General features: G+C 68.7%; 53 protein-coding genes and 2 riboswitches (1 of these 55 cut by a window edge). Of the genes, 28 read left to right on the top strand and 25 right to left on the bottom strand.

Annotated elements, in window-relative coordinates; translation table 11 throughout:
• A protein-coding gene (locus ACS5PN_RS19245) for an LAGLIDADG family homing endonuclease (RefSeq protein WP_439466376.1) crosses the window boundary here: on the bottom strand, positions 1–196 show its 5' portion. 3818 nt of this gene lie to the left of the window's left edge; 196 of the gene's 4014 nt are visible here — the first part of the coding sequence; it begins with the start codon at positions 194–196; its stop codon lies beyond the left edge, outside the window.
• A 64-nt stretch (positions 197–260) separates the two neighbouring features.
• Entirely contained in the window at positions 261–830 is a 570-nt protein-coding gene (locus tag ACS5PN_RS19240; protein ID WP_439465627.1) for a DUF1134 domain-containing protein, read from the bottom strand.
• A 101-nt stretch (positions 831–931) separates the two neighbouring features.
• Between ACS5PN_RS19240 and ACS5PN_RS19235 the strand changes: the two genes are divergently transcribed.
• The 8 genes from ACS5PN_RS19235 (at position 932) to ACS5PN_RS19200 (ending at position 8582) form a co-directional block, all read left to right on the top strand.
• Entirely contained in the window at positions 932–1369 is a 438-nt protein-coding gene (locus tag ACS5PN_RS19235; protein ID WP_439465626.1) for a hypothetical protein, read from the top strand.
• 21 nt (positions 1370–1390) lie between these two features.
• Entirely contained in the window at positions 1391–1768 is a 378-nt protein-coding gene (locus tag ACS5PN_RS19230; RefSeq protein WP_439466375.1) for a PilZ domain-containing protein, read from the top strand.
• 177 nt (positions 1769–1945) lie between these two features.
• On the top strand, positions 1946–3043 hold the full coding sequence (locus tag ACS5PN_RS19225) for a sensor histidine kinase (protein ID WP_439465625.1): 1098 nt from the start codon (positions 1946–1948) through the stop codon (positions 3041–3043).
• Complete coding sequence (locus ACS5PN_RS19220; protein ID WP_439465624.1) at positions 3040–4095, top strand: sensor histidine kinase; 1056 nt, start codon at positions 3040–3042, stop codon at positions 4093–4095. The genes ACS5PN_RS19225 and ACS5PN_RS19220 overlap by 4 nt, the downstream gene beginning before the upstream one ends.
• Positions 4092–4862, top strand: coding sequence for a LytR/AlgR family response regulator transcription factor (locus ACS5PN_RS19215; RefSeq protein WP_439465623.1), 771 nt, complete (start codon positions 4092–4094; stop codon positions 4860–4862). The genes ACS5PN_RS19220 and ACS5PN_RS19215 overlap by 4 nt, the downstream gene beginning before the upstream one ends.
• A gap of 636 nt (positions 4863–5498) precedes the next feature.
• A complete protein-coding gene (locus ACS5PN_RS19210) occupies positions 5499–6575 on the top strand; it encodes a lipase family alpha/beta hydrolase (protein WP_439465622.1) in 1077 nt (358 codons plus the stop codon).
• The gene (locus ACS5PN_RS19205; RefSeq protein WP_439465621.1) at positions 6572–7450 is read left to right on the top strand and encodes an alpha/beta hydrolase; all 879 of its coding nucleotides are present in this window, start codon (positions 6572–6574) and stop codon (positions 7448–7450) included. Before ACS5PN_RS19210 ends, ACS5PN_RS19205 begins: the two co-directional genes overlap by 4 nt.
• A gap of 70 nt (positions 7451–7520) precedes the next feature.
• Positions 7521–8582 (top strand): cupin-like domain-containing protein, encoded by a 1062-nt coding sequence (locus tag ACS5PN_RS19200; RefSeq protein WP_439465620.1) that lies wholly within the window; start codon positions 7521–7523, stop codon positions 8580–8582.
• 9 nt (positions 8583–8591) lie between these two features.
• Here ACS5PN_RS19200 and ACS5PN_RS19195 read toward each other — a convergent pair whose 3' ends face one another.
• Positions 8592–9515 (bottom strand): hypothetical protein, encoded by a 924-nt coding sequence (locus tag ACS5PN_RS19195; RefSeq protein WP_439465619.1) that lies wholly within the window; start codon positions 9513–9515, stop codon positions 8592–8594.
• 119 nt (positions 9516–9634) lie between these two features.
• On the opposite strand from ACS5PN_RS19195, the gene ACS5PN_RS19190 reads away from it, so the two are divergent.
• The 4 genes from ACS5PN_RS19190 to ACS5PN_RS19175 all read left to right on the top strand — a co-directional run bounded on the left by ACS5PN_RS19190 (position 9635) and on the right by ACS5PN_RS19175 (position 16739).
• Entirely contained in the window at positions 9635–11851 is a 2217-nt protein-coding gene (locus ACS5PN_RS19190; protein WP_439465618.1) for a molybdopterin-dependent oxidoreductase, read from the top strand.
• Between the two features lie 161 nt (positions 11852–12012).
• Positions 12013–12108: riboswitch (cyclic di-GMP riboswitch) on the top strand.
• Positions 12109–12156: 48 nt separating this feature from the next.
• Complete coding sequence (locus tag ACS5PN_RS19185) at positions 12157–13965, top strand: S53 family peptidase (RefSeq protein WP_439465617.1); 1809 nt, start codon at positions 12157–12159, stop codon at positions 13963–13965.
• Positions 13966–14268: 303 nt separating this feature from the next.
• Positions 14269–16212, top strand: a complete 1944-nt coding sequence (locus ACS5PN_RS19180) for a serine hydrolase domain-containing protein (protein ID WP_439465616.1) — start codon at positions 14269–14271, stop codon at positions 16210–16212.
• A 56-nt stretch (positions 16213–16268) separates the two neighbouring features.
• Positions 16269–16739 (top strand): hypothetical protein, encoded by a 471-nt coding sequence (locus ACS5PN_RS19175; RefSeq protein ID WP_439465615.1) that lies wholly within the window; start codon positions 16269–16271, stop codon positions 16737–16739.
• Between the two features lie 7 nt (positions 16740–16746).
• Here ACS5PN_RS19175 and ACS5PN_RS19170 read toward each other — a convergent pair whose 3' ends face one another.
• Entirely contained in the window at positions 16747–18054 is a 1308-nt protein-coding gene (locus ACS5PN_RS19170; protein ID WP_439465614.1) for an ATP-binding protein, read from the bottom strand.
• A complete protein-coding gene (locus tag ACS5PN_RS19165; RefSeq protein ID WP_439465613.1) occupies positions 18051–18761 on the bottom strand; it encodes a response regulator in 711 nt (236 codons plus the stop codon). The genes ACS5PN_RS19170 and ACS5PN_RS19165 overlap by 4 nt, the downstream gene beginning before the upstream one ends.
• A 163-nt stretch (positions 18762–18924) precedes the next feature.
• Here ACS5PN_RS19165 and ACS5PN_RS19160 point away from each other — a divergent pair, with 163 nt between their 5' ends.
• A complete protein-coding gene (locus tag ACS5PN_RS19160) occupies positions 18925–19908 on the top strand; it encodes a hypothetical protein (RefSeq protein ID WP_439465612.1) in 984 nt (327 codons plus the stop codon).
• 88 nt (positions 19909–19996) lie between these two features.
• Here the strand turns inward: ACS5PN_RS19160 and ACS5PN_RS19155 are convergent, their stop codons facing one another.
• Positions 19997–20347: a hypothetical protein gene (locus ACS5PN_RS19155; protein WP_439465611.1), complete on the bottom strand. Its 351-nt coding sequence runs from the start codon at positions 20345–20347 to the stop codon at positions 19997–19999.
• Positions 20348–20590: 243 nt separating this feature from the next.
• Between ACS5PN_RS19155 and ACS5PN_RS19150 the strand changes: the two genes are divergently transcribed.
• Together ACS5PN_RS19150 and ACS5PN_RS19145 are read left to right on the top strand one after the other, a co-directional pair.
• Positions 20591–21331, top strand: coding sequence for a MerR family transcriptional regulator (locus ACS5PN_RS19150; protein ID WP_439465610.1), 741 nt, complete (start codon positions 20591–20593; stop codon positions 21329–21331).
• Positions 21331–22596 (top strand): MFS transporter, encoded by a 1266-nt coding sequence (locus ACS5PN_RS19145; RefSeq protein WP_439465609.1) that lies wholly within the window; start codon positions 21331–21333, stop codon positions 22594–22596. The genes ACS5PN_RS19150 and ACS5PN_RS19145 overlap by 1 nt, the downstream gene beginning before the upstream one ends.
• A 37-nt stretch (positions 22597–22633) precedes the next feature.
• Here the strand turns inward: ACS5PN_RS19145 and ACS5PN_RS19140 are convergent, their stop codons facing one another.
• Positions 22634–23413 carry a hypothetical protein gene (locus ACS5PN_RS19140; protein ID WP_439465608.1) on the bottom strand — a complete coding sequence of 260 codons (780 nt, stop codon included), beginning with the start codon at positions 23411–23413 and terminating at the stop codon, positions 22634–22636.
• A gap of 165 nt (positions 23414–23578) precedes the next feature.
• Positions 23579–24805, bottom strand: coding sequence for an MFS transporter (locus ACS5PN_RS19135; protein WP_439465607.1), 1227 nt, complete (start codon positions 24803–24805; stop codon positions 23579–23581).
• Between the two features lie 130 nt (positions 24806–24935).
• Between ACS5PN_RS19135 and ACS5PN_RS19130 the strand changes: the two genes are divergently transcribed.
• On the top strand, positions 24936–26930 hold the full coding sequence (locus tag ACS5PN_RS19130) for a lipoxygenase family protein (RefSeq protein ID WP_439465606.1): 1995 nt from the start codon (positions 24936–24938) through the stop codon (positions 26928–26930).
• Here the strand turns inward: ACS5PN_RS19130 and ACS5PN_RS19125 are convergent.
• Positions 26927–27409: a nuclear transport factor 2 family protein gene (locus tag ACS5PN_RS19125; protein ID WP_439465605.1), complete on the bottom strand. Its 483-nt coding sequence runs from the start codon at positions 27407–27409 to the stop codon at positions 26927–26929. The two genes, ACS5PN_RS19130 and ACS5PN_RS19125, sit on opposite strands and share 4 nt — an antisense overlap.
• A gap of 180 nt (positions 27410–27589) precedes the next feature.
• On the opposite strand from ACS5PN_RS19125, the gene ACS5PN_RS19120 reads away from it, so the two are divergent.
• On the top strand, positions 27590–27991 hold the full coding sequence (locus tag ACS5PN_RS19120) for a BLUF domain-containing protein (protein WP_439465604.1): 402 nt from the start codon (positions 27590–27592) through the stop codon (positions 27989–27991).
• A gap of 9 nt (positions 27992–28000) precedes the next feature.
• Here the strand turns inward: ACS5PN_RS19120 and ACS5PN_RS19115 are convergent, their stop codons facing one another.
• The gene (locus ACS5PN_RS19115) at positions 28001–28276 is read right to left on the bottom strand and encodes a hypothetical protein (protein ID WP_439465603.1); all 276 of its coding nucleotides are present in this window, start codon (positions 28274–28276) and stop codon (positions 28001–28003) included.
• Positions 28277–28311: 35 nt separating this feature from the next.
• A complete protein-coding gene (locus ACS5PN_RS19110; RefSeq protein WP_439465602.1) occupies positions 28312–29481 on the bottom strand; it encodes a hypothetical protein in 1170 nt (389 codons plus the stop codon).
• A 22-nt stretch (positions 29482–29503) separates the two neighbouring features.
• Here ACS5PN_RS19110 and ACS5PN_RS19105 point away from each other — a divergent pair, with 22 nt between their 5' ends.
• The gene (locus tag ACS5PN_RS19105) at positions 29504–31639 is read left to right on the top strand and encodes an acyl-CoA dehydrogenase (RefSeq protein WP_439465601.1); all 2136 of its coding nucleotides are present in this window, start codon (positions 29504–29506) and stop codon (positions 31637–31639) included.
• A 1-nt stretch (position 31640) separates the two neighbouring features.
• On the opposite strand, the gene ACS5PN_RS19100 is transcribed toward ACS5PN_RS19105, so the two are convergent.
• Positions 31641–32393 (bottom strand): SDR family NAD(P)-dependent oxidoreductase, encoded by a 753-nt coding sequence (locus tag ACS5PN_RS19100; protein WP_439465600.1) that lies wholly within the window; start codon positions 32391–32393, stop codon positions 31641–31643.
• Positions 32394–32581: 188 nt separating this feature from the next.
• On the opposite strand from ACS5PN_RS19100, the gene ACS5PN_RS19095 reads away from it, so the two are divergent.
• On the top strand, positions 32582–33520 hold the full coding sequence (locus ACS5PN_RS19095) for an AraC family transcriptional regulator N-terminal domain-containing protein (RefSeq protein WP_439465599.1): 939 nt from the start codon (positions 32582–32584) through the stop codon (positions 33518–33520).
• A 360-nt stretch (positions 33521–33880) separates the two neighbouring features.
• Here ACS5PN_RS19095 and ACS5PN_RS19090 read toward each other — a convergent pair whose 3' ends face one another.
• Complete coding sequence (locus tag ACS5PN_RS19090; protein ID WP_439465598.1) at positions 33881–34066, bottom strand: 4-oxalocrotonate tautomerase; 186 nt, start codon at positions 34064–34066, stop codon at positions 33881–33883.
• Positions 34067–34181: 115 nt separating this feature from the next.
• Between ACS5PN_RS19090 and ACS5PN_RS19085 the strand changes: the two genes are divergently transcribed.
• Positions 34182–35084 (top strand): LysR family transcriptional regulator, encoded by a 903-nt coding sequence (locus ACS5PN_RS19085; protein WP_439465597.1) that lies wholly within the window; start codon positions 34182–34184, stop codon positions 35082–35084.
• Here ACS5PN_RS19085 and ACS5PN_RS19080 read toward each other — a convergent pair.
• From ACS5PN_RS19080 to ACS5PN_RS19050, 7 genes are all read right to left on the bottom strand, one after another.
• Complete coding sequence (locus ACS5PN_RS19080) at positions 35065–35571, bottom strand: GNAT family N-acetyltransferase (RefSeq protein WP_439465596.1); 507 nt, start codon at positions 35569–35571, stop codon at positions 35065–35067. The genes ACS5PN_RS19085 and ACS5PN_RS19080 overlap by 20 nt on opposite strands.
• Before the next feature lie 23 nt (positions 35572–35594).
• Positions 35595–37499: an AAA family ATPase gene (locus tag ACS5PN_RS19075; RefSeq protein ID WP_439465595.1), complete on the bottom strand. Its 1905-nt coding sequence runs from the start codon at positions 37497–37499 to the stop codon at positions 35595–35597.
• Complete coding sequence (locus ACS5PN_RS19070) at positions 37492–37719, bottom strand: hypothetical protein (RefSeq protein WP_439465594.1); 228 nt, start codon at positions 37717–37719, stop codon at positions 37492–37494. The genes ACS5PN_RS19075 and ACS5PN_RS19070 overlap by 8 nt, the downstream gene beginning before the upstream one ends.
• Positions 37720–37989: 270 nt before the next feature.
• Positions 37990–38739, bottom strand: coding sequence for a hypothetical protein (locus tag ACS5PN_RS19065; RefSeq protein WP_439465593.1), 750 nt, complete (start codon positions 38737–38739; stop codon positions 37990–37992).
• A 138-nt stretch (positions 38740–38877) separates the two neighbouring features.
• Positions 38878–40986 carry a DUF4304 domain-containing protein gene (locus tag ACS5PN_RS19060; RefSeq protein ID WP_439465592.1) on the bottom strand — a complete coding sequence of 703 codons (2109 nt, stop codon included), beginning with the start codon at positions 40984–40986 and terminating at the stop codon, positions 38878–38880.
• A 43-nt stretch (positions 40987–41029) separates the two neighbouring features.
• The gene (locus tag ACS5PN_RS19055) at positions 41030–41635 is read right to left on the bottom strand and encodes a response regulator transcription factor (protein WP_439465591.1); all 606 of its coding nucleotides are present in this window, start codon (positions 41633–41635) and stop codon (positions 41030–41032) included.
• A complete protein-coding gene (locus tag ACS5PN_RS19050) occupies positions 41628–43532 on the bottom strand; it encodes a sensor histidine kinase (RefSeq protein WP_439465590.1) in 1905 nt (634 codons plus the stop codon). Before ACS5PN_RS19050 ends, ACS5PN_RS19055 begins: the two co-directional genes overlap by 8 nt.
• 109 nt (positions 43533–43641) lie before the next feature.
• On the opposite strand from ACS5PN_RS19050, the gene ACS5PN_RS19045 reads away from it, so the two are divergent.
• The 5 genes from ACS5PN_RS19045 to ACS5PN_RS19025 all read left to right on the top strand — a co-directional run bounded on the left by ACS5PN_RS19045 (position 43642) and on the right by ACS5PN_RS19025 (position 48350).
• On the top strand, positions 43642–44640 hold the full coding sequence (locus ACS5PN_RS19045) for a TRAP transporter substrate-binding protein (protein ID WP_439465589.1): 999 nt from the start codon (positions 43642–43644) through the stop codon (positions 44638–44640).
• Positions 44641–44759: 119 nt separating this feature from the next.
• Positions 44760–45377 (top strand): TRAP transporter small permease, encoded by a 618-nt coding sequence (locus tag ACS5PN_RS19040; RefSeq protein ID WP_439465588.1) that lies wholly within the window; start codon positions 44760–44762, stop codon positions 45375–45377.
• Positions 45374–46657, top strand: a complete 1284-nt coding sequence (locus ACS5PN_RS19035) for a TRAP transporter large permease (RefSeq protein ID WP_439465587.1) — start codon at positions 45374–45376, stop codon at positions 46655–46657. The genes ACS5PN_RS19040 and ACS5PN_RS19035 overlap by 4 nt, the downstream gene beginning before the upstream one ends.
• A 63-nt stretch (positions 46658–46720) precedes the next feature.
• Complete coding sequence (locus ACS5PN_RS19030; RefSeq protein WP_439465586.1) at positions 46721–47698, top strand: SRPBCC family protein; 978 nt, start codon at positions 46721–46723, stop codon at positions 47696–47698.
• A gap of 28 nt (positions 47699–47726) precedes the next feature.
• Positions 47727–48350: an ANTAR domain-containing response regulator gene (locus ACS5PN_RS19025; protein ID WP_439465585.1), complete on the top strand. Its 624-nt coding sequence runs from the start codon at positions 47727–47729 to the stop codon at positions 48348–48350.
• Between the two features lie 22 nt (positions 48351–48372).
• Here ACS5PN_RS19025 and ACS5PN_RS19020 read toward each other — a convergent pair whose 3' ends face one another.
• Positions 48373–48987: a hypothetical protein gene (locus ACS5PN_RS19020; protein WP_439465584.1), complete on the bottom strand. Its 615-nt coding sequence runs from the start codon at positions 48985–48987 to the stop codon at positions 48373–48375.
• A gap of 389 nt (positions 48988–49376) precedes the next feature.
• Between ACS5PN_RS19020 and ACS5PN_RS19015 the strand changes: the two genes are divergently transcribed.
• From ACS5PN_RS19015 to ACS5PN_RS19005, 3 genes are read left to right on the top strand one after another with little or no spacing between them, the layout of a single operon-like run.
• Complete coding sequence (locus ACS5PN_RS19015) at positions 49377–50624, top strand: CmpA/NrtA family ABC transporter substrate-binding protein (RefSeq protein ID WP_439465583.1); 1248 nt, start codon at positions 49377–49379, stop codon at positions 50622–50624.
• A 5-nt stretch (positions 50625–50629) separates the two neighbouring features.
• Complete coding sequence (gene ntrB / locus ACS5PN_RS19010) at positions 50630–51526, top strand: nitrate ABC transporter permease (RefSeq protein WP_439465582.1); 897 nt, start codon at positions 50630–50632, stop codon at positions 51524–51526.
• A gap of 4 nt (positions 51527–51530) precedes the next feature.
• Positions 51531–52328, top strand: coding sequence for an ABC transporter ATP-binding protein (locus ACS5PN_RS19005; RefSeq protein ID WP_439465581.1), 798 nt, complete (start codon positions 51531–51533; stop codon positions 52326–52328).
• A 52-nt stretch (positions 52329–52380) separates the two neighbouring features.
• Here the strand turns inward: ACS5PN_RS19005 and ACS5PN_RS19000 are convergent, their stop codons facing one another.
• From ACS5PN_RS19000 to ACS5PN_RS18985, 4 genes are all read right to left on the bottom strand, one after another.
• Positions 52381–52512, bottom strand: a complete 132-nt coding sequence (locus ACS5PN_RS19000) for a hypothetical protein (protein ID WP_439465580.1) — start codon at positions 52510–52512, stop codon at positions 52381–52383.
• Positions 52513–52581: 69 nt separating this feature from the next.
• On the bottom strand, positions 52582–54582 hold the full coding sequence (locus ACS5PN_RS18995) for a GGDEF domain-containing protein (protein ID WP_439465579.1): 2001 nt from the start codon (positions 54580–54582) through the stop codon (positions 52582–52584).
• Positions 54583–54698: 116 nt separating this feature from the next.
• Positions 54699–54780: riboswitch (cyclic di-GMP riboswitch) on the bottom strand.
• 57 nt (positions 54781–54837) lie between these two features.
• Positions 54838–55077: a hypothetical protein gene (locus ACS5PN_RS18990; RefSeq protein WP_439465578.1), complete on the bottom strand. Its 240-nt coding sequence runs from the start codon at positions 55075–55077 to the stop codon at positions 54838–54840.
• 245 nt (positions 55078–55322) lie between these two features.
• Positions 55323–55646, bottom strand: a complete 324-nt coding sequence (locus ACS5PN_RS18985; RefSeq protein WP_439465577.1) for a hypothetical protein — start codon at positions 55644–55646, stop codon at positions 55323–55325.
• Between the last annotated feature and the right edge of the window lie 170 nt (positions 55647–55816).

The following is a 55816-nucleotide window of genomic DNA, read 5'->3' as shown; positions in this document are numbered from 1 at the left end:
CAGCCGGCACGAAGCCGCGCTGCTGGGCCTCGAGGAAGGCCGCCGTCCACCGGGCACGGTCGGCCGGTTTCTCGGCCTGGGCCAGGGCGCGGGCGACGCGTTCGCGCAGCTCGTCGGGCGTCTGCTCGCCGCCCTTGGCGTATTTCTCGATGAGGACTTCGCTGCTGATGTCCTGCACGGGCAGGTCGGTGGTCATGGTCACGGTCGCCCCAGATGAAATGCTGTATGAATTTACAGTCTACGCCGCGACGGCGCCCCCGTCAGAACGGGTTGATGCTCTTCTCGCGGCGGTAGTGGATATAGCCGACGCTGGCGCCGGCGCGCAGGCCCACGCCCAGGCGGATGGGCGCGAGGGTGATGCCCTTCAGGCGCTGGTAATTGATGCCGGCGCCGCCGATGTAGTACAGGCTGCCGTCCACGCCGGGGAAGCGCTGGTAGATGGCGCTGGTCCGGGGCAGGTGGTAGATCAAGGTGAAGACCTTGGACGCATTGCCGCCGACGTCGAAGCCGATGGACGGGCCGGCCCAATACACCTTGGACGAGCCGCCGCCCTTCATCAGCAGCTCGCCGTCGCCATAGCGCAGGCCGACGGTCACCGCGCCGCTGGCTTCCTCGCCGCGGATATAAGCATTGGGCCGGCCCTGCTCCTTGAAGGCCTTCTCGATGACCTTGGCCAAACCCTCGGTCGTCTGCCCGAAGAAATCGGTTGCAGCCTGGAGAACCGACTCCTGGTCATAGGTGCCGTCCTTGTCTTCAGCGGCCCTCGCCGGCAGCGCCGCGGTGGCCGCCAGGGCGGCGAGGTGTTGCAGATGCTGGCGACGGTCGATCACGGCAGCGCTCCTGGAAGCCCTCATTGGAGGGGTCAGCATACGCAAAGCAGTGTGAAGTTTGGCCGCCCGTTGCTGCTGCACACAACCTAGACTCGATGGTCATGTCGTCCAACCCCGACCTCCAGCGCCTGTCCGCAGCCCTCGAATATGCCGACCTCGCGGCCGGCCTCTATCTGGCCGGTGGTGCCGACCAGGCCGCCCGCCTGCTGGCCGCCGCGGCCGAGCAGCAACTCGGCGACCTGGTGCGCCTCATCGACGCACCCAGCGCGACGGTGGACACCCGCGAGCTGCTGGCCCGCATTGCCCGCGCCCACCGGCCCGCCGTGGTCGCGCCGCGCCAGGCCCAGGGTGGTCGCAATTGGGATGATTCGCCCGTCGAGGTCGACGGCACGCGCGACGAAATCGTCGCCCTGCTGCGCGCCGCCTGGTTCATGCTGGAAGCCATGGGCCTGGCCTCGCTGGCGCCGGAGCGCCTGCAGCAGGCGGTGGAGCACAGCACCGTCTTCAGCAGTGGTGCGGCGCTGGAGCCTTTCATCTAGGATCGCCCGAACCGGGAGACCATCATCAGCACCGAACGCCGCCAATTCGCCCGCGTCGCCTTCGCCTCCGGCGCCGAGCTGATCACGACCCAGGAGCATCTGCACTGCCAGGTGATCGACATCTCGCTGAAGGGCGTGCTGCTGCAGCTACCCGCCGGGCAGCCACCCCAGGTCGGCATGCCCTGCCTCGTCAAGCTGCCCCTGGCCACGGGTGGCATCGTCATCGCGATGGCCGGCGAGCTGGCCCATGTCGAGGGCAGCCATGCCGGCGTGCTGTGCCGCAGCATCGACATCGAATCCATCACCCATCTGCGCCGCCTCATCGAGGTCAATCTCGGCGACCCGGCAGCGTCGGAGCGGGAACTCAAGGCCCTGATCGCCGCGGCCGGCGCCGCTTGAGCCGGCGCGTCCAGGCAGCGCAATCCGGCTTGGCGCCGCACTGTGCGGGGCACGCTGACGCCGACTACATCGGCGATGCCGGGTTTATCGAACCGGTCATATCCGGCTTGGCACCGGATATGACCGGTTTCGTCGCATGCCGCCCCGTCTGACTGGGGGCCGCCGAGAATGGCCCGGATGGAGGACCTCAGCCCGCTGCAAGCCTTTCGCCGTGTCTGCAATCTGCGCATGCTGGCGGGTGTCTACTATTTCTGCCTGCTCTATGCCGTCTCCCGCGCGCTGACCTGGTACGGCGAAGACGACGGGACGCTGCAGGACGCCATCTTTTCCCTGGTCCGCTTCAGCCGTCAATGCCTGCTGACCGGCCTTTCCCTGATGCTGATGGTGGGCCTGGCCGAGGCCCTGCTGGCCGGCCGGCGCTGGAAGCTGCAGGCCGCGCTGACCGTGCAGGCCCTGGCCGTCGCCTTCGGGGCCGCCTTGGGCACCTATCTGCGCTATGCCGTCGCGCGCCTGGACGACCCCGACAACCACGTCAAGCCCGCCTGGGTGGTGTCCACCATCTCGTTGTGGGCCCTGCTCGGCGGCATTGCCTACGCCCTCCTCCTCGTCAGCCGTGCCCAGCGCCAGGGCCGTGATGAGCTGACCCGCCTGTTCCGCGAACGCGAGGCGTTGAAAACCCAGCAGACCGAGGCCCAGCTGTCGGCGCTGAACGCGCAGATCGAGCCGCACTTCCTGTTCAACACCCTGGCCAACGTCAAGCGCCTGTACGAGACCCAGCCCGAGCGCGGCCGCAACATGCTGGTGGCCCTGATCGCCTATCTGCGCGCCGCCCTGCCCGGCATGCGCCGGCACGAGTCGACGCTGGCCGACGAGCTGGAGCTGGTGCGCCACTACCTCGCCATCCTGCAGATGCGCATGGGCGAGCGCCTGTCCTTCGACATCGAGGCGCCGCCCGAGCTGCTGGGCGCTCATCTGCCCACCCTGGTGCTGCCTACCCTGGTGGAGAATGCCATCAAGCATGGCCTGTCGCCGCTGCCGGAAGGCGGGCGCATCCGCATCCGCGCCAACCATGCCGCCGACGGCGGCCTCAGCATCGAGGTGGCCGACAACGGCCAGGGCTTCGGCGCGGCCAGCGGCGGCGCGGGCGTGGGCCTGGCCAACACGCGGGCCCGCCTCGCCGCCCGCTTTGGCGACTCGGCCACGCTGGAGCTGGAAGCTGCCCAGCCGCGGGGCGTCATCGCCCGGGTGCACCTGCCGTCGGAGGCCTTGGCATGAGCGCGCTTCGGCATGTCTGGCAATCCTGGCGCTCGCTGCGCCTGAACGAGGCCCTGGTCTTCGTCGCCGCCGGCCTGCTGTTCGGCGCCATCGACCTGACCTCGCTGCTGGAGCTGCGCGTCGGCGACCATCTGCCCCAGGTGCTGGCCCGCCATCTCAGCCTGCCCCTGGTCAGCTGCGCCGTGCTGCTGCTGTGCTGGCTGCCGGCCGCACGCAGCCATCCGGCCCATCCGGCGCGGCGCCAGCGCCTGGTCGCGGCCACGGCCCTGGGCGCCATCCTGGCCATGGCCGTGGGCTATGCGCTGAACGCCGTCGTGCCGTGGACTTCGCTGTGCGACATCTACGCCCAGACCCACGGCAAGATGAAGTGCACGATGTTCCGCATCAATGCCGTCATCGGCGACACCTTGTGGGTCTTCATGCCGGCGCTGATGATCGTCGGCGTGCTGGAGTTCCGCACGCTGCGCCGCCGCCAGGACCAAGCTGCCCAGGACCTGCTGCGCGAGCACAGCCAGCTGCGCCGCCATGCCCTGGCCTCGCGCCTGGCAGCCCTGCAGGCCCAGGTCGACCCGGCCCTGCTGTTCGACGCCCTGGTCTCGGTCGAGCAGGCCTATGGCCGTGAAGACCCGAGCGCCAGCGCCCGGCTGGAGCGGCTGATCCGCCACCTCCGCGTGGCCCTGCCGCGGCTGCGCGACGCCGGTGCCACGCTGGGCGGCGAGGCCGAGCTGATCGCCAGCTATCTCGACCTGCTGCGCGACCTCAATGGCGACCCGCCTGCCTTCGAATGCGAGCTCGGCCCGCGTGGCGCAACCCAGCTGCCGCCCATGCTGCTGCTGCCGCTGGTGCAGCGCGCCGTGCGCCTGGGCCACCCGAAGCACTGCTGGCTGCGTGTCGATGGCAGCAGCATCACGCTGGGCTTCGACCAGGATGGTCTGTGCAGCGAGGACGCCGACCTCACGTCGCTGCGCGAGCGCCTGACCGTGCTGGGCGCGAAACTCCTGTGCCGCAGCGGCAACGACCGCACCGAATTCATCCTGGACCTCCCCGCATGAGCCTGTTTGCACCGACCGCCGTCGTCGCCGAGGACGAAGCCGCGCTGCGTGGCGAACTCGTCGAGCAGCTCGGCAAGCTCTGGCCCGATCTCAGCATCGTCGGCGAAGCCGCCGACGGCCTGGAAGCCCTGCGCCTGCTCGACCAGCACCAGCCCGACATCCTCTTCCTCGACATCGAGATGCCCGGCGCCACCGGCATCGACGTGGCCCGCCAGGTCAACGGCCGCGCCCATGTCGTCTTCGTCACTGCCTACGACCAGTACGCCATCGCTGCCTTCGACCAGGGCGCCGTCGACTACCTGCTCAAACCCCTGGCCGGCGCGCGCCTGTTCACGGCCATCTCGCGGCTGAAGGCGCGCCTGGGCCAAGCGCCGGCCCAGCTCGGCAACGTGCTCGACGAACTCGTGGCCCGCCCGGCGGCAGCCCCGTCCGCGACACGCGCCCCGCTGCGCTGGATCAATGCCTCCGTAGGCCAGACCTTGCGGCTGATCACCGTCGACGAGGTGATGTTCTTCCAGAGCGACAACAAGTACACGCGTCTCGCTTTGAAGGACGGCGAGGCCCTGATCCGCAAGCCGCTGAAGGAGCTCATCGACGAGCTCGACCCGCAGCAGTTCTGGCAGATCCACCGTTCGACGCTGGTCAATGTGAACTCGATTGCCAGCGTGAGCCGGGACTTTCGGGGGCGCATGCAGATCAAGTTGAAGCATGGCACTGAGATGCTGCTCGTTGCCGAAAGCGCTGCCCATCTGTTCCGGCAGATGTGAGGTTCGGTTTTCGGTTGCTTTTGCGAAGAGCGCTGCTGATCGCTGCATTGCCGGGAGTCCGTCCCGGCGGCCGGGTAACTTTCTTCTGCGGGGCCAGAAGAAAGTCACCAAAGAAGAGGCCCTGAACCGCACACCATCGCGGCGCCGCGACGAGCGGCGCGCGAAAACAGCCAGCAGCATTGCGGGAAGACGCGACCCGCTGCGCTCTCGCTGCTGTCCCTATCACCAGCACCAAAGATCGGACCACCAGTCCGCTGAACGCGCGGCTGCACGCCGGGCTCACGAGAAATGCCAAATGCAGCGTCGCTCGGGCGACGCGGCTGTTCGGTATTTTCTGGTGAGCCCGGCGTGCAGCCGGCGTTAACGGTGGCGAAGCGGCGATCAGTGATGCCCGTCATAGGGACAGCAGCGAGAGCGTAGCGGGTCGCATGTGGGCATGACTCACTCCGAGCATCGCGAGCGCATGCCACCGCTCGAGTGCGGATTGCATTCAGCGCTCCTCTTTTGGTGACTTTTCTCTGGCGCGTCAGAGAAAAGTTACCCGCCATCGCGGGGCGGATTCCCGCGGCACTGCACGCGAGTCATGAGGACAAGGGCAAAAGCAACCTACTCAACACAGGGCAGGCATGATGCGCAATGCCCAACCCTCAGCAGCTCCGCGGCGCCAGCCGCCTCGCCGTCGACGCCACCACCGGCGTGACCAACCTCGTCGAGGCCATGCATGCCGAAATCTCCCGGCTGCCGCTGACGAAACAACGCGAGCGCACCTTCGGCATCACCGGCCTCGTCTACCGCAGCGTCCGCGGCGTGACCCAACTGGTGGGTGGGGGCCTGGACCTGGCCCTGGGCGCCTTGACGCCCCTGCTCGGCCAGGCCGACGCTGATCGCGCCAACGCCGTGCAAGCGGCACTGAACGGTGTGCTTGGCGACTATCTCGAGGACACCGCCAACCCGCTGGCCACGACCATGAGCCTGCGCCCGCTGGTCGATGGTGCCACCGGCCCGGCCCTCGTCATGCTGCACGGCCTGTGCATGAACGAGGCGCAGTGGCGTCGTGACGGCGCCGACTTTCCCGCGGCTCTCGCTGCGATGGGCTACCAGCCGCTGGGCCTGCGCTACAACAGCGGCCGCCCGATCTGGAAGAACGGCGCCGAACTCGCCAGGCTGCTCGACAAGGTGCCCGGCCCGATCACCCTGCTCGGCCACAGCATGGGCGGCCTGGTCATTCGTAGCGCCATCGCCCAGGCCGGGCGGCGGCGTTGGTTGAAGCGTCTGCAATGCGTGGTCACGCTGGGCACGCCCCACCAGGGCGCACCGCTGGAACGAGGCGGCCAGCAGGTGCAGCGCCTGCTGGATGTCAGCGCCTACTCGCGACCTTTGGCCTTGCTGGCCGCGCGACGCAGCGCGGGCATCCGCGATCTGCGCCACGCCAGCCTGCTCGAAGCCGATGCCGGCAAGGCGAGCGTGCTGCCCCTGCCTGAAGGCGTGGCCTGCTACGCCGTCGCGGCGACGACATCCAAGAAGCCGAGCGGCTCGCCAGCCCGCTGGCTGGGCGACAGCCTGGTGCCGGTGGCCAGTGCGCTGGGCCAGCACCGGTCGCCGGCGCGACGCCTGGACTTCACCGACACGGCCCTCTTCACCGGCATCGGCCACCTCGCGCTACAGACCGACGCCGCCGTGCTGAAGCAACTGCAAGACTGGTTGAAGCCATGAAGCGACTGATGCCGCGCCTGCTGATGAGCCTCGTGCTGCCCACGGTCTTGAACGTCTCTGCCCAGGGGCTGAGCTTCCTGGACATCCTCGACCGACCCGCCCGGCCGCAACCCGACACGCGCCTGGCCTACGGCGATGCGCCGCAGCAGTTCGGTGAGCTGTGGTTGCCCAAAGGAAACGGTCCACACCCGGTGGTGCTGATGATCCACGGCGGCTGCTGGCAGTCCAGCCTGCCCGGCCCCGAGCTGTTGGCCTTCCAGGCCGATGCGCTGCGCAGCGCCGGCGTGGCCGTGTGGAGCATCAGCTACCGCCGCGTCGGCCATGCAGGCGGTGGCTACCCCGGCACCTTCGACGACGTGGCCCGCGGCACCGACCGGCTGCGCGTGCTGGCCCAGCGCTATCCGCTGGACCTGAAGCGCCTCGTCGCCACGGGCCATTCGGCCGGTGGCCATCTGGCGCTGTGGGCTGCGGCGCGACCGCGCATCACGACCGGCCCGCTGAAAGCAGAAGCGCCTCTGCCCATCCCGGCCGTCGTCGCCGTCGCCGGCATCCCCGACCTCGACTACGCCTCACGCAACAAGATCTGCGGCGCCTCCGTGGACCAGCTGCTCGGCGGCGCGCCGACCGCCGCCCGGCTGCAGGACACCTCGCCGTTGGCCCTGCTGCCCCTGCACCTGCCGCAGACGCTGATGCAGGGCACGAAGGACCGCATCGTGCCGGCCGCCGCCAGCGACGACTACCGCGCCAAGGCGGCCGCGTCGGGCGACAAGATCGAGGTTCTCAACCTGGACGATGCAGGCCACTTCGAACTCATCGCGCCGTGGACACCGGCCGGTCGTCGAGTGGTGGAGCGCATCCGCCAGGCCCTTCCCTAGGACGGCACGGCCATACCAGTTTCGACGGCCCCACAATGCCGCTCGCTGGCCAGCTACTACCCCCGCCGCCATGACGCTTTCTCCGATCAAGCCTCCGCCCCGGCCCCGCCCCGCGGCCCTGCTCGACCTGACGCCCGACTGGCTGATGTGGGTCGCCGACAACCGGCTGTGGGAGTCTTCGCCGGCCTCGATGCTGGACACCATGATCAACGCCGGCGTGGATGCCGAGACGGCGGCAGCGGCGATTGGCCAGGTCGAGCAGGACCCGGTCTTCCAGGCCGCGCGCCGCCAGCAGCAGATGCTGCGCAAGCTGGAGTCGGTCTGCGGCAATCTGCAGAAGGTCTGGCAGCAGGACCCGGGCTATGCCGTCGTCGAGAAGCGCCGCGGCGTCGGCCGCGACGAATTCCTGGAACGCTATGTCCACGGCTGCCGGCCCGTCGTGTTGACCGACATCGCCGAGGACTGGCCGGCCATGAAGCGCTGGTCGCCGGCCGACCTCAGCGCGCGCTTCGGCCATCTGGATGTCGACGTGCAGGTGGGCCGCAACACCGACACCCTGTTCGAGCAGAACAAGGAAAAGCTGCGCCAGCGCATGAAGGTGTCGGAGTTCGTCGACCTCGTCGTCAACGGCGGCGCCACCAACGACCACTACCTGACGGCCAACGACGAGATGATGCGCCGGCCCGAGTTCATGCCCATGCTGCAGGACATCGGCCGCATGCCACCCATCTGCGACCCGGCCCTGCTGCACACGGCGGCGTCGTTCTGGTTCGGCCCGGCGGGCACGCGCACGCCCCTGCACCACGACACGCTGATGCTCTTCCACACCCAGGTCGTGGGCCGCAAGCGCTGGCGCTTCGTGTCGCCACTGCAGACGCCACTGCTCTACAACCGCATGGGTGTCTACAGCCCCATCGACCTCGACGCCCCCGACTTCAACCGCTACCCGCGGCTGCGCGAGGCCGTCGTGCTGGAGACGGTGCTGGAGCCCGGCGACACCCTCTTCCTGCCGCTGGGCTGGTGGCACCAGGTGTCGTCGCTGGAGATGAGCATGTCCTTCTCGTACACCAACTTCGACGCCGGCGTGCCCAACGAGTTCAGCTACGTGAACCCCAGCATCGGCAACTGGTAGGCCGCGCCTTCAACGCGCCGACAGCACTTGCTCGGCGGCCAGGAAGACCGGGTCGCGCTCGACCTCGGCGATGGCCGAGCGCGCCGTGATGGCCGGCATGCCGCGCTCCAGCATGGCCGCGACGAGGCCGTCACGGTCGGCGCTGCGCAGGCGGTTCTCGGCGATCCAGCGCAGCCAGCTGTCGTCCAGCAAGGGTTGGGTGCGCCGGTGCAGCGAGCCGGGATCGACATCGAAGATTTCGTGCAGCAGCACGGCGTCGATCTCCCGGATGGCCTTCAGATGGTTGACGACCACATGGTCGGAGTCGGCATGCCGGATGACGCGGCAGCCAGGCAGAGTCGCGAAGCGCTCGGCGTGAAAGAGATCCAGGTTGCGGGCTCCCTGTTCGGGCGTGTCCGGCCGCTCACCGTAGTGCAGGCGCAGCTCCGTCAGCGCGCCGACCTGCCTCGCCAGCGCCACCAGGTCGGTCTGCGACGCGGCAATGCCTTCGGCGGCCAGTCTCTGCATGACGGGCAGCCAGCGCCAGTCGCCACGAGCGCTGGCATCGGCCGGGTCCATCGTCGACAGCGAGCCCAAGGCGATGACGCGGTCCGCACCCAGGGCCAGGCCGTAGAGGATGGCGCCATAGCCGCCCATGGACTGTCCCAGCATCGTCATGCGCGTGGCCGGCAAGGCGGCGATGTGGCGGCGCAGCGCATCCAGCGTGGTGTCCAGGTTCTCGCCCAGGCCGGTGATGCCTTGCAGATACCAGGCCATACGCGGGTCGCGCAGGTGGATGCGGTGAAAGCGCCGGCCCAGCAGCCACTCCACCTTGCGCAGCCGGCCGACAAAGTCGAAGGCGGCGGGCTCGTCCCACAAGGCAAAACCGAAAGTGACCACCAGCGGCGCGGGTTCGCCGGCGTTCTCGACCAGGATGTGGGCGTCAGACTCCATGGGGCCCGCAGGATAGCGGCGCTGGCCGTCAATGACTCTGCAAGTCATGTCGCCGGGTTGACGCGGGGCGTAGGCTGGCCACCGCAGAATTGCCCGAAAGATCGACCAGGAGACCTGCCATGCCCGAAAGCCATTACCGCATCTGCCCGCTCTGCGAGGCCTGCTGCGGCCTGGAGGTGAAGACCGAAGGCACCCAGGTCATCGCCATCCGTGGTGCGGCCAACGATGTCTTCAGCCATGGCTATCTCTGCCCCAAGGGCGTCAGCCTCAAGGACCTGCACGAGGACCCCGACCGCCTGCGCACGCCGCTGATCAAGCGCGACGGCAAGTTCGTCGAGGCAAGCTGGGACGAGGCCTTTGCCGAGATCGAGAAGCGCCTGCTGCCCGTCTGGCGCGAGCATGGCCCCGACTCTGTGGCCATGACCATCGGCAACCCGGCCGCGCACAAGGTCAGCCTGCTGGCCTACACGCCGCGCCTGAACCGCGCCCTGGGTTCGCGCAATGTTTTCAGCGCCTCGACGCTGGACCAGATGCCCAAGCAGCTCAGCGCCGGCCTGATGTTCGGCCACTGGCTGTCCATCCCCCTGCCCGACATCGAGCGCTGCGACTACCTGCTCATCCTCGGCGGCAACCCCATGATCAGCAACGGCAGCCTGTGGACGGTGCCCGACTACCGCGGCAAGGCCAAGGCCATGCGGGCGCGCGGCGGGCGCATCGTCGTCGTCGACCCGCGCCGCAGCGAGACGGCCGCGGCGGCCGACGAGCATCTGCCCATCCGCCCCGGCGGCGACGCGCTGCTGCTGGCCGGCATCGCCCACACGCTGTTCGCCGAGAACCTCGTCCAACTGGGCCGGCTGGAGGACCACGTCAACGGCCTGGACGAGGCTCGTGCCGCCGTTGCGCCCTTCGCGCCGGAGGTCACGGCCGCTGGCTGCGGCATCCCGGCCGAGACACAGCGCCGCATCGCCCGCGAACTCGCCGCCGCGCCGCGCGCCGCCGTCTACGGCCGCATCGGCACCTGCGTGACCCGCTTCGGCACGGTCAATTCCTGGCTGGTCGACCTCATCAATGTGCTGACCGGCAACCTCGACCGCGAAGGCGGCGCGATGTTCGCCAAGGCCGCCGCCTTCGCGCCCAACACCCAGGGCAAGCCTGGTGACCCTGTTGGAGTAGGTAAGGGCATCACGACCGGCCGCCGCAAGAGCCGCGTGTCGGGCGCGCCTGAGGTCTTCGGCGAGCTGCCCATCACCGTGATGGCCGAGGAGATGGAGACGCCGGGCGAAGGCCAGATCCGGGCCCTGATCAGCATCGCCAGCAACCCGGTGCTGTCCACGCCCGCCGGCCCGCGCATCGCCAAGGCGCTGCAAGGCCTGGACTTCATGCTGAGCCTGGACATCTACGTCAACGAGACCAGCCGCCATGCCGACGTCATCCTGCCGGGGCTGTCGCCGCTGGAGGACCTGCATTTCGACGTCGCCTTCCCCCAGCTCAGCCACCGCAACCATGCGCGCTTCTCAGGTCCGGTCTTCGATGCGCCGGCTGGCACGCCGCAGGAGTGGCAGACCATCCTGCGCCTGTGCGCCCTGCTCGAAGGCCGTGGCCTGGAGGTCGACGTGGCCCAGCTCGACGACGAGGCCATCGAGGCCGATGTGCGCCGCTTTGCCGGCGACCAGACGCCGGCAGTGCTGGCGGCGCTCAAGCCCTGGCGCGGTCCTGAGCGCCTGATCGACCTGCAGCTGCGCGTCGGCCCCTATGGCGACCAGTTCGGCCGCAAGCCCGACGGCATCAACCTGGCCAAGGTCAAGGCGAAGAGCACCGTCGAAGGCGGCGGCATCGACCTCGGCGCGCTCACCGCCCGCATCCCCGAGGTGCTGCGCACGCCCAGCGGCAAGATCGAACTCGCACCGCCCTCGGTGCTGGCCGATCTGGCCGAAGTGAAGACCGAGCCAGCACCCGAGTTCAGCCTCATCGGCCGCCGCGACACCCGCTCGGGCAACAGCTGGATGCACAACCTGCCGGTGCTGGCCAAGGGACCGGACCGCTGCACCCTGCTGGTCCATCCCGAGGACGCCGACCGCCTGGGCCTCGCCGAGTTCGCCAAGATCAAGAGCGCCGTCGGCGAGCTGATCGCCCGCGTCGAACGCAGCGACTGCATGAGCCCCGGTGTCGTCAGCCTGCCGCATGGCTGGGGGCATGACCTGGAAGGCGTTTGCTTAAGCGTGGCGCGCGAACGGCCCGGCGTCAACATGAATGCGCTGCTCGACGACGCGGCGCGGGATCCGCTGAGCGGCAATGCGGTGCTGAGCGGTGTGGCGGTGGAGATCGCACCTGCATGAGCTTGTGTCCGCTGTGACACAAAGCAACGACACGGCAGTAACTCACGAAACCCAGACTGGCGGCAGTCAACGCTCACGCCGCCCGCCGCGGCAGATGTCACGCACCGCCCGCACCGGGCAGTGCATGGCAGCACCCCGGCGCCTAGACTGAAGCTGTTTCACAACCCTGAGGGCAAACCCGTCGAAAGGCGGGGACGCAAAGCCACCGGCCTAAAGCACTTGCATCGCGCAAGCGCCACGGCAGCGGGGCCGCCAAGACCCACGGTCTTGATCGGCGTGGCCCTCTTTCGTACGAGAACCTGGCCATGCGCAGTACCCGCCACCTCCACTGGACCTTCACCCTGCTGACCGCCGCGGCCTTGACCGCCTGCGGTGGCGGCGGTGGCGACAGCCCCACGGTCCAGGCCAGCGAGTCGGCATCGGTCATCAACCTCAGCGTGGACCTGGCCGAAGCCGCCCCGTCCAACCTCGTCGCCCACCCCAGCTTCCACACCGCCGCCGTCGATCTCGCCGAGCCCGACAACGGCCCCGCCCCGCACCGCGCCCTGGCCCTGTCCGGCGTCGCCACCCGCGGCCTGACCCGCGAGCGCCTGGACGACGCACTGCGCCCCCGCGCCCTCGCTTCGAACAATGGCGAAGCCACCCCCATGGCCAGTTCGACGGCCATGACGGTCTACACGCCGGCCCAGATCCGCGCCGCCTACGGCCAGCCGGCGCTGCCGCCCAGCACCACCGGCCTGACTGCGGCCCAGGCCGCCCAGCTTGGCGCCGGCCAGACCATCTACATCGTCAACGCCAAGCACGACCCCAACATCGCCGCGGAACTGGCCGCCTTCAATGCCAAGTTCGGCCTACCGACCTGCAGCAACCGCACGCTGGCCGCCAATGCCAGCCTGCCGCTGGCGGCCGCCTCCACCACCAGCTGCGAGCTGGTCGTCGCCTACAGCAGCAGTGCCGGCGCCCTGACCGCCACGGCCCCCGCCTATGACAGCGGCTGGGCCACCGAGATTGCGCTGGACGTGCAGTGGGCCCATGCCACTGCGCCGCTGGCCCGCCTCGTCCTCATCGAGGCGCCGGATGCCGGCGTCAGCAGCCTGTCCAAGGCCGTGGCCCTCGCCAACAAGATGGGCGCCGGTGTCGTGTCCATGAGCTTCGGCGCCGCGGAAGGCAGCTGGGTGTCGAGCTATGACAGCAACTTCGCCACCGCCGGCATGAGCTATCTGGCCGCCACCGGCGACGACGGCGCGGCCGTGTCCTGGCCCTCGGTGTCGACCAAGGTCGTCGCCGTCGGCGGCACGACGCTGACCTACACCGGCAGCGGCGCCCGCAGCGAGTCGACCTGGACCGGCACCGGCGGCGGCACCAGCGCCTATGTGGCCCTGCCCAGCTACCAGAGCGGCACCATCGGCGGCTATGCCAAGCGCGCCGTGGCCGACGTGGCCTTCAACGCCGACCCCAACAGCGGCCAGTACGTGGCCCTCATCGCCCAGGGCAGCACGACGACGCGCTGGGTCAGCGCCGGTGGCACCAGCCTGGCCACACCGCAATGGGCCGGCCTGCTGGCCGTTGCCAACGCCATGCGCGCCGCATCCTCCAAGGCCCTGCTCGGCCAGCCGCACAGCGCCCTCTACCAGCAGATCGGCGCCGTGCCGACGCAGTACTCGGCCGTCTTCAAGGACGTGTCCACCGGCAGCAACGGCAGCTGCACCGCCTGCGCGGCCAAGACCGGCTACGACACGCCGACCGGCTGGGGCACGCCCAACGTCAGCGCGCTGTGGACCAGCCTCAGCGGCGCCACCACCACGACCGCGTCGGGCACCACCACGACGACGCCCGCACCCACCTCCGGCCCGACGCTGACGACCACCAGCCTCAGCGGCACGGCCGGCAAGGCCCTGTCCGCCACCATCGGCTACTCGGCGCCGGGCGCCAGCTCGCTGAGCATCGGCATAACGGGCGCCGCTCCCGGCATGGGCTTCTCGGGCAGCAGCAGCGGCATCGCGCTGAACTGGGCCAACCCGGTGGCCGGCCGCACCAACCTCGTCATCACGCTGAAGGACAACCTGGGCCAGACCTCGACCGGCAACGTCACCGTGACGATCAACACGCCCTGATTCCGGGGGCCTGTTAGCGCTGCGGCAGTGGGCCGCGAAGGCCCGCCGCAAGGGGCCAATCTAGACGCAGCGCGCCGCCCGCACTCGCGTGCGGGCCAGGGCTGCAACAACGAGTGACCCCTTGCGGCGGGCCTTCCCGAAGGGTTGTGGCCAGAAAGGCCGCATGCTGTGTTGCAGATCCTCGCTGGGTCGACACCCAGCTTGCGGTCTGCTGTCGGGCCTGCGGCCTTTCTGGTCACAACGCGACCCATTGCCGCAGCGCTAACAGGCCCTAGCATGCGGGCTCCTCAACATGGAGCCCCCATGCGCCGTTTGCTGATCGCATCCCTGCTTGCTGCCGCCTTCGCGACGGCCCATGCCGACACCACCTCCGCCGGCCACAGCTACTCCCCGCCCGAAGCCTTCGCCACCAGCACCAGCGGTGCGGTGCTGAAGTTCACCGCACCCGAGGGCGATGCCAGCGTCACCGTCGTCGACCTGGCCTCGGCCAAGGACGCCGCCGACGCCATCGCCCAGGCCTGGGCCCAGGTCGACCCGGCCTTCAAGCGCACCCTGCGCCTGGCCACGCCGCGCCCGTCCCGCAATGGCTGGGTGGACCAGCAGGTCTTCGACTACGAGACCTCCCCCAACGAAAAGCTCGCCCTGCAGGCCATCGCGCGCCGTGCCAGCACCGGTGACGGCAAGGCCTGGATCGTGCTGCTGCTGCAGGCTTCCGACGCCACGCTGGAGAAGCGCGGCGCGCCCATCGGCAAGTTCTTCGCCAGCCTGCGCCCCAAGGGCTATGAGCGCGAGAGCTTTGCCGGCAAGACCGCCAAGCCGCTGACGCCCGAGCGCGTCGAGCAGCTCAAGGCCTTCGTCGCCGAGGGCATGAAACAGCTGAATGTGCCGGGCGTGGGCCTGAGCTTCATCGATGACCGCAAGGTGGTCTGGGCCGGCGGCCTGGGCGTGCGCGAGCAGGGCAAGCCGACGCCGGTGGATGCCGACACCCTCTTCATGGCGGCCAGCAACACCAAGGCCATGACGACGGCCCTGCTGGCCCGCGCCGTCGACGCCGGCAAGCTGCGCTGGGACCAGCCCGCCGCCGAGGCCTATCCGGGCTTCAAGCTGGCCGACCCCGAGGTGACCAAGACCGTGCAGGTCCGCCACCTCGTCTGCGCCTGCACCGGCATGCCGCGCCAGGACCTGGAGTGGCTGTTCGCCAGCGGCAAGGCACCCGCCACGTCCACCTTCGACCAGCTCGGCACCATGAAGCCGACCAGCAAGTTCGGCGAGGTCTTCCAGTACAGCAACCTGATGGTGGGCGCCGGCGGCTACGTCGCGGCCAACGCTCTCAAGCCCGGCAAGGAAGTCGGCGCGGCTTATGACCAGGCCATGCAGGAGCTGCTGTTCGGCCCGCTGGACATGAAGAGCACCACCTTCGACTACGCCAAGGTGCTGCGCGGCAACCACGCCATGCCCCATGGCGACGCCCTGGACGGCAGCACCCGCCGCGCCAGCATGGACCTGAACTACACCATCATCCCGGCCCGCCCCGCCGGCGCGGTCTGGACGACGCCGCGCGACTTCAGCCGCTGGGTGTTGATGGAGCTCAACAAGGGCAAGACGCCCGAGGGCCAGCCGCTGATCGGCGAGGCCAACTGGGCCGAGCGCTACAAGCCCCAGGTCATGGTCGGCGAAGACGTCACCTACGGCATGGGCCTCATCGTCGACAAGCAGTACGGCATCACCATCGCCTCGCATGGCGGCGACATGCTGGGCTTCCACTCCAACATGATCTGGCTGCCCGAGTACGGCGTCGGCGTGACCATCCTGACCAACTCCGACGCCGGCGTGCTGCTGCGCGGCCCGCTGCAGCGCAAGCTGCTGGAAGTGCTGTTCGACGGCCGCCCCGAGGCCGACGAACGCCTCAAGGTGTCGATTGCCAACCGCAAGTCCGAGTCCGCCAAGGTGCGCGAGCTGCTGACCATGCCGGTGCCGGTCGACGCCATCAAGCCGCTGGCCGCCAGCTATGCCTCACCCGACCTGGGCCACATCAAGGTCAGCAAGAAGGGCCAGCAGGTGCGCTTCCAGTTCGACCACTGGAACAGCGAAGTCGCACTGCGCAAGAACGAGGACGGCACGCAGAGCTACATCACCATCGACCCGGGCATCTCCGGCATCGAGTTCGTGCGCGACGACAAGGCCGCCCAGCCGACGCTGGTGCTGCGTGACGCGCAGCACGAATACCGCTTCGTGGCGGCGCGCTGAGGCCCGACGGGGGTGCTAAGGTCTGCGCCGATCTCACCCCGTTTGGGACGAAGCCCATGAAACCCTTGACGCTGCGTGCCTTCCCCTTGGTCACCGCCCTCACGCTGGGCCTGCTGGCGGTGCCGGCGGCCTGGGCCCAGGGGGTCTACAAATGCAGCGTCGGTGGCAGCACCGTCTACCAGTCCTCGCCTTGCGCCACCGGAGGCAAGGAGATCGAGATCAAGGCCGGCCCCAGCGAGGCGCAGGTCAAGGAGGCCCGCGGCCGCGCCGATGCCGACAAGGCCCGCGTCGGCACCGTCACGGTGGCTGCGCCTGAAACGGGCCAGCCCTACCAGGGCGCGCCGGGCGGCGGCGTGAACTGCGGCCAGCTCAGCCAGGCCCGCGCCGAAGCCTACGGCAGCAGGAACGCGACGGTGCGCGGCAGCCGGCAGTCGGGCATCGATCAGTCGGCGGCAGTCATCCAGCAACAGAACCGCATCGCCAGCCTCGAAAGCCGCATGAACCGCGGCGGCTGCACCCTCAACTGAGGCGGCGTCAGCCGCTCCAGCGCACGCGTGCGACGAGGCCGCCGCCCTCGCGCGGCAGCAGCCTCAGTTCGGCCCCCTCGGCGCGCGCGATGCGCTCGACGATGGCCAGGCCCAGTCCCGAGCCGGGCTTGCCGCCGCGCGCCGCGTCGCCGCGCTGGAAGGGCCGCTTCAAGTCATCGACGCGCCCCGGCGCAATGCCAGGGCCACGGTCGCGCACCTCGATCCACACCGCGCCACCGTCCACGCCGCAGGCCAGCTCGATGGGCGGCGCGCCGTGGTTTTGAGCGTTGACGATGAGGTTGAGCACCAGGCGGCGCAGGGCCTGGGGGCGGGCACGGCGTTTCACGGCGGGCCCTTCGGCCAGCACCGGCTGCGGCAGGCCGGGCGCGAGGACCACCGTCTCGGCCAGGAATTCGCGCAGCTCGATGTCGGCCGCCGGCAGCTCCTGCTCGGCCGGGTGGGCGGCACGGGCGTAGTCGAGGAACTGGGTCAGCAGGCCGTCGAGGCCGTGCAGGCTGCGGTCCAGGGTGTCGAGCAGCTCCTTGTCGCCCTGGCCGCTTTGATCGAAAGAATTGCGCAGCAGCTCGCTGGCGAGGCGGATCTTGGCCAGCGGCGTGCGCAGGTCGTGCGACAGGCCGGCCAGCATCAAGAGGCGCTCCTCCTCGTCGCGCGCCAGCGCCTCGGCCATGTCGTTGAAGCCGCGCGCCAGGGCGGCCGTCTCGGCCGGGCCATCGGTCGGCAGCAGCAGGCGGCGCTGGCCGGCGCCCACGGCCTTGGCCGCCTCGACCAGGCGCTGCAGCGGCCGGTTGATGCGGCGCTGGATCAGCCAGGCGCCGAGCAGAGCCAGCACGCCGCTGACGCCGCTGGCAATCAGCCAGGTGCGGGCGAAACGGTGGGCCGGCTGCACCGAGGGCACGGCCAGCCAGTAGGGCACGTCGGGCAGGCGCACGGCGATCAGGCCATTGGCCTCGCGCTGCCATTGCAGCCCACCCGGCGCCAGGCCGAGCTGCTCGCCCAGTTCGGCCAGATAGGCGCGTTCCATCAGCGAGATGCGCTCGGGCCGCCCCTCCATCAGCCCCGAGCCGGCACGGGCATTGAAACGGGCGACGAAGCCGGCGCGCTGGTCCTCGGGCAGCAGGCGCAGGCCTTCGGCCACGGCCTGCAGGCTGCGCGCCGTCGCCTCGGCCGACTGGTGCAACCTCGGCTTGGCGACCAGCTCGCGGTAGACGATGGCATTGACGAGCTGGCCCATGACGATGAGCGCAACGATGAGCCACAGATTGCGGCCGAACAGCGTGGACAGGCCGAACTTCATCGGGCGTCGGGCTCCAGGATGAAGACGTAACCCAGGCCCCACACGGTCTGCACATGGCGCGGCGTGCTCGGGTCGTCTTCGATGAGGCGGCGCAAGCGCATGATCTGCACATCCAGGCTGCGGTCGCTGACGCCATGTTCGTCGCCATGGGCCAGCACCAGCAGCTTCTCGCGGCCCAGCGGCCGGTTGGGCTGGCTGGCCAGGGCGCGCAGCAGGTTGAGCTCAACGGTGCTGATGTCCACGGCCGCGCCGTCGCGCTCCAGGCGCCGCTGCGTCGGATAGAAGGTGAAGGGGCCGAAGCGCACCGCGGCCTCGCCGGCCGGGCCGACGTGGGCGCCCAGCTGCTGCTGGCGGCGCACCATGGCCTGGATGCGTGCCAGCAGCTCGCGCGGCGCAAAGGGCTTGGCGAGATAGTCGTCGGCGCCCATCTCAAGGCCCAGCACGCGGTCGACCAGGTCGCCACGCGCCGTCAGCATCAGGATGGGGATGGTCTCGCCCTGGCCGCGCAGGCGGCGGCACAAGGACAGGCCATCCTCGCCGGGCATCATCAGGTCCAGCACCAGCACGTCGAAGCGCTCGCGGGCGAGCAGCTGCGCAGCGGCGGCCGCATCGGGCACGGCGCGCACGCTGTGGCCCTGCTCGGTCAGGTAGCGCTGCAGCAGGCCGCGCAGTTCGGCCTCGTCGTCGGCGATCAGGATGCGACTCATGCGTGGATGTTAGGGAGAGCCAGGCCCCGCACACTGACGGAAAACAATGACAAATCCTTGCAAGACCTCGCCTGCCGTCAGGCTCCGCAAGCGGTGCAACCCGCGCGGCAACCTTTGCGCGCCCGCTTCCCCGCAGCATGGAACCACCTCAACGGAGAACCCCATGCGCCACACCACCCTTGCCCTGCTGATCGCCGCGCCCCTCATTGCTCACGCCGACCCCACGCCCGTGCAGCGCGCCGCCGCCGCGCGGCTGACGGCCGAGAAGTCGGCCGTCTGCGTCGCCGCCCAGCCCTTCTACTGGGAGATCGGCAACGCCACCCAGCCGCTGGCTGGTGGCAAGGCGGGCGACAACGCGCCCGAGCGCAGCACCGAGATGGCCATCGCCTCGGCGTCGAAATGGGTCTACGGCGCCTTCGTCGCCGAGCGACGCCAGGGCCAGCTGACGAGCGAGGACATCAAGTTCCTGCACTTCCAGTCCGGCTACACCTACTTCCATGTCTGCCGGCCCAACCAGAGCGTCGCGGCCTGCCAGGAGGGCCTGATCAACGGCCGCGGCCGCCAGAACCCGGCCACCGAAGGCCGCTTCGACTACAACGGCGGCCACATGCAGAAGCACGCCGTGCTGATGGGCCTGGGCTCGCTGGGCCCCGACGGCCTGGCGGCCGCCGTGCGCCAGGCGCTGGCGCCGGCCCTGGGTGCGGACTGGCGCTTTGACTACAGCCAGTCGCAACCCGCTGGCGGCGGCAAGACCTCGGCGGCCCAGTACAGCCGCTTCCTGCGCGCCCTGATGGCCGACAAGCTGCAGCTCGGCCGCCTGCTGGGCACACAGGCCGTCTGCACCAATCCGCAGACCTGCCCGACGCAAGCCGTGAAGACGCCCATCCCCGAGACCGAGAGCTGGCACTACAGCCTCGGCCACTGGGTGGAGGACGACCCGCAGGTCGGCGATGGCAGCTTCAGCAGCCCGGGCGCCTTCGGCTTCTATCCCTGGGTCAGTGCCGACAAGCGCTTCTACGGCATGGTCGCGCGCGAACAGCGCCACGGCCTGATGAGCGGCGATCCGAGCGACAAGCCGGCGGTGGCTTCGGTGAGTTGCGGGCGCGAGATCCGCGCCGCGTGGATGGATGGACAGCCGCGCCGCTAGAGGCGGACACCAGCCGCCCCGAGGACGGCTGGTGCACCGTGAGAGCCAAGTCCGCGAGCCTTGGCCTCTGGGCGCGCTGTCAGCGCTGTCACTTGACGCGGTCGGTCTCGAGCGCGATGCGGTCGACGGTGCCATCGACATTGCGGTACAGGCGCAGGCGGCGCATGCCATCGGCGCTGACGAGCAGCTCGGCGCTCTTGGCCTGCCAGCTTTCCAGCGGCGACTGGTCGAGGGCCACGCCGAGCTGGCGCACGCCGACGACGACCCGCAGCGTGCGGCCGTCTTCCAGCACATATTCGCCCTGGGCATCGCGCAGCACGGCACGGCCGACGGCGGCCGGGACGGTGGGTTCCTGGGCACTCGCGGGCGCGGTCAGCGTCAGGGTTGCGAGCAGAGCGGCCGAGAGGGTGAGCGGTCGCAGATTCGTCCAGGTCTTCATGGTGAGGTACTCCTTAAATGCTCCGAGGCCAGTCGCCTCGGCAAGCTCTCTTTCGCAAACCCCGTGCCAGCCTGGGAGCGCAAACAACTTCACGATTTGACGTGGTTTCAATAAGGGTTCGCCCCAGGCTTGGGCTCGTGCGCCCTGCATCGCAGCACGATGCCTCGCGATGGCGCGAAGGGGCTTGACCCTGACGTAGCGTGAGGCTTCATGATCCGCCCCGTCACAAGAACGAGACCGGACATGGACTACACGGTGGGAGAGCTGGCCAAGCGCGCCGGCCTCACGGTGCGCACTCTGCACCACTACGAAGAACTCGGCCTGCTGCGCGCCTCGGGCCGCAGCGAGGCGGGCTACCGCCGCTATGGTGCGGCCGACGTGCTGCGACTGCACCGCGTGCTGGCCCTGCGCGATGCCGGCGTGTCGCTGAAGGACATCGTGCCGCTGCTGGATGGCGAGACGCCCCAGCCGCTGGCCGAGGTGCTGCAGGCCCAGATCGAGCAGATCGAGGCCCAGTTGCTGGCCCAGGAAACCCTGTTGCAGACCCTGCGCAATGCCGCCAAGCGGCTGGAGCTGCACGGCGACGGCGGCGACGCGGTGCAGGTGCTGCTGGACGCCATGGCCATCCGGCGTGTGCATGAACGCTGGATCAGCCCCGACCAGATGCGTGCGCTGCGCCGCACCTGGGAGTCCATGCCCGAGGCCGAGCGCGATGCCGTCGAACTGGAATGGCCGCAGCTGATCCGGCAGGCGCAAGCCGCCATGGACGCTGGCCGCGACCCCGGCGTGCCCGAGGTGCAAGCCCTGGTGCGCCGCTGGCTGGTGCTGCAGAAGCGCTTCATCGAGATGGCGCCCGAGATGAAGGACACCATGCAGCGCATGTATGCCGCCGAGCCCGAGCTGGCACGCCAATCCGGCGTGACGCCCGAACTGATCGCCTATCTGCGGCGCTCGAAAGAGACGCTGCCTGTCGAGGAGCAATGATGAGCCAGACCAACGACCCACGCCGCGAGCTGTTTCGCCACGCCAACTTCCGCTGGATCATCGGCGGCGGCCTGCTGTCCATGCTGGGCGACCAGTTCACGCTGCTGGCCCTGCCGTGGCTGGTGATGAGCCTCAGCAAGGACCCGCTGGTGCTGGGCACCGTGCTGGCCCTGGGCAGCCTGCCGCGCGCCATCTTCATCCTGGTCGGCGGCGCCCTGGTGGACCGCCACTCGCCCAAGGCCGTGCTGCTGCTGACCAAGTGGATCAACTTCGCGCTGCTGGGCCTGCTGGCGGCGCTGACCTTCAGCGGCAACATCACGCTGCCTCTCGTCTATGCGCTGACCCTGGCCATCGGGCTGGCCACCGCCTTCAGCTACCCCGCCGGCAGTGCCATCCTGCCGCAGACCGTGCCGGCCGCGCTGATCCAGCCGGCCAACGGCGTGCTGATGGGTGCGCGCCAGCTGGTGCTGCTGCTGGGCCCGGTGCTGGCCGGGCTGCTGGTGACGGCCGGCAACGAGCCGGCGCTGAGCGGCCAAGGACTGGCCCTGGCCTTTGGCTTCGATGCGCTGAGCTTTGCCATCTCGGCCTGGACGCTGTCGCGGGTGCAGGTGGCGCCGGCGGAGGCCAAGCCGGCCCAGCCCGTCTTCGCGGCCATCGCCGAATCGCTGAAGAGCTGCTGGCAGGACCGCGAGCTGCGCGCCCTGTTCATGTACTTCGCGGCCATCGCCTTCTTCGTCGGCGGGCCGCTGCAGGTGGCCCTGCCGGTGCTGGCCGCCGAGCGCCTGCCGGGTGGTGCCGCGGCCCTGGGCGTGATGCTGGCCGTGCACGGCCTGGGCGCGCTCGCCGGCATGGCCGTGTCGGGCATGAAGCCGCACTGGCGCCTGTCCACGCTGGGCGGCACGGTCCTGCTCATCGACGGCATCGCCGCCGGCGTCTTCCTCGTCTTCGGCCATGTGCACGCGGCCTGGCAGGGCGCGCTGCTGCTGTTGCCGCTGGGCGCTTTGGGCGGCTTCGTGCAGGTGGCCGTCTACAGCTGGCTGCAAAAGCGCATCCCGCCGGCCATGCTGGGCCGCTCCATGGCGCTGTTCATGTTCATCGTCATGGGCCTGGCCCCGCTGGCCTCGGCGGCCGCGGGCGCCGCACTGCGGGTGCTGGACGTGACCGAACTGTTCACGGCCGCGGCTGTCTGCCTGCTGGTGGTCGTGGCCATCGGCGCGGTGTTCACGCCGATGCGGCGGATTGCCTATCTGGAGGCGACGGGCTGAGCGGCAGTCTTTGTCTGCAGTCGGCCGGCGCGCACGGCTAGGCCGCGCTCCGCTCACTTTTCAGAAGCCTCTGAATTTCGGCAAAGACCTCTTCACTCAGCTCGTCCTGGCCTTGAGCCATCTGGCGCAATTCGCCCTGGGTGACCCACTGGACCGCGGAGCGATGCGCAACCTTCAACATGCTCTGGCGCCTTTGCATGGCCAGGATATCTTCCATGGAACGCATCGCGCTGGGCCGCGTCGGTGCCTCACCCGCAGCGATGCTCGAAATGCGTCCCCTGTGGCTTGTCAGCAGTTGCGGAACCGGCGTGCCATAAGGGAAGTAGGCGTTTTCGATGGCGGGCGGCCCGGAAAGCACCGAGGCCGCCTGCGCATTGCTCGTCACCAGCTGCCGGCCATCGGCGAATTCCGTTTCAAACCCTGCGCAGTGACGGGTCGCCAGGCTTTCATAGAAATTCCTGGGCGCGGCAACGAATCGAAGATTCAGCAGGCCGCGAAGCAGCAGCTTCAGCCGTCGCCAGATTCTGGGCCTCAGCTGGTAGTACTGGGCGAGGACTTCCCCGTCCGCAGAGAGCATGTTTCTGATGAAGGTCCGCGCGATCAGCGTCGTCGGCGAGTTCGAGATCTCGAGGATCTCGACGTCGCCGACCGCGCGAAAGCCGGACGCCTCCATCTCGGCCTGGAAACGCGCGTAGGCCGCCAGGTCCAGATGCCGAAACTGTGACTCGTCTGCAAGCACCATGGTGTGCGGCGCGCTGAACTGCGCCCTCATCATTGCGACGATCGCCTGCGCCGCTTCCTTGACCGACGTCGACATGGCTCCTCCCTTTTTCAACCGATGGCCAGGTATTGCGCCCGCCCGCCGTCGACGCGGCTTCGCTCTTCATGGCGGACGCATGGCAAAGGGTAGCGCCACTTCAGAACGGCATCGTCGACGCCACCAGCCGGCTTCCTGTTGACGCTTGAAGGAGGCCCTGCGGCATCAAGAACTGCTTCCTGCAGCCCCGCTCCACCGGGCATGCCAGACGGCCAGCCCCGCCGCCAGCACCGCCATGGCCATCACCGTGAGCACCGTGGCCGTCCATCCTGCCGCGACGAACACCAGGCCGCAGAACCAGCCGAAGAAGCTGGAGCCGGCGTAATAGAACAGGTTGTAGAGCGAGGCTGCCTGGGAGCGTCCGCCGGTGGCGCGCTGGCCCACCCAGCCGGCGGCGACGGCATGAGCGGCGAAGAAGCCCGCGGTGAACAGCACCAGTCCCACGACGAAGACGGCCGTGAGCGTGCTGAGCAGCAGCGCCGCGCCGCCCAGCATGACGGCGATGGCAGCGCACAGCACCCGCAGCCGGCCATGGCGCTGCACGCGGCTGCCCGCCCAGCTGGCGGAAACGGTGCCGGCGAGATAGGAAAACAGCAGCAGCGAAATGGTGGCAGGCCGCAGCGAGAACGGCGGCGCCTCCAGGCGGAAGGTCATGTAGTTGTAGATGGCCACCAGCCCGCCCATCAGCAGAAAGCCCTGGGCGAACAGCACCAGCATGTCGGCACGCAGGTTCAGCTGGATGGCGCTGAGCAGCGGCAGGCGTGCCTTCGCGTCGGGCTTGAAGCCGCGGGGCGCCGGAATGCTCAACACGAAGGCCAGCGTGGCCAGCGCCCCCACGGCCGTGATGACGAGGATGGCCGCGCGCCAGCCGAAGGCATCGGCGATGGGCACTGAGACGACGCGGCCCGTCATCCCACCCACCGTGGTGCCCGACACATAGATGGCCGCGGCCATGCCGGCATGCGAGGGATGCACCTCCTCGTTCAAGTAGGCGATGGCCGCCGCGGGCAGGCCGCCCAGGGCCAGGCCCTCCAGCGCGCGCAGCACCAGGATGCCTTCAAAGCTGGGCCAGGCCGTCACCGCGAATCCGCACAGCGTGGCGACGATCAACGAGACCTTCATGGCCCGCACCCGACCGAGGCGATCGGCCAGCCAGGACCAGGGCAGCACACCCAAGGCCAGGCCGATGGTGGCGGCCGAGATCAGCAGCGCGGCCTGGTCGGGTCGCACCTGCAAATTGGCGGCGATGCGCGGCAGCACACCTTGCGGCGAGTAGAGCTGGGCGAAGGTGGCGATGCCGGCGCAGGTCAGCGCGAACAGGATGAGGCGGTATTCGCGAGAGCCCGCCGTGTGGCCTGGCCAGGGGGCGTCGTCGTCGTCGCGGGTGGGCATCGATTGCATTGTGGCTTCGAGCCCCCGATTCCAGTGACTTGCGGTTGCATGAAAGGGGGAACCCGGCCATCGCACCCACGGTTTCTTGGCTAGGCTCAGGGCCGCGTCGGCTCACCCACGAACACATCCAATGAAGCGCAGAGACATCGTCAAATGGACCGCCGCGGCGGGTGGCCTGGGTCTGATCGGTGGCAACACGCCACTGGCCGCGGCGGCCGTGCCCGTCAGCAAGCCGACCCTGCCGCAGAAGGCCGACCTCCTCAGCGCCACGGCGCGCCGGCTGCAGCTGACGGCCCAGCAGGCCCTCTACCTCTGGACCGAATCCCACATCAACCTCAACGGCGTGCCCATGGCGGCCGTGGTGCCCGCGGGCGAACTGCCCACGCTGGAGCACCAGCTGCGGGCCTCGACCCTGGCCGTCGAGGCGGTCACCAATCTGGCGGCGTCGATGGCACCGAGCGCCGTAGCGACGAGCAGCCTGCAGACCCTGGCCGGCCTGCGCAGCCGCCTCGTCACGGCCCAGGCCAGCTTCGACAGCCTGGCCACGGCCAACGCCGGCCTGCTGAGCCTGCCCACGGCAGCGCTGAGCGTGCACGCCAACCTCGTGCTGACCGTGGGCGACATCGCGACCCAGCTGCGCCAGGTCCACGACGGTCTGGTGGCTCAGGCCGGTCCGCAGCCCAAGACGGTGGCGCAATACGACGCGCTGTTCGCCACCCTCGAGAAACCCGCCATCGCGCAGCTGCTGCACGACGACGCCAGCTTCGCCTACATGCGGGTGGGTGGTCCCAACCCCATGCTGATCCGCAAGGCGACCACGCTGCCGGCCAAGTTCCCGCTGACCGACGCGCAATACCGCCAGGTCATGGGCAGCGGCGACAGCCTGGCGGAGGCCGCCGCCAGCGGCCGCCTCTATCTGCTCGACTACGAAAGCCTGGGCGGCATGGCGCCGGACGGGCCGGTCAACAAGCCGCTGACGGGCACGGGCTACGGCTATGCGCCCATCGCACTCTTTGCGCGGCCGAAGACGGGCCGCTCGCTGCTGCCGGTCGCTATCCAGTGCGGCCAGGACCCGGCGCTGAGCCCCTTGGTGCTGCGTGTCGACGACCCCGCCAACGGCGCGGCCTACTGGGCCTGGCAATCGGCCAAGACGACGGTACAGGTGGCCGACTTCAACTATCACGAGATGTTCGTGCACCTGGGCCGCACCCATCTGATGTCCGAGGCCTTCGCGATGGCGACGGCGCGCCAGCTCGCCAATGCCCACCCGCTGAGCCGGCTGCTGGCGCCCCACCTCGAGGGTTCCATGTTCATCAACGAGGCCGCGACGTTGATCATCATGGGCGCGCTGACGACCGGCGACGCCATCCTGGCCGCGCCCATCGAGACCCTGCAGCGCGAGTGCGGCCGCGACCGCCTGGCCTACGACTTCTACGACAACATGCTGCCCAACGACCTGCGCGCCCGCGGCGTCGACGATGCCAGCCAGTTGCCCGACTACCCCTATCGCGACGACGCCCTGCTGGTCTGGAACGCGATCCAGCAATGGGTGGGCGACTACCTCGCCGTCTACTACGCCAACGACGGCGACGTGACCGGCGACTACGAGCTCAAGGCCTGGGCCAGCGAACTGGCCGGCAGCGGCCGCATCAAGGGCTTCAGGCCCATCACGACGCGTGCCCAGCTGACCCAGGCGGTGACGGCCATCATCTTCAACGCCAGCGCCCAGCACGCGGCGGTCAACTTCCCGCAGTCGTCGCTGATGACCTATGCCCCCTTCTACGCAGGCATGGGCGGCACGCCGGCGCCGGGGACGAGTGCAGGCCAGACCGAGGCGACCTGGTCGCAGATGCTGCCGAGCCGGCTGGCGGCCCAGGAGCAGATCCTGCTGTTCCACATCCTCGGGGGCGTCTACTACCGCATGCTGGGCGAATACCGTGACAACGCCTTCCCCTATCAGCCGGTGCTGCTCGATCCTGCCATCACCGGCCCCGGCGGCCCGCTGGAGCGCTTCCGCACGGCCCTGGCCGGCGTCGAGGCCACCATCCGCCAGCGCAACCTGGCGCGCTCGCGGCCCTACGAGCACCTGCTGCCGAGCCGGATTCCGTCGAGCACGAATATCTAGTTCGGCCCGTGCGCGTAGCTGAAGGCGCGCGTGATGGTCCAGGCACTGCCCTGCTGACGCCACAGGATGGTGAACTCGGCCCGGCCTTCGCAGGGCTGGGTCGTCCCGCCCGGCTTGTAGTGGCAGAAACGGTGCTCGCCGCGCATCAGCGCGCCAAAGCCCTGGATGGGCCAGACCTTCAGCGAGCCCGGCACCAGCTCGCGCTGGAACTTGCCACAGACATTGGCCTTGACCTGGGCCACCATGGCGTCGCGCGTCCAGGTGACGCCGCCGAGGTCGTGATAGAACTCGACGTCAGGGGCGAAGAAGCTCGCGTACTTGTCGAGCTGGCCCGGCGACTCGCAGTGGTTGAAGGCGTCGAAGGCCGCGGCGTCCAGCGCGGCGACGGTGGCGGCCAGTTCGGGTGCAGGCGCATCAGCCGCCTGGGCGGCGAGGGCCGTGCCGGCGAGCAGGGACACGACAAGGTGGCGGATGGTCATGGCTCGGCCTTGGGGCGGGGTGGAAATGGCGCATGCTGGCGGCGTGCCCGCAGGCCATCCACCGGGCTGCGACGGGCGGTGGCGACGGGCAGACAGAACGTTGGCCGGCACGACAGGCCGCGCTCGCAAAGTAGGCGCCGTCCTAGGTGAATCCGCCCGGGCGCGGCCCAGAATCAAACCATGTTGGTTCGCGTGCTTTACATCAGCGAAGTCAGCCCCGGCGTCACGGCGAGCGACATCGATCGCCTGGTGGCCCATGCACGGCGCCGCAACCGGCAACTCGATCTGACGGGCGCCCTGCTGGCCTGCGACGGCCATTTCGCGCAGGTGCTGGAGGGGCAGGAAGTGTTGGTCGAGAACCTGATGCGCAAGATCGGCATGGACAGCCGACATGGCAACCTGCGCGTGCAGGAACGCGACGTCATCACCCATCGACTGTTCGCCGACTGGGACATGGCCTGGGTGGATGAATCCCGCTGCGGCGACGACTTCCGCAATCTGCTGGATGGCCACCTGGCGCCGGGCGGTTTCATGATGGCCATGGGCGCCTGGATCGAGGAGCACAAGTCCGCGCCCCTCTGACCCGGGGCCTCAGGGCGCGGCGATGCCGTCGATGCGATCCAGGCGCACGATGATGCGGCCGTACTGCTGGTTGCGCAGCTCCACCCATTTGCCCGGCTCGATGCGTGTCACGGCGCCGGCGATCGTCTGGCCGGAGACGTAGAGGGTGATGCCGCGCTTGTCCTGCAGCGCGGTGGCGAGGGCCTGCTCGATGCCTTGAGCGGCTTCGGCCGCATGGGCGATGCCCGTGGCCAGGGTGCAGGCGAGGACGAGGGCGGCGGCGGTGCGCAGGGGAAGGCGGGTCATCAGGTTCTCCTGGGTTTGAAGGGGGTGATCGGAGCTCAGCGCTGGCGCGCCTGGGCGGCGAGCAGATCCAGAGCCTGCCGCAGGGCAGCCGGAACGCTTCGGCCCGCCTGGCGTTCTGCCTCGGCCTGGGATGCCAGTTCACCGGCAACGCCGCGGCCATCCTCGCGCAGGCGCGCCATGTCGGCGCCTCCTTCGAGGGCGATCAGCAGCAGATCCCAACGCCGGTAGATCGCCAGCTGGACCGGCAAGGGGTCACCGCGGCAGACACTGTCCACGTCGAGGCCATGCGCGACGAGCAGGCGAAAGTTGCCCGGTGTCACGGTACTCATCATGTCGAAGATCAATGGCAGCCCCGGCGAGACCTGCAGATTGGGGTTGCCGCCGGCGGCGAGCAGCATCTCCAGCAGCGCCGGGTCGCTGCGCATGACGGCCGCAGGCAGGGCATCGTCGGCACGGGCACCGAGATCCAGCAGCGCGCGCACCACCGACAGATCGTCCCCCTCCAGGCCCTGCACCGCCAGGCGCAGCAGGCTCATGTTGTGGTGCCCTGGCGTGTTGACGTCGACGCCACGCCCGAGATGCAGCAGCGCGGCCACATCCCGCTGCACGACTGCTGCGCCCATGCGGCGCATCGCCTCGGTGTCGAAGTAGCCGGTGCCGGCCCGCTTGGCGGCCATGCGCCGCGTGATCAGCCATTCCTGGATCTGGACCTGGGTCCACCAGATCGCCGGCAGCAGCACGACGCCCAGCGCCAGGCCCCGCCAAATGCGTGAAGCACTGAAATGGAAGCTCAATGCCGCCATCACCAGCAGCAGGGCCGGCAGCAACACGAAGAAGAACAGCCCCATCTCGCGGCCACCATCGCGCCCGCCGTCACCGCGCAGCGACATGCCGAGGGCCAGCACCAGCAGCGCGGCATCCAGCGCTGCCACGACCCAGAAGACCTGCGTCAGGCGTGTCATGGCCAGTCCACCGCGCGGCGGCCAGGCAGCGGCAGGACAAACGACGGCAAGCGGCAGCGCAGCAACATCCAGACAACCTCGGTGCAGGCGCGACAGGCTGGCGCCGGACAGGACTTTGCTGGCCCGACGTCGCAGTGAGGTTTCAGGGGCGGCGCTGATTTGTTTCATTTGTTCTGCGCGCCACGCAGCTTTACCCAAAATCAGACTCGGCTGACGCAGGCGTCCTGCCATCACGAGCAGCATGGGCCGCAAGGAGACCATTGCCGTGTTCGCAAACCTCGTGGGTCACTGGGCCTTTGCGCCCTTCTCGAAGGCGCTGCCCCAGATGGGCGATACCGAACGTGCTGCGCTGGAGGCCGGCACCGTCGGCTTCGAAGGCGCACTGTTCGCCGGCCGGCCCGACTTCGACCGCCTGCTGGCTGTTGCACCCAACCGCCTGACGGCCGAGGAACAGGCCTTCCTGGACGGCGACGTCGCCGAGTTGATCGCCCTGCTCGACGACTTCGCCATCGACGAGGCCCGCGACCTGCCGCCCGAGGTTTGGGCCTTTCTGCGCGAGCGGCGCTTCTTCGGCATGATCATCCCGCGCGAGCACGGCGGCCTGGGTTTCGGCCACTTCGCCCATGCCGCCGTTGTCACCCGCATCGCCACCGTCAACGTGGCCGCTGCCGTGACCGTCATGGTGCCCAACTCGCTGGGCCCGGCCGAGTTGCTGCTGCACTACGGCACCGAAGCGCAGAAGGCCCACTACCTGCCGCGTCTGGCCGACGGCCGCGACCTGCCCTGCTTCGGCCTGACCTCGCCCTATGCCGGGTCGGATGCCGCCTCCATCCCCGACACCGGCGTGCTGACAGAGCGCGAGATCGACGGCCGCCGGGTGCGCGGCTTCGTCGTGCGCTTCGACAAGCGCTACATCACGCTGGCGCCGGTGGCCACCGTCGTCGGCCTGGCCTTCCAGGCCGTCGACCCGTCGCGGCCCGAAGGCCAGCAGCAGCTCGGCATCACCTGCGCGCTGATCCCCGTGCCCACGCCGGGCCTGCAGATCGGGCGCCGCCACCGGCCCATGAACTCGGCCTTCATGAACGGGCCCATTCACGGCGAGGACGTGTTCGTGCCGATGGACTGGATCATCGGCGGCGAGGCCCAGGTCGGCCAGGGCTGGCGCATGCTGATGGAATGCCTGGCCGCGGGCCGCGCCATCTCGCTGCCGGCCCTGGGTGCAGCCATGCAGCAGACGTCGCTGTATGTGATGGCCGGCTACGGTCGCATCCGCGAGCAGTTCGGTCTGCCCATCGCGCGCTTCGAGGCCATTGCCGGCCTCATCGCCCGCACGGCCGCCGACCTCTATGCCTCGGATGCCGCACGCCGCTACACCGCCGCAGCGCTGGATGCGGGCGAGCGGCCCAGCGTGGCCAGCGCCATGCTGAAGGTGCAGCTGACCGAAGCGGGCCGTCGCGCCGTCACCACCGGCATGGACGTGCTGGGCGGCAAGGGCATCATCGCGGGCCCCAGCAATCTGCTGGGCGTGGCCTACCGGCATGCGCCCATCGCCATCACGGTGGAGGGCGCCAACCTGCTGTCGCGGGCCCTCATCATCTTTGGCCAGGGCGCCGTGCGCTGCCATCCACACGTCATGGACGAGATGACGGCCGTGCAGGCCAAGGACGAGGCCGCCCTTGGCAAGGCCCTGCTGGCCCATGCCGGCCATGTGATGCGCAACCTTGGCGCCAGCCTCTTCGGTGCGGGCCTGAAGGGCCGCGTGCCACCAGGCCTGGAGAAGGAAGCCCGCCTCATCGCCCGCCTGTCGGCCAAGTACGCGCTGACGGCCGATCTCGCCATGGGCCTGCTCGGCGGCCGTCTCAAGCGCATGGAGCTGCTGTCCGCGCGCCTGGGCGATGTGTTGTCCCATCTCTATCTTGCGGCGGCCAGCGTCTGGCGCTTCAAGGTGGAGGCCGAGCCGAAGATGCTGCCCTTCGCGCGCGCCGCCATCCGCTTCCAGCTCGAACAGGCCGCGGCCACGCTGCGCGAGCTGCACGCCAACCTGCCATCGGGCGCGCTGAAGACGCTGTCGCCGCTGCTGCTTCACGGCACCCGCCATCTGGCACCGCTGCGCGACCGCGACCTCGTTGCGCTGGCCGACACCTTGCGCACCAACCCCGCCCTGGTGGCCCGGCTCTGCCCCGACTTCACACCGCCGGCCGGTGGCGGCCTGCGCGACCTGGCCGACGCGCTGCGTCTGGCCGATGCTTTGGGCGACGAGGTGTCCGAGCTGAACCGCGCGCTGCGACGCACGCATTCGCTGGCCGCCGCCGCCGCCAGCTCGCGCGACCCCGAGGCCGCGCTGGCCTATCTGCGCGCGGCGGACCGGGTCATCCAGGTCGACGACTTCCCGGCCGAATGAATCAATAGGCTTCCGAGACCAGGTCGTCGTCCTGGGTCTTGCGCGGCGCCGGCCGGGTCGCCGGCCACATTGCCTGCAGCTTCGACAGGGCCGCCGCTTCGTGCAGGCCTTCGGCGAGCAGGTGGGCCACGCCGGAGATGAAGTCGGCTCGATTCACGCCATGAGCCCGCGGTGCATGGTCCGGGCTCATGCGCTCGGCGCGTGACCGCACAGCAACATCGATCACGTCGATGGAGGCGCTGGCCCAGCGCTTCTTGACCGACATCACGCTGGCAGGCCAGCCGCCGTCAAGAGCGACGCTGTCCGCCCGGCGTGCGCTGAAGGCCGGCCCAGCCGACACGTTGAGGACCGCGCTGTGGGGCCGCTTGCGGAAATGCGGCAGCAGCGCGCCGGTCAGGTGCTGCATGCCCAGCCTATGGGCCTCCAGCTTCTCGTGGCTGTCGTCCTCGTCCAGCAGGGCCTGCAGGCCCGGCAGGTATTTCACCGGGAAGGCGATGGAGATGTTGACGAGCATGTTGAGGCCCGGGCAGGTCGCCGCCACCTGCTCGGAGAAGCCGGCAACGCTCCAGGGGTCGGCCAGGTCCAGGTCCACTGCCCGCATGCCCGCGTTGGCATGCGCAACGGCCTGGGCGGCGCCCGGCTCGGCGTCGAAAACGAGGACCTCGTTGCCCAGCCGGCACAGCAGCTCGGCCAGGCCGCGACCGATACCGCGGGTGCCGCCGGCGACGAGGATGGTGTGGCCTTGCATCGTCATGTCTGACCTCCTTGCGCGAAGGTCCGCATTGAATCGGCTGACGGCGATTTCGAGCAGTCAAATCCGGTCATGTGATTGCACGATTCGCCCATCGTGCGGCGGACTCCAATCGGGAGCGCGCACCGCCCTGGGGCCGATAGCCCAAAACCACCAAGCTCTTGCACGATTCGCTCAAATCGGACCGGATCGTGCAAGCGCCTCTTGAGCCGGCCGGGCGCAGCGGTTACGGTGCCGGCATGGGTTCATTGGAAGAATTGCGCCAGCTCATCCAGCGCCACGCCGCGCCCGTGGACAAGCGCCAGGCGGGCGATGTTTTCGCGGGCCTGGTGGAGGCGCCCACCGAGATGGTCCACCACGTGATGGAGCCGACCTTCGTCATCGTCGCCCAGGGTGCCAAGCGCGCCATGCTGGGCGACGAGGTGTTCGAGTACGGCCAGGGCCAGTTCCTCGTCGTCGGCGTGGAGTTGCCCATCGCCGGCTGCGTCATCGAGGCCAGCCCCGAGAAGCCCTATCTGGGTGCCGGCATGACGCTGCGCGCGTCGACCATCTCCTCGCTGCTGCTGGAGATGGGGCCTGCGGCGGCGGCGGCCGAGCCGGCGGGCTATGCCGTCAGCGACGCCTCGGAAGACCTTGTCGACACCGTGGTGCGCATGCTGAGGCTGAAGGACTCGCCGCGCGACGCCGCCGTGCTGGGCCCGCTGGTGGAGCGCGAGCTGGTGTGGCGGCTGCTGCACGGCCCCCAGGGCGCCATGATGCGGCAGATCGGCCTGGCCGACAGCCGGCTGTCGCAGATCGGCCGGGCCATCCGCTTCATCCGCGCCCATCACGCCGAAGCCATCTCCATCCCCATGCTGGCCGACATGGTGGCCATGAGCGAGTCCTCCTTCCACCGCCATTTCCGCGGCGCGACGACCATGAGCCCGCTGCAGTACCAGAAGCTGATCCGCCTGCAGGAGGCGCGGGCGCGCATCCTGGCCGACGCCGGCGATGTGGCGGCCATCGGCTACAGCGTCGGCTACGACAGCCCTTCGCAGTTCAGCCGCGAGTACAGCCGCCTGTTCGGCGCGCCACCGGGGCGGGACAAGCTGCGGCTGGGCTCACGGCCGATGGCGGCCGAGGCTTCCTGAGGGCTCGCTCGGGCCTTGGATTCGCTGTGCCTGCCGCGGCGCTGATACAGACCCACGCATCCGTGCGCAGGCTGTGTCTTTGCAGGGGCGTGGGCCATGCCTATCGTGGGCCATCGCCTTCAAGCCCGACGAAAGACCGCCATGCACCGCGCCGCCCTCCTGCCTCCGCCCTCAGCCGCTTCGCCGGCGGCCTCACGCTGGGGCGCATGGAGGGCGCGCCTGCGCCACGCATTCACGCGGGATGACGACACGGACCTGCTTGGCGAGGCCCGCGATCTGGCCGACCTCGAGAGCCGGCTGCGGCGCCGCGAGCGAGGCCGTGCTGAACGCTTCGCGCCGCTTCCCCGTCTGCCGTGAGCGTCAGGCCTGCGCGATGAGCTTGCCGGCCTTGGCCCATTCCGTGCGTGGCACCTCGTGGATGACGATGTCCACGCTTTCCGGCGGGCACTTGAGGATCTCGACGGCGACACGGGTCGCCTCGCGGACGAAGTCGCTCTTCTGTTCCGGCGTCCGGCCGGGGTGCATTTCAAGGCGAAGGATGGGCATCACGATCTCCGGTTGAAGCCCGGCGACGGCCAGGCATGGACGCAGTCTCGGCCCGGTGGTCATCGCGATAAATATGCCAGGATGCGCGACATTCCAAACCTGGAGGTTGTGAATCTTGGACAAGCTGGCCGGCATGGAAATGTTCGTCCGGGTGGTCGACGGTGGCAGCTTTGCCGCGGCCGCCGAACTCAGCGGCGTGTCGGCCACCATGGTCGCCAAGCAGGTGCGGGCCATCGAAGACCGGCTGGGCGCGCAACTGCTGCATCGAACGACCCGCCGCCACCAGCTGACCGAAGTCGGCAGGCTCTATCTGGAGCGATGCCGGCTGGCATTGGCGTCGGTTGCGCAGGCCGAGGCGAGCGCGCTGGAGCTGCAGCACTCGCCGAGCGGCACCTTGCGGCTGGTGGCGCCGGTGGGCTTCGGCAGCCGCGCACTGACCGCGGCTCTCGCGGCTTACCTGCTCAGCCATCCCCGGGTGACGGTGGATCTGACGCTGGACGACCGGTCGGAGGACCGGGTTCGTCAGGGCATTGAGCTGGGGATCGTCATCGGCGATGTGCGCGACAAGACCCTGGTCGCACGACCGCTGCGGCCGTACCGGCGCATCCTGGCGGCAGCACCTTCCTATCTGGCAGAGCATGGCAGGCCTGCCCACCCGCGCGAGCTGGGCGCGCACAGCTGCCTGGGCCTGAAGTACTGGCGCCACCATGATCGGTGGCATCTGCTCGGGCCCGGCGGCGAAGCCTGCGAGGTCCCGGTTGCGGGGCGCTTTGCCGCCAATCAGGGCGACGCGCTGCGCGAGGCCGCGATTGCCGGCGTGGGTATCGTGCTCCAGCCGGAAGACTCGCTCACAGCCGCCATGGCGGCCGGCTGGCTGGTGCCCGTCCTGCCCGAGTGGGCGTTCAAGACGACGCCCATGCATCTCGTCTACGCACCGGACCGCCGCCCGACGGCCAAGCTGCGCAGCGCCATCGACTTTCTCGTGGCGCACTTCGGCCTCACAGGCCCAGCTCCATGAACACCAGCCAGTCACGCAGGCGATCGGGCAGCTCGTAGTAGGGCGGGATGACCTGGAACCCCAGGTGCCGGTACAGGCCCGAGGCCTCGGCCTGGCGGATGCTGGTGTCCAGGCGCATGGCCCCGTAGCCGGCGCCGCGGGCATCGGCGATGAGCCGCTGTGCCAGCGCCTTGCCGACACCCGCGCCATGAAAGCGCGGGTCGACGAACATGCGCTTCATCTCGCAGGCGTTGCCATCGAGGGCGCGCAAGGCGACGCAGCCCGCAGGCTCGCCGTCGACCTGCGCGAGCAGCAGAGCGCCGGCGGGCGGCCTGTAGACGCCCGGCAGCGTTGCCAGCTCCTCCTCGAAGGCCGCCTTGTCGAAGTAGGCGTCGATGAGGTCCAGGTCCTGCGCATGCCGTTCGCGATGCCAGGCGATGAAGGACCGCATCAAGGCGCGCACGGCATCCAGCTGCGCCCGGGTTTGCGGAACGAGGATCTCGGTCATCGGCGGCTCCTTGGGTGGCACGACTATGCCCGCAGCCGCTCGGCTTCCTCCATCCCCTGCGCCCGAAAGTCCGCCAGCCTTTGCGCATAGGGGTCGAGAGCATCCTCGGGCCGGCCCACCGCCAGCCCCGTCACGGGTGCGAAGCGCGCCGGCGTGACCTGGCCATGGGCCATCAGCTCGTCCACCAGCGCCAGCAAGGCGCGGCGATGGGTCTGCAGCAGTCGCGTGGCGCGGGCATGTTCGGCCCGCAGCAGGGCCTCGATGGGTGCATTGCTGGCTTCGACATCCGTGCAGATGTTGTCCTCGCTGTCTCTGGAAACGTCGCTGCGGGCGATGCGCTCGCCTTGGCCGAGATGGCGCCACATGCGGGCCGCCGTCTCGGTGGCCTTGCGCAGATCGCTTTCGGCACCACTGGAACTCATTGCCGGCCCGAAGACCAGCAGCTCGGCCGCACGGCCGGCCAGGCTGGTGCAGATGGAATCGAGCAGGTTCTGGCGCGACCAGACCTTGCGCGAGGTGTAGGCGTTGTAGCCGCCCTCGAAGCTGGCGACGTGGATCTTGATCTCGGTCGGCGCACGGCCGAACAGCAGCGCATGCACCAGGCCGTGTCCTGCCTCGTGCACGGCCAGCAGGGCGCGGAAGTCGGGGTTGCTGCGCTGGCGCAGGCGGCTGATCTCGAAGGGCGCGGCGATGGGCTGCGACTGGCCCCGCCAGTGCGCGACGAGGCTGCGGCCATCGGCCGTGAGGCCCACGCTGTCGCCGGCCGTGGCACCACGCTCCAGCGCCCACAGCGCGGCCTTGGCCAGGCCGGCGCCGAGGATGGCGTGCAGCGAAGAGAACAGCGGCCGCGTGCCCTGAGCCGGGAAGACGGCATTGGCGTAGATCTGCTCGCGCACGCTGGCATCCAGCTCGAAATGCAGGCCGCAGCGCACCTCGGTCTCGCCGGCATAGCGGATGCAGCCCTGCTCGATGAGCTGCTCGTAGGCGCGGCGCGACAGCGAGGGGTAGATCACATGCTCATTGCCCAGGCGCGCCACCTGCTCGGGCTTGAAGCGCTTGTTCAGCGCCTGCTTGACGTCGATGACGCTCAGTTTGCCGGTCAGCTTGTGGAAGGTGTCGGCATCGCTGTCGCAGTCGTCCACGCTGGTGGCGAGGTCCTCGTACATCTCGTCGAGGTTGCCGCAGACGAAGACCAGCAGGCGGCTGTAGTCGGTGTCCCACTGCTGCTGGCCGCTGTCACGGAAGGCGCGCAGGCGCAGCTGCACCTGCTCGGGCGTCCAGGCCATGATTTCCAGCAGCGGCGCGTCGAGCTTGAGGTTGCGCTGCAGCTCCTGCGCCTCCCACGCGCGCAGTTTGAAGCGGCGCTTGGCCTCGTCGGCATCGGCACGCTCGGCATCGAAGGCGGCCTCGGCGATGGACGACTCGATGTCGCCCAGCAGCGAGAGCGCCGGCGGCAGGCGTCCGTCGGACAGCAGGGCCCAGACGTCCTGGTAGCGCTCGACCTTCAGTTCACCACGCTTCTCGTTGATGGTGCGAAAGCGCTGGAACTCGTCCAGCACGAGGATGCCGGGTTCGCCCTCGCGCACGCCCGACTGCGCCAGCATCCCCGAGATGCTCGAGCCCATCCAGCCGGCGCCGTTGGAGAAGCCGTCCATCTGCACTTCGACGAAGCGGTCGTAGAAGCCCAGCAGTTGCGCGAGGCGGCGCACCAGCTGGGTCTTGCCGGTGCCGGTCAGGCCCCACAGGCAGACGATGACGGGCCGCGAGACGAGGCCGGGCAGCACATACCAGGCACGCACCGAGTCGATGACACGGTCGATGATGGCGTCGATGCCGAACAGCTCGGTCTTGAGCTGGGCGGCGATGGTTTGCAGCTGCTGGTTCCTCTGCGCCAGCTGCTCGCGCAGGTCTTGTGGGGATTCACTCATCCCAGTCCTTTCGTCGCAGCAGCGCCTGCAGCGCCACGCGGTCGGCACGGCGCTGGGCGCCGCGGCTTTGGATGTGTTGTCCTGCGCCACGCGAGCCTCGTGCGCTGAGTGCGCGAGCGACGGGGTGCGTTTCAAGCACCAGCGTCATCGGCTGTTTCATGCGGCGCAGGGCCTTGACCCGCCCCTCCTGGAGGGCGCGGGAACGGAGTTGTGCACTCATTCGGTTTCCGAAAAGCAAAAGCCCCGGCTCGATGGACCTGGGGCTTTGCACGCCGCGCGGTCTGAGGCCGTATCTGGGAACAGACACGGTTCAGCCGGGGCTCGGGAACCGTGTTCAGTCGATGGTCGAAATGAACAGGGAGGACATAGCAGGGATCTCCGATTTGCGGGCGCTGTCGTGGGCGCCTTCAGCAAGGGCGCGAATGATGGGGGCGTCGGCGCGGCGGAGCAAGCGCGGGCCGCGATAGGCGTTGTGGCGCGCCAACGGCGCTCAGACGTCTACCGCCAGCCTGGCATCCAGCCTGCCGGCCAGATTGATGGCACGCAGAAACGTCTTGATCTGACCCGCCGCGGCGGCAGCCGACTCCGGCTCCGCCCCCAGCTTGGACAGCCCCAACAGGCGGGTGTAGAGCTGGGCCTGCTCGGGCGCAATGGCTTCGCTGGAAGTCAGCATCTGCAGCAACTGGCTGGACGTGATCTGGGTCTTGGCGCCGAACCAGCCGCCCCATTTCCGGACGGCGGCTTCCTTGCGTTCAAACATGCGCGAGCCCGCGCGCTGCAACTCGACCGGCGCGCCATCGATGTCGAGGTCGGCGAGGTGGTTGAGGAGCTGGACCAGCTGGTCGTCCTTGGCGTCATCGGGCAGGCGAGCCAGCAGCCAGTCCTCCGCTTCCTTGCGGATGGGGGTGTTCACCTTGCCGATGCAGCCGAAGGAGCGCCCCGACAGATTGGCCGCGCAGCCCTTGCATTCGCCATCCAGCTCGCTGAGGGGCTCGATCATGTCCTGCAGCCGGCCGACCGTCACCTGGGTCTGGATGATGGTTCCATCCGGACGCTTGACGGCAATCTGGACCGTGCACTTGCTGGTCAGCGTGTCTTCGTCGGCGTGAGGGAATTTCTCGCGGAACTGGGCGATGGCGACCTCGGCACTGTCCGCGTGCCTGACCATGGATCGCAGCTTCACCTCCGGCGTATGCCGGCGGGCCGCACAGGGCTTTTGCAGCGCGAATTCAATGGCCATTCAACCCTCCGTGGCTCGTCGGCCTTGTTTTCAGGGGAGTGTCGATGAAACCATCTGTTTCGGGGCCCCGCAAGCGGGTGGTTGCCGCCGGTGCAGACGCCCTTGCTCCCGGCTTCGCAAATACCCTAGGTCGCCACCTCAGGGCCGTGGCAAGGGCTCGGCCAGGGCTTGGGCGGCCACCTTCGCAAGCTGCTTTTCGCCCTTGGCGTCTGCACAGCTCTGCACGAACTCCCGTGCCGCACCGCCCAGGCCGGCCAGCAGCCGCAGGCCCAGCCGGCCCACGGTGGGAGCACGGGCGCCATGGTTGGGCAGGCGCAGCCAGGCGGCTTCGGTGAGGGTCCGCCAGACCGGCACCAGCGCCGCATCGGGCAGGCCGCGGTCGGCCCAGCTCCACAACATCAGACCGAGCAGCAGGTTCTCGCTGTCCTCGCCCAGCACCACGCCCACGCCGGGCCGCATGCGGGTGGTGGCCCATTCGGTGGCGCCGCTGCTGTGTTCAAACCAGCGCAGACGGTCCAGAACCCAGGCCTGCCACGGGCCGCGGTGTTCTGCCGGCAAGGCCGCCACCTGGGCGCCAAGTGCCTTGAGCGCGCGCGGCTTGGCTTCCACGCCAGTCTCCAGCCAGGCCTGAAGCACCGGTTCGAGAGCCTGGCGCAGCGCAGCATCCAGCGTTTGCCAGGCAGCGATGGTCGGGCCGCCCCAGTCATCGCCTTCACAGTGCACAGGCAACAGCCCCGTCGAGGGATCGCGGCGCAGCCAGCGGCGCCAAGCGCGCACCGCGGCCTTGTCGTCGGGGGCCAGCGATTGCTCGGGGTAGGCGGCGAGGCGAGCCAGCGTGGCCGGCCTGTCCTGTGCAGCGAGCTGCGCCTCATACGAGGCCCGCTGCTCCAGTTGCGACGCGTAGTTGAAAGCGGCGGGGTCCAGCGGCCGGCTGTAATAAGCGGCCAGGGATTGTTCCGTCGCTTCATGGCGTGCCGGCATCAGCACGCGCAGGCCTTGCAGCCAGGACTCCATGCCGATGCGCAGGGCGGCGTCCTGAGGCTGCCTGGCCAGCCACGTTGCGAGCCTGGCGAAGCCCCAGGGATACTGCGCGGTCACCAGGTCTTGCCGCAGGCGGGCCTGCAGCGCCCGCAAGGCATCGAACAGGGTAGCCGGCTGCCGTGGCGCCTCCAGCGTGGGCAGCACGGCCTGCAGCAGCACGGCCACCGCCTCGTCGGTTGCGAACTCCTCGGGCTTGGGATGAAGGCTGTCGCGCTTGGCCTGGGCCTCGATGGCGACCAGGCTTTGCAGCAGGGCCAACAGCACCGCCTCGCGCCCGGCTGCATCCAGTGCCGCCACGCGAGCACCGCTGGGCAAATCAACCAGGGGCTTGGGGTCCTGGCGCCGGCGCGCGCGCCACTCGGCGAGCCAGGCCGCGGCCAGCAGGGCCGGTTCCAACCCGTGCGTGTCGAGTTGAGCCGTCAATTCGGCGGCCTGGGCCTCGTGGCCTGCGTCCTCGGCGGCCGCTTCGGCCTCGCGGCGCAGCGCCCAGCTGTCTTTCTTGGGCTGCTGGCCCGGCGCCGGCAGGCAGGAGCAGTTCACACCGGCCGGTTCGAGCCAGTCGCGCAGACTCTGGATGTAGCTGGCCTGCACCGACTCCCAGCGGCCCTGGTGCTTGCGCAGCAGCCGCTCGGCGCTGGCGCTGTCGTTCAACGCGAGAGCCGCCGCAATACGCACATCGGCGTCCGCCGTGATGATCGACCCGTCGAAGTCCCGCACCGCCGCGACCGAAGCATGGGCGGCAAACCACGGCAGGGCCCACTGCGCCGTCGCCTCGACCAGGGCAGCCGCCAGTGCGGGCAGGTCCTCGTCGGGCGCGATCTTGATCTCCGATCCGGCCAGGCGATGGCCTACGGGCACCAGGTTCTGCAGGCGCTCGCGCAGCTGGCCATGCTCCTCGCCGACCTTGTCCAGCAGCTCCTGCATCCATGCCTTGCCGGGGCGAGCGGCCTCGACGCGCTGGATGGCCGGGAACTGCAATGCCAGGTTCACATAGAACTCACCGCTGGCGCCCGAGTTCCATTCCCCGGATTGGAAATTGATGATCTGCCAATGCCTGTCGACACCGTCACCGGCCTCACGCAGCAGGTTGCGCCCCTTGCGCTTGAAGCCTTGGGCCGCCAGCGACTGCCCCAGGAGCCTGGACAGATAGTCGATCTTCAGGCCGACCTTGTCGCCATGGCCGGGGCAGGCCAGTTCCTTTGCCATCTTGTAGTCCTCCGTGGCGGCATCCTGCCACGGCAGTCCGGCCCTAACGACCCGCCAGCAGCGTCGCGACCTCGGCCGCCGAGCGCACGCCCAGCTTGGCAAACACCCGCGCCCGGTGCACCTCCACGGTCCGCACCGACACGTTCAGCTCGTCGGCGATGACCTTGTTGAGCTTGCCGGCGGCCACCCGCGTCATGACCTCGCTTTCACGCTCGGTCAGGCTGGCCATGCGCGCACTGCGCTCGGCCGCCTGGGCGCCTTCGGCCTGCATGGCCGCGTCCACGGCCAGGGCCTGCTCGAGCCTGTCGGCCAGCGCGTTGTCGCTGTAGGGCTTCTCGAGGAAGTCGAAGGCGCCCTTCTTCAAGGCCTCGACCACCATGGGGATGTCGCCATGACCGGTCAGGAAGAGCACGGGGTTCTTCAACTGCCGCGCCAGCAGCTCGTCGTGCAGCCGCGTGCCCGTCATGGGCTCCATGCGCACGTCGAGCAGAAAGACCCCCTTGGGAGGGCCCTCGCGATCCAGCATCTCCAGCAGGGCCGGACCGCCGTCGAAGGCGCGCACATGCAGGCCGCGCGAGCGCAGCAGGAAGCTGAGCGCATCGCGCACGCCCGGGTCGTCGTCGACGAGATGGATGGTGCCTTCAGCCATGGATGGTCTCCGTACTCAAAGGCAGGCTGAAGGAAAACAGCGCGCCGCCGCCGGGCGACTCGCTTGCATCGAGCACGCCCTGGTGGGCTTCGATGATGGAGCGGCAGATGGCCAGGCCCATGCCCATGCCTTCGGCCTTGGTGGAATAGAAGGCCGCGCACAACTGCTCGACACGGCGGCCCGCCAGGCCGGGTCCGTTGTCTTGCACGTCGACGCGCACGAAATCGCCTGCCACGCGGCTGCTGACGACGATGCGCCGGCCGCTCTCGCGCGCCTGCAAGGCATCGGCGGCATTGCGCACCAGGTTGATGACGACCTGTTCGATGAGGACGGCATCGGCCAGCACGGCCGGCACGCCGGGGCCGAGTGTCACGTCCAGCGTGACGCCGCGGCGCTGGCAGTCGCGCTTGAGCAGCTCGATGGCGGCCGTGATGACCTCGTGCAGATCGCAGGGTTCGTGGCGGGGCTCGCGCCGGGTCAGGAACTCGCGGATGCGCGCCACGATGCGGCCGGCATGTGCGGCCTGCTGGCCCAGGCGTTGCAGCGCGCCGAGCACGAGCTCGTCTTCCACGCCGAGCTTGGCCAGGGAATTGGTGATGCCGGCGCCATAGCTGGCGATGGCCGTCAGCGGCTGGTTCAACTCATGGGCCAGCGTGGACGCGACCTCGCCCAACATGGTCAGCCGGGCGTTGTGGGCCAGGGTCTCGACCTGGCGGCGCTCGCGGTCCTCGAGACGCCGGCGCTCGGTGATGTCGATGATGCTGCCCATCCAGCCGATCTGGCGGCCGCCGGCATCCACCAGCGGCGACTCGAACACCATCACGTCGACCATGCGGCCCGAGCTGTGCCGCCAATGCGCCTCATAGCCCTCGCGCGGCGCATGGCCGGCGAGGTTGCGGCGGTTGCGCTCGGCCACCTCGGCCAGCGCATCGGGCGGCCAGTAGGGCATGGGCGGCAGCAGGCCGACCAGCTGATCGGCGGGCAGGCCCACCATGTCGCAGAAGGTGCGGTTCACATACAGCAGCCGGCCGTCGAAGTCGCGGGCGCGCAGGGCGACGAGGGCCGAGTCCTCCATGGCACGGCGCCAGGCGGCCTCGGTGCGGCCGGCCACCTCGGCGCGCTGCACCTGGCGCATCTGGCGGCGCAGCAGCCAGCTGGCCACCGCGATCAGCGGCAGGAAGCCGGCCACCAGCACCCAGGCCAGCGGGCGGATGGCATTGGTCGCCGGTTCGCGCAGCGTCAGCTCCAGGGCCGCGTCGGTCAGCGTGGCCTGCGTGAGCGGGCTGGCGCGCAGCGGGCCGGTCAGGGCAACGCGATAGCTGGGCCTCTCGCCCAGTGCGGCGCGCAGCGGCGACTCGGTGCTGGACGCAATGACCTGATCGGCGCTGTCGACCAGCTGCACGTCGTATTTGCGTGCCAGCCACCAGGGCACGCCACGCTTGAGCAGCAGCGCCGGCGCATAACGCACCACCAGCACGCCATCGGGTGCCACGCGGGCGGTCAGGTGCAGGGACAGGCCGTCCTCGTAGCGGTTGGCTTCGGACTCGTCGGGCACCTCGGCCAGCACGCGGTTGCTGCGCGAATCCAGCCAGGTGACCGACAGCCACAGGCGACGCAGGCCGGCGTTGACCTCAGGGTGGGCGGCCAAGGCGGCGTCGCTCGGCTTCTGGCCGGCCAGGCCGGCGGCGAGCTGGCGCACATGGGTCTGCTCGTCGTCGATGCGGTCGCGCAACTGGGCCTCGGTGCTGAGGGCGTCGGAGATCAGGGTCTGGCGCTGCTGCTCCTGCTCCTCGGCCTCGTTGGCACGCACCCAGGCCAGCACCCCCAGCACAAAAACCAGGGATAACCCGAGGGGCGCCAGCCACAGGCTGCGGATCAGGAGCTCGCGCAACTTCATGGAACGCAGTCTAGGGAGGCAAACCGCGGCGCGATATGTGGAACTCCACAACTACCCCTGCGGGGAGGCCCTCGGAAGAATCCCGCCCATACCAACTTGGAGACAAACCATGACCCTGCGTCGTCTCGTGCTCGCTGCCGCCCTGGCCCTGCCCTTCGCATCTTTCGCCCAGGCCCCCATCGTCATCAAGTTCAGCCACGTCGTCGCGCCCGACACGCCCAAGGGCAAGGGCGCCCAGCGCTTCAAGGAACTGGCCGAGCAGAAGACCGGCGGCAAGGTCAAGGTCGAGCTGTACCCCAACAGCCAGCTCTACAAGGACAAGGAAGAGATGGAAGCCCTGCAGCTGGGCTCCGTGCAGATGCTGGCCCCGTCGCTGGCCAAGTTTGGTCCGCTGGGCGTCAAGGAGTTCGAAGTCTTCGACCTGCCCTTCCTGTTCAAGGACACCGACTCCTTCCGTGCCGTCACCGACGGACAGCTCGGCGCCGACCTGTTCAAGAAGCTCGAGCCCAAGGGCATCAAGGGCCTGGCCTACTGGGACAACGGCTTCCACATCATGAGCGCCAACAAGCCGCTGCACAACGTGGCGGACTTCAAGGGCATGAAGATGCGCATCCAGTCCAGCAAGGTGCTGGACGCCCAGATGCGCGCCCTCGGCGCCATCCCGCAGGTGATGGCCTTCAGCGAGCTGTATCAGGCGCTGCAGACCGGCGTGGTCGACGGCACCGAAGGCGTGCCGAGCAACTTCTACACGCAGAAGATCTTCGAAGTGCAGAAGCACATGACCATGTCCAACCACGGCCACCTGGCCTATGCGGTCATCGTCAACAAGAAGTTCTGGGACGGCCTGCCCGCCGACATCCGCACCCAGCTGGAAGCAGCCATCAAGGAATCCACCACCTACGCCAACGCCATCGCCAGCACCGAGAACGGCCGCGCGCTGGAAGGCATCAAGGCCAGCGGCCGCGTGACCATCTACACGCCCACGCCGACCGAGATCAACGAGTGGAAGAAGGCGCTGATGCCCGTCCACAAGGAAATGGAATCGCGCGTCGGCAAGGCCACCATCGACGCCGCCTACAAGGCCGCCGGCTTCGTCGCCCCGAAATAAGACCCCCCGTACCGGCTGACGCCGGCCCCCGGGGCAAGCCAGCGGACTGGCAGAGCCAGATCCGCGGCTTCGCTTGGTAATGCACTCGGTAGTCGCCGAGAGCGGGTTGGAGAAGAACAATGTTGAACAAAGCGCTGAACCATCTGGAGGAGTGGCTGATCTCCTTCCTGATGGCCGCGGCGACGCTGGTGATCTTCGTCGCCGTCGTCCACCGCTACCTGGCGACCGTGCCCTATGTGCAGGACATCGCCCTCAAGATCCACATGAGCTGGGCCCAGGAGCTCTGCATCATCCTGTTCGTGTGGATGTGCAAGTTCGGCGCCGCCTATGGCGTGCGCACCGGCATCCACGTCGGCGTGGACGTCGTCATCAACCGCATGTCGCCCGCCAACCGCGGCCGCTTCGTCATCTTCGGCCTGCTGGCCGGCGCCTTCTTCACCGGCGCCATCGCCGTGATGGGCGGCACCTTCGTGTGGGACAACGGCGCGCACTACGCCTTCCTGCAGCTCATCGGCCAGACCAACCCCGATGTGTACGAAGGCCCGACGACGCCCGACCTGGAGTGGCCGACCTGGATCGTCTATTCCGCCATCCCGCTCGGTTCGTCGCTGATGTGCTATCGCTTCCTGCAGGTCTGCTGGAACTTCTGGAAGACCGGCGAACTGCCCAAGCATGACGAGTCCCACGTCGAAGGCGTGGATGAACAGACCCCGCTGGAAGTGGAGGCTCGCAAATGAACGCACTCATCATCTTCAGCCTGCTGCTGGCGCTGATGCTGACCGGCATGCCGATCAGCATCTCGCTGGGCCTCACCGTGATGACCTTCATCGTCACGATGACCCAGGTCCCCATCGAATCGGTCGCCCTCAAGCTGTTCACGGGCATCGAGAAGTGGGAAATCATGGCCGTGCCCTTCTTCATCCTGGCCGGCAACTTCCTGACCCACGGCGGTGTCGCGCGGCGGATGATCAACTTCGCGACAAGCATGGTGGGCCACTTCCACGGTGGGCTCGCGCTGGCGTCCATCCTGGCCTGCTCGATGTTCGCCCTGGTCTGCGGTTCGTCGGTTGCGACGGTGGTGGCCATCGGCTCCATCGTGCTGCCCGCCATGGTGGCCCACGGCTACCCGATGCGCTTCGGCGCCGGCGTCATCATCACCGCCGGCTCGCTCGGCATCCTGATGCTGCCGTCGATTCCGAAGGTCATCTACGCCATCTCGACCAACACCTCCATCGGTGCGCTGTTCGTCGCCGGCCTGCTGCCCGGCATCACGCTGGCGCTGATGCTGGCCGCAGTGACCTGGTACATCGCCCGCAAGAACAACTACCCGCGCCTGGCGCGTGTCGGCTGGGGCGGGCGCTTCGCGGCCTTCCGCAAGAGCTTCTGGGGCCTGCTGCTCGTCGTCATCATCGTCGGCGGCATCTACTCGGGCGCCTTCACGGCGACCGAAGCGGCGGCCATGGCGGCGGTGTACTCCTTCTTCGTGGCCATCTTCGTCTACAAGGACCTGAAGCTGTCGGACGTGCCCAAGGTGCTGAAGGACTCGGCCAACATGTCCGCGATGCTGCTCTACATCATCACGAACGCAGTGCTGTTCTCCTTCGTGCTGACCAATGAGAACCTGCCTCACCAGCTGGCCGACTGGCTGCTGTCGATGAACCTGGGCCAGAACGGCTTCCTGTTCGTCGTCAACCTGGTGCTGCTGGGAGCTGGCAACTTCATGGACCCCTCGTCCATCATCCTGATCATGGCGCCGATCTTCTTCCCGGCCGCCATGCAGCTGGGCGTGAACCCGGTGCACTTCGGCATCCTGATCGACGTCAACATGGAGGTCGGCCTCTGCCACCCGCCGGTGGGCCTGAACCTCTACGTGGCGTCCGGCATCTCCAAGCTGGGCATCACCGAGCTGACCAAGGCCGTCATGCCCTGGCTGATCACGATGATCGTGTTCCTCGTCATCGTGACCTACTGGCCATGGCTGACACTGGTGGTGCCGAAGGCGATGGGCATGCTGTAACGCCCGTCTTCCCGAGAGCCCGGCCCCGGCCGGGCTTTTTTCTTGGATCCCGTCCTTCCATCGATGAGCACCCTCTTCTTCGTCCTCGCCTTTCTGATCGTCGCCCTGCTGGTCTATATGGGTCGCTACAGCGGCAGGGTGCGCGCTGAAGAGAGCCGGCTCATCCAGGTCGCGCCCGAGGTGGCCTACCAGCGCGTGGCCGACCTCGCGCAATGGCAGGCCTGGAACCCCTGGCTGGAGCACGCACCCGGCGCCCAGGCCGAAGTCGACGGCATCGTCCTGGCCTGGGATGTGCCCCAGGTCGGCCGCGGCGAAGTGCGCCAGACCGGCCAGACGCCGTCGCGCGCGCTGCGCCAGCGGCTCAAGTTTGACCTGCCCTTCGCCTTTGGCGGCCGCTCGGACTGGCGCTTCGAGCCCGCGCCCGGCGGCACCCGCGTCACCTGGCGCTTCAAGGGCCGCGTCGCCTTCACCCTGCGCGCCTTCGCGGCCACGGTGCAGGGCGCGACGGCCCTGGACCTGCGCTTCGGCCTGGACCGCCTGGCCGCGCTGCTGGAAGGCAAGCCGCCCGCCTACACGCTGGACTACGCCGGCGCCCAGGACCAGCCCGCGCGCCGCTTCGCCCAGCTGGCCCACCGCGGCGCGCTGGACAAGCTGGCCGCCGAGCTGCCGCCCCGCATCGCCGAGCTGCGTGCCCAGCTGGCCGCCGCCGGCCTGCCCGCCGACGGCCCGGCCAGCGTCCACTATCTGAAGACCCATCTCAAGCTGCGCACCGTCGAATGCCGCATCGGCCTCGAACTGCCCGAAGCGGCCGCCGCGCCGGACGGGCTCACGCTGTATGAGCCCGCGGCTCACAGCGCCTATGTGCTGCGCTTCGACGGCCCGCCCGAGGCCCTGGAGTTGGCCTGGTACCAGGCCATGCAGCGCCTTCGCGTCGAGCAGCGCCAGCCCCATCCGCAGCTGCCGCCGAGTGCCGTCTACCCCGTTGAAACGGCGCCGGGACAGCGCAGCGTCGTCGAGCTGCGCCTGCCGCTGAAAACCTGACGGCACGGGAATTGCACTGGCTTGGGGCATGAACACGCCCCTGTTTGCCCTTCCCGGGCTGCGCGTGCTGTTGGCCGACGCCGGCCAGCGCCGCAGCCCCGTCATCCGCCTGGAGCTGATCCGGCTGCGCTGCCAGCTCGTCGACGTCATTGATCTGATCGCCCAACCCGACGCCCTGCCCGCCGCGCTGGAGCGCCTGGCACCCGAGCTGCTGCTGATCGACTGCGATCACCCGACGCCCGATCTGCTGGCCCAGCTGGGCGAGTCCCTGCACCGCCAGCCCCGCCCTGTGCTGTTGTTCGCCGAGCAGATGGCACCCGAGCAGATGCGTGCCACGCTGAGCGCCGGCATCAGCACCCTGCAGCTGGCCGGCCTGCCGCCCCAGCGCCTGGGCGCCCTGCTGCAGCTGGCCCTGGCCCGCTTCGAGCACGACCAATCCCTGCAGCGCGACCTGCGCCAGACCCAGACCCAGCTGGCCGAACGCAAGCTCGTGGAGCGCGCCCGCGGCATCCTGATGCGCGAGCAGGGGCTGGATGAAGAGGCCGCCTTCCAGCGCCTGCGCCAGCTCGCCATGGACGGCGGCCAGACCATGGCTGCCGTGGCCATGCGCCTGATTGATGCAGACCAGCTGCTGCGCCCGCGCCACCCGTAGTCAACCCGCGGGTGGCGCCGCTTCAGCGGGGCGTCGGCCGCGTGACCACCGGCATGGACGCCGCCGGCGCTGCGGCGGACGCTGACGACGCTGGCGCCGCCACGGCCTGAGGCGCTTGCTGCAGCTGGGGCCATGGCATCGGCGCCAGCTGGCGGAAGCGCCACAGCGTGGCGGCGGCACGCCGGCGGTATTCCGCGGCCTCCCAGCGCCAGTGCGCCGCCAAACCGTTGCCTGCGGCATCCCTTCCCTGCGCCGCGTTCGCCAAGCTGTCTCTCTGCTCCGCCAGCTGCCAGGCCTGCCGGGCCGCGCTCAGTTCGATGACGTCGCGCATCACCCAGGCCCGCGCCTCCTCGTCCCGCAGCCGGTCCCGTACGACGCGCGTCGTTGTCAGCAGCTCGTCGACCTGCGCCACCGACACGGGCGGTTGCCGGGCGATGCTGGTGGCCAGCGACAGCGTGTGCAGTTGGGCGGTCGCCCGCTCCTTGGCAGCCGCGGCCTCTTCGAAGCCCGGCGCGCAGCTCGTCAGCCTGGAGATCAGCGCACCCAGCGTCATGAGAATCGCAGCGCCCACCATCGCGCGCTGCCAGTGTGGGCGGGAAGGTGTCACGTTGGGCGGTGGGAGATCGGACAGATTCATCGGCGGCATGGGGCGAAAAGCGAGCGCCACTCTAGTGGAGACCATGCACCGTCCATGCCCCTAACTCCGGCTTGGGGCGCCGCGCACCAACAAGCGCAACCCCTGCATGCACCGACCCGGCGCAAACCGCCCGCCGGTGGCGCCGGCCATGCGCCATGCGCGTGCAAACCGGCTCTGGTGGGACATCGCCGAAGCTGGCACGCAACCTGCGTTAACCCAGTCGAGGCCTGCAATGGCGCAGGCCTCTCGGGCCGGCCGGCTGATGAATCGGCCGGCACTTCGGGACAACGGCGTCCGACCTCTCCTATTGCGTGTCCGCTGCTGAGCGAGCAGCGCGGGCGGAGCGTGGCTGCGATGCCGTTGCGCCCTGCACGACCCAGGAGCCCGTGATGACCGTCAGCGACAACTCGAACACCACGCCCCACCCGCAACGCCGCAGCGTGCTTGCTGCGGCCGCCGCCCTGCCCTTCACGGCGCTGGCGGGTGGGGCATGGGCCCAGGGCTCCGACAAGCCCGAGAAGGAAGAAGTCCGGATCGGCTTCATCCCGCTGACCGACTGCGCCTCCGTCGTCATGGCCTCGGTGCTGGGCTTCGACAAGAAGTACGGCATCAAGATCATCCCGACCAAGGAAGCCTCCTGGGCCGGTGTGCGCGACAAGCTCGTCAACGGCGAGCTCGACATGGCCCATGTGCTCTACGGCCTGATCTACGGCGTGCACCTCGGCGTGGCCGGCGCCAAGAAGGACATGGCCGTGCTGATGACGCTGAACCGCAATGGCCAGGCCATCACCCTGTCCAAGAAGCTGGCCGATGCCGGCGCGGTGGACGGCGCGTCGCTGGCCAAGGTCATAGCCAAGGACAAACGCGACTACAGCTTCGCCCAGACCTTCCCGACCGGCACCCACGCCATGTGGCTGTACTACTGGCTGGCCGCCCACGGCGTGAACCCGATGAAGGACGCCAAGGTCATCACCGTGCCGCCGCCGCAGATGGTGGCCAATATGCGCGTCGGCAACATGGACGGTTTCTGCGTCGGCGAGCCCTGGGGCCACCGCGCCATCATTGACGGCATCGGCATCACGGCCACGACGACCCAGGACATCTGGCCCGAGCATCCCGAGAAGGTGCTGGGCACCACCGGCGACTTCGTCAAGAAATACCCCAACACCGCGCGCGCCGTCATCATGGCCGTGCTGGAGGCCAGCCGCTGGATCGACGCCGGCCTGTCCAACAAGAACAAGATGGCCGAGACGATTGCCGACAAGGCCTATGTCAACACCGGCGTCGACGCCATCAACCAGCGCATCCTCGGCCGCTACCAGAACGGCCTGGGCAAGACCTGGGACGACCCGCGCCACATGAAGTTCTTCGACGACGGCGCGGTCAACTTCCCCTACCTCAGCGACGGCATGTGGTTCCTGACCCAGCACAAGCGCTGGGGCCTGCTGAAGGACCACCCCGACTACCTCGGCACGGCCAAGGCCATCAACCAGACCAAGCTCTACGCCGAGGCCGCCGGCGCGCTGAAGATCAGCGTGCCCAAGGACGCGCTGCGCAGCTCCAAGCTGCTGGACGGCGTCGTCTGGGACGGCAAGGACCCCGCCAAGTACGCCGACAGCTTCAAGGTAAAGGTTTAAGCACCATGGTCTCCGCCGTCTTCCATTCGCCGAACGACAACGTCGCTCCCACCGCTGCTCCCGTCGCGGTGAGTCGCCCGGCCACGGCCGTGCCCGAGGTCAAAGCCAGACCGAAGCGCGACCCCATCGACTGGCGCGGCCTGGCCCTGCGCGTGCTGCCGCCGGTGCTCAGCATCGCCCTGCTGATCGGCCTGTGGGCCCTGGCCACGATGAAGGGCGGCAGCTTCCCGACGCCGGCCGCCACCTTCGACGCCGCGGTCAAGCTGTTCGCCGATCCCTTCTACCGCAACGGCCCCAACGACCAGGGCATCGGCTGGAACATCCTGAACTCGCTGGGCCGCGTCGGCATGGGCTTCGGCCTGGCCGCCGTCGTCGGCATTCCGCTGGGCTTCATCATCGGCCGCTTCGAGTTCGCCAACCGCATGGTGTCGCCGCTGATCGCACTGCTCAAGCCCGTGTCGCCGCTGGCCTGGCTGCCCATCGGCCTGTTGGCCTTCAAGAGCGCCAACCCGGCCGCCATCTGGACCATCTTCATCTGCTCGATCTGGCCCATGGTGGTCAACACCGCCGTCGGCGTGCAGCGTGTGCCCACCGACTACCTCAACGTCGCCCGCGTGCTCAAGCTCAGCGAGTGGAAGGTCATCACCCGCATCCTGCTGCCCGCGGTGCTCCCCTATGTGCTGACCGGCGTGCGCCTGTCGGTGGGCACGGCCTGGCTGGTCATCGTTGCGGCCGAGATGCTGACCGGCGGCGTCGGCATCGGCTTCTGGGTCTGGGACGAGTGGAACAACCTCAATGTCGCCCACATCCTCATCGCCATCTTCGTCATCGGCATCGTCGGGCTGCTGCTCGAATGGATGCTGATGTCCCTCGCCAAGCACTTCACCTTCAACGAGGACTGATGCCATGAAGCCTTTCATCCAGGTTCAAGATGCCGAGATGGTCTTCGCAACGCGCAAGGGTCGCTTCCATGCGCTGCAGAACGTCAACCTCGACGTGCAGCGCGGCGAGTTCATCACGCTGATCGGCCACTCGGGCTGCGGCAAGTCCACGCTGCTCAACCTCATCGCCGGCCTGCTGCAGCCGACGTCGGGCGCGCTGATCTGCGATGGCCGCGAAATCGCCGCCCCCGGCCCCGAGCGCGCCGTCGTCTTTCAGAACCATTCGCTGCTGCCCTGGCTGTCCTGCCTGGACAACGTGCTGCTGGCGGTCGAATCGGTCTTCGGCGGCAAGGAGGCTTCGGCCAAGCTCAAGGTGCGCGCTCGCGCCGCGCTGGAGCTGGTGGGCATGAGCCATGCGCTGCACAAGCGCCCCCACGAGATCTCGGGCGGCATGAAGCAGCGCGTCGGCATCGCCCGCGCCCTGGCCATGGAGCCCAAGGTGCTGCTGATGGACGAGCCCTTCGGCGCGCTGGACGCGCTGACGCGCGCGAAGCTGCAGGACGAGCTGCTGAAGATCGTCGCCCGCACCCAGAGCACCGTCATCATGGTCACCCACGACGTCGACGAAGCCGTGCTGCTGAGCGACCGCATCGTCATGATGACCAACGGCCCGGCCGCCACCATCGGCGAGATCCTCGACGTCGGCATCCCGCGCCCGCGCGTGCGCGTCGAGCTGGCCGAGGACGCCCGCTATGTGGCGGCGCGCAAGGAGGTCATCGACTTCCTGTACACGCGCCATGCGCACGTCGAGCAGGCCGCATGAGCTGAAGCGCCGCTTCTGTTGCTAGCGCGGCCGCACCGAATCGCTGAGGTTGCTAGGCGCTCCAGGCCGCGCCCGATCGACCGATGCGCTCCAGCAACTCGAGCGCCTGCTTGCGGTCGGCATCGCCTTGCGACGACATACGGCTGACATAGGCGCCGCTCTCGCCCCAGGTCAGCTCCTCCACGCGTTCGGCGTGCAGGCAACGGTGATCGGTTTAGAAGTCTGGCCATGTCGTGTCTGGCGCCTCACAAGCTCACGACATCTCATGCTGGACCGGTTGAGCTGACTCGCTTCCCGCGACGCGCTTGATGAGCAGGCTGACGGCGCCGGTCAGCGCCTCCCGTTCCACGGCAGCGGGTAGCCCGCCAAGATCGACCAGCAAGTCTGTCGGCAATTGTTTTATACGCACCGCAGACGCGCGGCCATGCCGTTTGGCGTAATACATGCCGGCGTCTGCGATAGCCAACGATTCGTCGAACGACAGGGGCCGTTGTGCTTCATCAAGAGGGAAGCTGCCGTAACCTATCGATGCAGACACGTGAATGCTGCGCTGCTGGAACGCCGCGGGCGCAGCCGTGATGCCCGCCATGATGCGGTCCACAAGCAGATCTGCGTCAAACTGGGGCGACAGGACCGCGACGACGAGTTCCTCGCCGCCCCAACGTACGACGAAGTCCTCTTCTCGCAGGCAAGACTGCAAGCGGGCGGCGATCTCTTGAAGCACGGCGTCGCCGCCAGCGTGGCCCAACGTGTCGTTGATTTTCTTGAAGTGATCGATGTCGACCAGCAGCAGCGTGCCGGCGAACGTGTCGAACCTCGCAGTTGCCTTCAGACTGCTGAGCAACCCCTCCCTGTTGAGCAGCCCCGTCAAGGGATCGCGCTCGGACTTCTCCCGTAGAGCATCGTTGACGAGAGCCAGGCGGCGGTTGCGGGCGCGCTGCCAGAGCACGATGCCGCCCACGACCCCCAGCAGCAGAACAGAGACGGCGCCCGCCGTGCTCCACCAGCGGATCTCGGTATGCCGCCGGGCCAGTTGATCGGCCTGCAGCCCTGCCTTGCGGTCGAGCACGAGTTGCTCGAAGTGGCGATCGCTTCCCGCCAGGATGGCCGGCCGCTCGCGATCGAACAATTCCATCGCGCGGTCCGAAAGACCTGCGGCGAGCAGCGCCTCGCCGATCGCGTTGACGTAGGTGCTTCGCTCAATCAAACCCACCTTCGCGTCGAGAGCGTCCAACAGCGCAGGCAGGGTCTGCTGCGCTTCAGGCAACCGCCCCAATTGCAAAAGGGCAACGATCCGCTCCGCGTCAAGCGCGCCCTTCGTTTGCCCGAGATGCGTGTTGCCGGAATCCGCAAGAGCCCGATCGATCTCGGCCAGCGCCCGGTCGGGGTGCCCCAGCTTCCGCTCGAGCTCGACGACATTCATGATGAGGTCGGTGGTACGCCGCCGATGCCCTGACTGTGCCGCCATGTCCTGGGCTTCCCGCAAGGCAGTCAGCGCACCCGGCAGGTCGCCGCGGGTCTGAAGCATCATGCCCTTGAAGCTCTTGACGAATTCCTGCGCGGATGTCTCGCCGGATTGCACGGCGCGTGCCTCGGCACGGTGCAGGAGCCGATCGCTCAGTTCGGTGTTGCCGTCGTCCTGGGCCAGGACCGCCATGAAAGCCAACGCCCGAGCCTCCAGGTCCTGCCGCAGCGCGCCTTCGGCAATGTCTCGGGCCGCTGCGAAGTAGATGGCGGCGGAGCCTTGTGTGCCGTGCCTGTAGATGAACACGCCGGCGAACATGTTCGCCCAGTACCAGTTGAAGGCATTGCAGCTCTTGACGTCGCGCGCCACCGCCGGGTCGCAGAACGGCGCATACGCAGTGACCGCCGCCTGGATGCTGGCGACGCTCTTTTGCGCCTGTCCCTCGCTGGCTTCAATATCGGCGCGAACCAGCAGTGCATCGGCACGGGCAATCGCCCCCGCGGCGGGCACAAGACGTTCAAGTTCGGCGATGGCCTGGCGCGCTTCGTTGGACAGGCCTGCGTCGGCCGCCACCAGTCCGATGCCGGCCTCGATGACTCGAAGCGAATCGGCCGTCTGCGGCGACCTGCCCTTCAGCGCTTTCAGCGACGCGAGTGAGGGCTGCGGGTTCTCGTAGCCGAGGTCCACCAGATGGTTGACCTCATCCTGAAGACTGCGCGCAGCAGAAGCGGGCCCACCATGCGCCGCTGCCACGGCCACGAACAACCCGGCAGCGACGCTGATGCGCAACCCGAAAAGTCGGCCCCTGCTGGACCTTCGCACTCGACGTCTCACAAGCCCTCTCCCCTTTTTCGGGCTTGCTGTCGCAGAGGAGCTTGCGTCATGCCCCTCGAACTGGCCCAGCCAGTTGCGGCCCCGCTGCCTTCTCATGGAACAGGCCGGAAGCTTTGCGACCCCGTCTTTCGCTCGGGTGTGCCCTTGGCGTCACATATTACTTGCGCTTAGGAATTTCGCCGAGACGTAGTCACCGCCCTATCTTCTCGATCACGGAAGAGTCAAGTCGATGCCGAGCATCGAGCCCAGGCCGAAGGTCAGGAACAGCAGGGCGACGAGCAACAGCACGAAGACAACTCCCACCTTTGCGGCGGCCCAAAGCATTGCGTGCTGTGAACCAGGTCCCTTCTCTCTTTTAGCTTTGTCGTAGTGCCACTTGACGGCGAGGAACATGCCGATTCCCAGCACGCTCACCTTGAACACAATGAAGACGGCGGGGACCCATTCCATGATTTCGATGTTCCAGACCTTGACTTGACGCTGTCTTTCCTGAGACGAACGAGCACAGCAACTGCCTGCCAGTGTGCCCTCGGCGGGATGAAAAAACAGGTTCAGATTCGTAGAAAGCGAACCGGATCAGATGGGTGCCTGCGCGGGCCAACGATCCACAGCTGACGGCAACGGTGGCGCAGTCGTTGCCGTTGAACGGCCATTCAGCATCGGTTGCCTTGAGGCGGAGAGGGCCGCCTGCCTAGTCAGTCGAGGTAGACGTACTCCGACCTGGCCAACGTCGGCGAACCATGGACATTGCAAATATGGCGCGACAACGGAAAGGCGCCGGTGAAGGTCACGGTCAGAACTGCGTCTTCACGTGGCAGCTTGATCCACTGGGTCTGCCTCTGAGATGCGCCCGCTCTGATCGCCTGCAATTCCAAGGGCTCGACCGCCATGCCGACTTGAAGCGCCCCGCAGAACTCCCGCGCCTTGCGCTCGGCCGACCTCTCGGCAAGGGAGCAGTAGGCGGCGAAGGCGGCAATTGCCACGACCGCGGCCGTCGCCAATTGAACAGAGGTGCGCACAACTGGATTCGCCAATCGAAAGCCCTCCAATTTCCAACCAGCGGTCAGTTGAAGGCGCGCTGGGTCACCGACCGATGCGACGCCTCGCCAAGGTGCCCCTTGGCCGCCAGCGTACCTTCGTACAAACCGACCCGATGGACCGCTTTCGCGGCAAAGCGGATGTCTGCTTT

Origin of the sequence: Roseateles sp. NT4 (assembly GCF_051857475.1) — a bacterium.
GTDB lineage: Bacteria > Pseudomonadota > Gammaproteobacteria > Burkholderiales > Burkholderiaceae_C > Pelomonas.
The sequence above is the reverse complement of the archived record's forward strand: the minus strand, read 5'-3'. Positions and strand labels throughout refer to the sequence as shown.

Bases quoted from the DNA above. Each gene is read 5' to 3' on its own strand.
- ACS5PN_RS19115 (WP_439465603.1), bottom strand. From the start codon at position 28,276: ATGACCCGCCTTCCCCTGCGCACCGCCGCCGCCCTCGTCCTCGCCTGC.
- ACS5PN_RS19065 (WP_439465593.1), bottom strand. From the start codon at position 38,739: ATGGCCATTGAATTCGCGCTGCAAAAGCCCTGTGCGGCCCGCCGGCAT.
- ACS5PN_RS19185 (WP_439465617.1), top strand. From the start codon at position 12,157: ATGCGCAGTACCCGCCACCTCCACTGGACCTTCACCCTGCTGACCGCC.
- ACS5PN_RS19050 (WP_439465590.1), bottom strand. From the start codon at position 43,532: ATGAAGTTGCGCGAGCTCCTGATCCGCAGCCTGTGGCTGGCGCCCCTC.
- ACS5PN_RS19180 (WP_439465616.1), top strand. From the start codon at position 14,269: ATGCGCCGTTTGCTGATCGCATCCCTGCTTGCTGCCGCCTTCGCGACG.
- ACS5PN_RS19005 (WP_439465581.1), top strand. From the start codon at position 51,531: ATGAAGCCTTTCATCCAGGTTCAAGATGCCGAGATGGTCTTCGCAACG.
- ACS5PN_RS19030 (WP_439465586.1), top strand. From the start codon at position 46,721: ATGAGCACCCTCTTCTTCGTCCTCGCCTTTCTGATCGTCGCCCTGCTG.
- ACS5PN_RS19060 (WP_439465592.1), bottom strand. From the start codon at position 40,986: ATGGCAAAGGAACTGGCCTGCCCCGGCCATGGCGACAAGGTCGGCCTG.
- ACS5PN_RS19075 (WP_439465595.1), bottom strand. From the start codon at position 37,499: ATGAGTGAATCCCCACAAGACCTGCGCGAGCAGCTGGCGCAGAGGAAC.
- ACS5PN_RS19160 (WP_439465612.1), top strand. From the start codon at position 18,925: ATGCGCCACACCACCCTTGCCCTGCTGATCGCCGCGCCCCTCATTGCT.
- ACS5PN_RS19225 (WP_439465625.1), top strand. From the start codon at position 1,946: ATGGAGGACCTCAGCCCGCTGCAAGCCTTTCGCCGTGTCTGCAATCTG.
- ACS5PN_RS19135 (WP_439465607.1), bottom strand. From the start codon at position 24,805: ATGCCCACCCGCGACGACGACGACGCCCCCTGGCCAGGCCACACGGCG.
- ACS5PN_RS19015 (WP_439465583.1), top strand. From the start codon at position 49,377: ATGACCGTCAGCGACAACTCGAACACCACGCCCCACCCGCAACGCCGC.
- ACS5PN_RS19220 (WP_439465624.1), top strand. From the start codon at position 3,040: ATGAGCGCGCTTCGGCATGTCTGGCAATCCTGGCGCTCGCTGCGCCTG.
- ACS5PN_RS19130 (WP_439465606.1), top strand. From the start codon at position 24,936: ATGAAGCGCAGAGACATCGTCAAATGGACCGCCGCGGCGGGTGGCCTG.
- ACS5PN_RS19070 (WP_439465594.1), bottom strand. From the start codon at position 37,719: ATGAGTGCACAACTCCGTTCCCGCGCCCTCCAGGAGGGGCGGGTCAAG.
- ACS5PN_RS19045 (WP_439465589.1), top strand. From the start codon at position 43,642: ATGACCCTGCGTCGTCTCGTGCTCGCTGCCGCCCTGGCCCTGCCCTTC.
- ACS5PN_RS19100 (WP_439465600.1), bottom strand. From the start codon at position 32,393: ATGACGATGCAAGGCCACACCATCCTCGTCGCCGGCGGCACCCGCGGT.
- ACS5PN_RS19195 (WP_439465619.1), bottom strand. From the start codon at position 9,515: ATGGAGTCTGACGCCCACATCCTGGTCGAGAACGCCGGCGAACCCGCG.
- ntrB (WP_439465582.1), top strand. From the start codon at position 50,630: ATGGTCTCCGCCGTCTTCCATTCGCCGAACGACAACGTCGCTCCCACC.
- ACS5PN_RS19090 (WP_439465598.1), bottom strand. From the start codon at position 34,066: ATGCCCATCCTTCGCCTTGAAATGCACCCCGGCCGGACGCCGGAACAG.
- ACS5PN_RS19155 (WP_439465611.1), bottom strand. From the start codon at position 20,347: ATGAAGACCTGGACGAATCTGCGACCGCTCACCCTCTCGGCCGCTCTG.
- ACS5PN_RS19055 (WP_439465591.1), bottom strand. From the start codon at position 41,635: ATGGCTGAAGGCACCATCCATCTCGTCGACGACGACCCGGGCGTGCGC.
- ACS5PN_RS19020 (WP_439465584.1), bottom strand. From the start codon at position 48,987: ATGAATCTGTCCGATCTCCCACCGCCCAACGTGACACCTTCCCGCCCA.
- ACS5PN_RS19165 (WP_439465613.1), bottom strand. From the start codon at position 18,761: ATGAGTCGCATCCTGATCGCCGACGACGAGGCCGAACTGCGCGGCCTG.
- ACS5PN_RS19190 (WP_439465618.1), top strand. From the start codon at position 9,635: ATGCCCGAAAGCCATTACCGCATCTGCCCGCTCTGCGAGGCCTGCTGC.
- ACS5PN_RS19170 (WP_439465614.1), bottom strand. From the start codon at position 18,054: ATGAAGTTCGGCCTGTCCACGCTGTTCGGCCGCAATCTGTGGCTCATC.
- ACS5PN_RS19140 (WP_439465608.1), bottom strand. From the start codon at position 23,413: ATGTCGACGTCGGTCAAGGAAGCGGCGCAGGCGATCGTCGCAATGATG.
- ACS5PN_RS19025 (WP_439465585.1), top strand. From the start codon at position 47,727: ATGAACACGCCCCTGTTTGCCCTTCCCGGGCTGCGCGTGCTGTTGGCC.
- ACS5PN_RS19205 (WP_439465621.1), top strand. From the start codon at position 6,572: ATGAAGCGACTGATGCCGCGCCTGCTGATGAGCCTCGTGCTGCCCACG.
- ACS5PN_RS19035 (WP_439465587.1), top strand. From the start codon at position 45,374: ATGAACGCACTCATCATCTTCAGCCTGCTGCTGGCGCTGATGCTGACC.
- ACS5PN_RS19040 (WP_439465588.1), top strand. From the start codon at position 44,760: ATGTTGAACAAAGCGCTGAACCATCTGGAGGAGTGGCTGATCTCCTTC.
- ACS5PN_RS19235 (WP_439465626.1), top strand. From the start codon at position 932: ATGTCGTCCAACCCCGACCTCCAGCGCCTGTCCGCAGCCCTCGAATAT.
- ACS5PN_RS19080 (WP_439465596.1), bottom strand. From the start codon at position 35,571: ATGACCGAGATCCTCGTTCCGCAAACCCGGGCGCAGCTGGATGCCGTG.
- ACS5PN_RS19120 (WP_439465604.1), top strand. From the start codon at position 27,590: ATGTTGGTTCGCGTGCTTTACATCAGCGAAGTCAGCCCCGGCGTCACG.
- ACS5PN_RS19200 (WP_439465620.1), top strand. From the start codon at position 7,521: ATGACGCTTTCTCCGATCAAGCCTCCGCCCCGGCCCCGCCCCGCGGCC.
- ACS5PN_RS19150 (WP_439465610.1), top strand. From the start codon at position 20,591: ATGGACTACACGGTGGGAGAGCTGGCCAAGCGCGCCGGCCTCACGGTG.
- ACS5PN_RS19215 (WP_439465623.1), top strand. From the start codon at position 4,092: ATGAGCCTGTTTGCACCGACCGCCGTCGTCGCCGAGGACGAAGCCGCG.
- ACS5PN_RS19125 (WP_439465605.1), bottom strand. From the start codon at position 27,409: ATGACCATCCGCCACCTTGTCGTGTCCCTGCTCGCCGGCACGGCCCTC.
- ACS5PN_RS19210 (WP_439465622.1), top strand. From the start codon at position 5,499: ATGCCCAACCCTCAGCAGCTCCGCGGCGCCAGCCGCCTCGCCGTCGAC.
- ACS5PN_RS19145 (WP_439465609.1), top strand. From the start codon at position 21,331: ATGAGCCAGACCAACGACCCACGCCGCGAGCTGTTTCGCCACGCCAAC.
- ACS5PN_RS18990 (WP_439465578.1), bottom strand. From the start codon at position 55,077: ATGGAATGGGTCCCCGCCGTCTTCATTGTGTTCAAGGTGAGCGTGCTG.
- ACS5PN_RS19110 (WP_439465602.1), bottom strand. From the start codon at position 29,481: ATGCTGCTCGTGATGGCAGGACGCCTGCGTCAGCCGAGTCTGATTTTG.
- ACS5PN_RS19175 (WP_439465615.1), top strand. From the start codon at position 16,269: ATGAAACCCTTGACGCTGCGTGCCTTCCCCTTGGTCACCGCCCTCACG.